The sequence below is a fragment of the Bradyrhizobium sp. HKCCYLRH1034 genome (assembly GCF_051168375.1).
Taxonomy (GTDB): Bacteria; Pseudomonadota; Alphaproteobacteria; order Rhizobiales; family Xanthobacteraceae; genus Bradyrhizobium.
Map to the genome: position 1 here is coordinate 54,246 of NZ_JBNPUW010000017.1, position 55,275 is coordinate 109,520.

Below are 55,275 nucleotides of genomic sequence, written 5' to 3' on the forward strand. Positions count from 1 at the left end.
CGGCCGGCGAGCAGCCCGGCACGCCGATCGAGCGGGCGATGGCGCGGGCCCGCGCGTATGTCGCCTACGCACAGGCCAATCCCGGCATGTACGGACTGATGTTCCGCACCGAGCGTCTGGATTATTCGCGCCCTTCGCTGCACGAGGCCGCGGAAGCCTCGTTTGCCGGACTCGCGGGATCGGTCGCCGCGCGCAGCGAAGGCCCGGTCGGCGACGAGGAGTTGTCGCTCGATCAGTCGGCGGCGATCGCCCGCGCCTGGTCGCTGGTGCATGGCTACACGATGCTGCTGCTCGACGGCCGCCTTGCCGACATTCTGCGCCGTTCGCCGCCGGGCACCACGGCCGAATCGCTGCTGGAGGCGATGCTCCGGGCCACCGTGCCGAAGCTGCCGCCGGGCGCGTAGTTCGACGCACCGGAAACCGGGTGGGGGATCATGCGTTGGCAACGCATGGCACGAACCCCACGCGCTCCCTGGAGCAAGGCCAATCCGCGCAAGCGCGCCGGCAAGGCCTCCACCCGTCTCACCCCGGCCGAAAAGGCGGCGGCCAAGGCCCGCGCCCGTCGGGCCGGGCGGCGCTATCCCAACCTGGTCGACAATATGCGCGTCGCGGCCACGAAGGCGGCAAAGACCAAGACCAGCGGCCGCAAGCGGGCGGCGAAATCGAAGACCGGGAAGGGCGCATCGAAGACGGCGAGCAGGCGCACATCCGCCGTGCGCAAGACCGCAAAGTCCGGACGGAAGTCGGCGCGCTAATTGGGCGGCAACGCCAGATCGACGGCCCGGCCGCGCGTGCCGACGATCTTCACCCTGTCCTTGCCGCAGGCAAAGCCTCGCGCCGTCTGGTCAGCCGCCTGCCGCGCCAGCTCGTTGGCATTGGAGTTGGCGGCAGCGTCGACATAGGCGACATGACACACTGGTCCGGGCGGCAGCCGGGTCACCACCAGCATCGGCTTGTCCTTCGGCCCCTTGCTGCCTTGATCGTCGTTGTCGGCGATCTGCCAGCGCTGGATGATCGCGAACGGCTTGCCGTCAGCCAGCCTCCATTCGACAGCGTTGCCGGCGGAGTTGAACGGTCCGAACCAGGTCTGAGCAGCCGGCTCCTTGGCGGCCGCGCGGACATTGCGCCCCACAGACACGGTCTGGCGAAGATCGCCTTCGTTGACGAGCAGAATCAGGCCGTCCTTGCCAGGGCAGGTCTCAGTCGAGCTGTCATCCTCCTGCTTGCCGCCGATGGTGCGGCAGTCCTTGGCGGCGGCCGATGTATAGGCGCTGGCGATGGTCTCTGCAGCCGCCTGTCCGATCCACGCCGTGCAGAGCATCAATGCGACACCGATTCGTCGCGCCACGACGCGATGTGGGAGGAATTCGGACATGCGAGGGCCCCTGATGACCGGAATTCGTCCCTGCGCAGGACGCTGCAAACTGGGGACGGCGCGAAACGGCGGCGGGAAACACCTGACATCGTCGCGAATTTATCCTAGAACGGCGGCCTCGCGAGGTCCATGTCTTCTCATCACTCATGCCTGTCATTCCGCAATCCAAACCCTATCGCATCGGCCGCTCCAAGACGGGGCTTGGCCTGTTCGCCACCCAGCCGATCAAGAAGGGTACCAAGATCATCCGCTATTTCGGTCCGCTCTTGGATTCGAAGAAGGCGGACGAGGACGCGATCGAGAACAAATATCTGTTCGAGCTCGACAAGCGCTGGACCATCGACGGCTCGATCCGAGAGAACGTCGCCCGCTACATCAATCATTCCTGCAAGCCGAACGCCGAGTCCGACGTCAAGCCGCGCAAGAAGAAGATCTTCATCCGGGCCATCAAGAACATCGAGCCCGGCGAGGAGATCAACTACGACTACGGCACGGACTACTTCAAAGCCTATCTGAAGCCGATCGGCTGCAAATGCGACGCCTGCGAGAAGAAGCGGGCCAAGAAGAAGGCCGAGGCGCGCGCTGAGCGGGCGCAGGTGAAGGCGAAGGACGTGCGCAAGGCCGAGAAGAAGGCGAAGAAAAAGGCCGGGAAGCTCGTCAAGGACAAGGCCAAGCAGCGGCCCAAGGCCAGAGCCCAATCGGGCGAGGCGGCTCGCGGCAAAGCCAAGACCCGGCGGCCGGCTGCCGGCAATCGTGGCAGGACCAAATCCACCCCGGCGAAGACGCAGACCAGCCGCGCCAAGGCGGCCTGATCCGATCGGCTCGTGTCCGGATCTCTCAGGACGGCTTCCCGAAGGCCAGCGTCGTCCAGGTGACGCCGGCCGCCCGGTTCTCCGCGCCGAGCGACTCGCCATGCCGGTTGAGCTGGAGCGTCAGCCCGAGCTGCCGCGCGGGCTCGACGATCGTCTCGGCCGCGATCTCGAACATCCGGCGGCCCGGCGGCACCGGACCATGCCGCAACGTCATGATCAGCAGTCCGCCGGGAGCAATCCGCGCCGCGATGTTGGGAAGCGCGCGTCGCCGCTGTGCCTCATCGAGATGCATCAGGACGGCGGTCAGCATGATGAGGTCGAACTGCTCGCCACGAGCGGCCAGTGCGGCGAGCTCCGGAAGGCTGTCGTCGATCCAGGTGATCGCCGGCGAGGCATGCAGTTGCATGGCGCCGACGCGCAGTGCTTCGGTCGGCTCGACGGCCACCACCTGATGTCCAAGGCCCGCGAACCAGGCGGCGTCGCGGCCCGTGCCCGCGCCGATGTCGAGCACGCGCGCGGGCGCGTTGGGCAGCAGATGGAGCACGGCGGCATGAACCTGTTCCGACGGGATGCTCTCGTAGCGCACGAGGAGATCTTCGGCCTCGGTGGCGTAGCCCTCCGTTCCGATCACCTGAGGCTGCATCGCTACGATCTCCCGTCGATCTCCGATTATGCAGAAGATGCGCTCGCCGCGCATGTCCAAATATCGGATCGGCCGTGAGCGCCGGGCCGCTCGATCATGAAGCCCGGCGCTCACCACCGGTCAGGCCGTGACCGCGGCGGTGCTCCGGCGCAAGCCCATATACTGCAATTCGGCGAATAGGCCGGTGCCCAGCGCCTGCACTGCGACGAAGATCTCGCCGAGCACGTTCGGTGCGACCAGGCCCGAAAACAGCAGCGCGATGCTGCCGACCGTCCACGCCGCATTGCCGCCGATGACCAGAACGATCAGCGGCCTTGGCGCCACCGGCCGCCAGCCCAGCCAGCCGACGAAGCTCGCGTAGACGACCAGGAACAGGCCGGTCTCGCGCAGCAGCGCGTCGGGCAGTTGCAGCAGGGCCGCCAGCGGCGAGGCGCCGAAGGTGAGCGCGAGCCCGGCAACGCCGCTGAAGGCGGCATCGGCGAGCAGAGCGCGGCGGAGCAGGGCGGACGAGGTGATCATGTCGGGTCTCCTTCGGTTGGGGGCGGTTCAACGGAACCAGGCCAGGAGCTGATGGCGCAGGCGCGCCGGGCGCAGCGAGCGCGCTGCTCTCGTCTCGATCGCGTACACCTGTGCAAAGACGAGGCTGCCCGTGACGTACAGCAGTGGCTCCGGCATGTTGAGCGAGCGCGCCCGCAGCGATGTCGCGAGACCCGCCAGCCATTGGCTGGCGGCGGCGAACGGAAGGGTCTCGAGATTGCGCTGCCTGCTCATCGTCATCTCCTGTGGTGAGGACGATGACCTGCGCCGGGAGGCATTTCGATTACCTGGCAGGTCATGGAGGTGCTGACGTCAGCGTGATAGGTCTTGGCTCATGAATGCACAGCTTGCTTCGGCGCGCGCCGACCGCGCCAGACCCGTTCATGTCGGCGAGCACCTGCGGCAATGGCGGCAGCGCCGGCATCTGTCCCAGCTCGATCTCGCGCTCGATGCCGAGATATCGGCGCGCCATCTGAGCTTCGTGGAAACCGGCCGCGCCGCGCCGTCGCGCGACATGGTCCTCAAACTGGCGGAGCGACTGGACGTGCCCCTGCGCGAACGCAACGTTCTGCTGGTGGCGGCCGGCTACGCGCCCGCCTTTCAGCAGCGCCCGCTGGATGATCCGGCGCTCAAGCAAGCGCGCGAGGCGATGAACCTCGTGCTCAAGGCCCACGAGCCCAACCCTGCGCTCGCGATCGACCGGCACTGGAACCTGGTCGCGGCGAACCGGATGATCGCGCCGCTGCTGTCCGGTGTCTCCGAGCGGCTGCTTGCGCTGCCCCTGAATGTGCTGCGCGTGGCGCTGCATCCGGAGGGGTTGGCGGCGCGGACGGTGAACCTTGCCGAATGGGCCGGCCATCTGCTGGAGAGACTGCACCGGCAATGCGAGGCAACCGCCGATGCCGGCTTGCTCAAGCTTTATGAGGAGCTGAAGTCCTATCCGATCCCCGCGCGATCGGCGCCGCTCGCGGCCGACAGCGTCGCGATCCCGTTGCGGCTTCGGGTCGGCGATGATGTGCTGAGCTTCTTCTCGACGACGATGGTGTTCGGCACGCCGGTCGATATCACGCTGTCGGAGCTGGCGTTGGAGACCTTCTTTCCGGCCGATGAGCTCACCGCGCTCAGGCTGAAGGAGATGGTTACCTCGCCGTGACCCCGCTTGTGTTGGCCGTGCGCGGGTTTATCTTGGGCGCAGCCATGGGAACCCGGAGGCACGCACATGAGCACCTTGAAGCCGCTGATCATCGATGTCGTCTCCGATGTCGTCTGTCCCTGGTGCTACATCGGCAAGAAGCGCATCGAGGAGGCGCTGAAGCTCGTGCCTGACGTGCCGGTCGAGGTGAACTTTCGGCCGTTCTTCCTCAATCCCTGGGTGCCGCGCGAGGGCATCAGCCGCGAGCAGTACCTCACGACCAAGTTCGGATCGGTTGAAGCCTACAAGGGCATCGCAGGCCGCGTGGTCGCGGCCGCGGAGCAGGAGGGGCTGAGCTATCATCCCGATCGTGTCGCCCGTCAGCCCAACACGATCGATTGTCATCGCCTGATCCGCTGGGCCGGCGAGATCGGCAAGGCGCCCGAGATGAAGCAGCGGCTGATGGAGTTGTATTTCCGCGACGGCGGCGATCTGACCGATGTCGAGGTGCTGGTACAGGCCGCAGCGGAGTGCGGGCTCGATGCCGAGGTGGTCCGCAAGATGCTGGCGACCGACGAGGATGTGGCGCTGGTCTCGGCCCAGGCGCAGGAGGCCGCAGAGAAGGGCATCTCCGGAGTGCCGACCTACGTCTTCGCGCAGAAATACGCCGTCTCCGGCGCGCAGGATCCGCAGATGCTGGCGCGCGCCATCCGGCAGGTGTCGGCGGAGGTCAACGCCGAGGCGGCTGAGTAGTCGGCCGGCGCTTTCGGATGGCGCGGACCGCGTGCACGGCGCGGCGTGCCACGGCGAGGCCTTCGCGTCGCGCAGTCAATGCGCCGTGAATAAGCTCGACGACCGGATCGCGCGTATAGAGCGGGATAATCACGTCGCCGATGGCAAGGCGTTCGCGCCAGATCGGGTTGATCATGGGATGGTCGGGACCGGCGGTGGAGTCGGCGGCGTTGATCTTCGGATCCGCGCAAAGGTGCCGCGTCAGGTCGAGCGTCAGCTGGACACCGGGCGAGTATTTCGCGAAGCGCTCGTCGACGCCGAGCTTGAAGAAAAAGGCGCGATCCTGATGCCGCAATACGACGCCTGCGGCGACGGTGGTGTCGCCCGCGATGAGGCTGATGATCTCGCAGGCCTCGTGCTGTGCCAGCGCCGGTGCAGCGCGTCGGATGAACGCCGCGTCGCCGTCGTGCTGGATCAGCGCAGTGCCGCGACGCCCCTTCCAACCGCTCGCCTCCAACACCAGAAAAGTCTCCAGCGCAGTGGAAACGTCGCCGGGAGAGCGCGCGACCTCGAAGCGGACGTCGCCATGCTCGGCCAGCCGATGACGCAGGCGGCGCAACTCCTTCAGCTTTTTGGCGCCGAGCGCATCATGCAGCACCGTGTCGGCGTCCCCGCTCGCATCGAGCAGGGCCCGGTCATAGGATTGCAGCACGCGCGGGCGCAGATCCACGCGACGAAGCGCCGCCTCGAACGCCTGCATCACGGAGCCTGCCAGCGACATGTCTCGCAGCAGCAGGGCGCGCGCGCCTGTTCGTCGCGCAGCGTCGAGCAGTTGCGCCGCAGCCCGCTCCGCGCTCCTTCCGTCGAGCAGCGGCGTGCACAGCGTGCCGTAGGGATGGCCGCTGGCGAGCGCGGGCAGGGGAAGCCTGCAGGCATGCCATAGAGAGGTCGTGGGCATCAGGCCGATGAGACGCGAGGGCTGATCGTCATCCCATGCGCAGAGCGCCGATGTTCCGGTGCGGCCGCGTGCCGTGGCGTTCACCGCGCGCTCCCAGCCGGGCAGGTAATAGCCGTTCGGCTCCCGCGCATGCTCCGCCAGATCCTGCCACGCCTGCGGTGAAACGGTATCGAGCGGCACCAGGTCAGCGGCGCGCACGCGTTCGAGCGGACCGGCCTGCTGGTTCCTTGCCGTCGATGAAGCAGTCGCAATCGCGCGATCGATGATCTCGGCCACGTCCCGATGGTCCCCTCGCGGCGCGGACAACCCACACCGCGGGCGACACTAGCGCAAAGCTGACAAGAGACACTTGCCGTTGGCAGACAATTCGAATCGATGCGTTAACGGCCGGTTCAGCACGTCGCCTGATGCGATCAGCGGATCAGCGCCACCTCGCGGAAGGCGCCGATCAGCGGCTTCTCGAGCTTGCCCTCCATCCCCCGGAGGATCTCGTAGGCCTTCTCGCGCGTCATCATCGGCTTGTAGCTGCGGTATTCGATCAGCGCCGAGAAGATGTCGGAGATGGTGAGGATGCGCGTCAGGTCCGGGATGCTGTCGGCCATCAGCCCATCGGGATAGCCGCTGCCGTCGAGAAATTCGTGATGGTTGCGCACCGCCTTCAGCACTTCGTCGGTGATCGCTGCGTTGTCCTTCAGTGCATCGTAACCGGCCACCGGATGGGTTTCCACCAGCGTACGTTCCTTGACGTCGAGCCGGCCCGGCTTGTCGAGAATGGTGAGCGGGATCTTGGCCTTGCCGATGTCGTGGAACATCGCGGCCATGTAGAGACGCTCCAGATCCGAACTGTGGACGCCGAGGCTCAAGCCGAAATCGACGGTGATGCCGGTCACGAGCAGGCAGTGTTGATAGGTGCCTTCGTGATGGCGGCGAACGGTGGCGAGCCAATCGGACAGACCGTTTTCCGCTATACAGTCGGCGATCCGCTTGCCCGCCCGCCGGGTCTCCTCGACATCGATCGCTGCACCGCCCAGCACGGCTGCAAACATCGAGGCGATGCAGGACGCGCCGGCAAATGCGGCCTGTCGGTCGTCGACCGCGATGCTCTTGGCCGCAGAACCGGGGCGCACATCGAGCAGCTTTCCGAGCAACTGATTGCGGCTCGGCGTGCTCGACAATACGCTTGTCGCACCGAGCGCATAGGCCTGGACCGTCGACAGACGGGATTTGTTGTTGGTCAGGAAGATCCGCCGCGGAATACGCGAGAGCCGCTCCGAGATCTCCTTCAATGCGGTGATGTTGTCGACGTGGCGCAGATCGGCGGCCACGACGATCGCGTCGATGTCGCCGCCTTTGAAGTCGGCATCACCGATCAGTTCAGATGTGAGCGAGCAGCGTTCGGCCAGCATGCCGCGAAGCATAGCGAGCTTGGCCGTGTCATCGCCGACGAGGTGAACGTTCATGGAAAACCAGGTCCAGGGTCATTCCGCGTTTAGGCCCCGATGTTCCGCAGGAATTGTTAAATTTGAGCCATTCGTTCGCTGTGCGGTTGCGGATTTGCGTTAGCTAAGAACTAACAATCGGCGACCGATGCGGTAGCCCGTTCCTGCACGCCCACCGACAGGGCGAGTTCCAGTCGACGAGGCCGATCCAGCTCGCCTTCGGAGGGAATTACTTCGTCGGCAGGACGGCTTTGTAATCTTCAGAAACACAGTCGTCGCCGGTCGCCGCGCGCCGCCGGTCGATGATCTCGTTGTGCCTGATCAAGAGCCGATAGGTCTGGCGCCGGAGCGCGGTTCCACTGGCGGATATGATCTGAGCCCGCACGCAGGCGGTCCATGTATCGCCGGCATCGGCATGTCGGGCGGATGTGGCCTCGACATCACGTGGCAGCGTCGTTGCGACGAAGATCATGTCGAGATTCTTGCGCACGAGAAGCGCGACATCTGGCGCGGCTTCGGGCTGCGGCGGCTCGGGCGCCTTGGCCCGCATGAAGGCCGGTAGGCGCGCATTGCTGTCGGCGGCGCAGCCGATCAGGAGCAGGGCCGAGAGCAGCCCCGCGAGCAGCCCCACGCGTGACGCAATCCGCCGCATGCCGCATCGTCCCCCATTGCGGCGCGCACGCTAGCGAGAGATCGCGGCATTGCTGCGGGAAACTCGTGCAGCAACGATGTCCGGTCGCGGCCGGCGGCAGTCATGCGCGCGCGAACGGCGCCGGCCGTCCGGCATCGTGCTCACCGGATTGTGCTCGTCGGGATGAACCGGGCCGCGAACCGGCTCGACCAACAGGCACGCCATGAGCAGATTGGAGATCCCATGTTTCGGCACGCTCTCAGGGCTGCATTGCTCGCCGGCGGCCTGTTTGCCGGCCTTGCTCCCGCATTGGCTGAAAGCAGCAGGCTGGCGCTGGTGATCGGGCAGTCGGCCTATCGTTCGGTGACGCCGCTGCCGAATCCCGCCAACGACGCCAAGGCAATGGCGAAGATGCTGGGTGAAGCGGGGTTCGACGTGACGACCGCCGCCGATCTGTCGCAGCGGGACCTCAACAGGGAGGTCGGCGACTTCGCCGCCAAGATCGCGGCCAAGGGACCCGACACGGTGGCGCTGGTGTTCTATGCCGGCCACGGACTGCAGATCGATGGCGAGAACTATCTCGTACCCGTGGACGTCGATCCGCGACGTGAAGCCGACATTCCGCTGCAGGCCGTGCGTCTCAACGATCTCCTGAACACGCTCAATTCGGTGCCGAGCCGGATGCGAATCCTGCTGCTCGACGCCTGCCGCAACAATCCGTTTCCCGCCATCAGCCAGAACGCGGGCCGCGGCCTTGCGCTGGTCGACACAAAGACGGGAGCGCCGGGCACCTTCCTGTCCTACTCGACCTCGCCCGGCGCGGAAGCCGAGGATGGCACCGGCGCCAACAGCCCCTATACCACCGCACTGCTGCAGGCGGCGCGGGAGCCGGACCTTCCCATCGAGCAGGCGTTCAAGCGCGTGCGCGTTGCGGTGAACAAGGTCACCGAGGGCCGGCAGACGCCGTGGGATTCGTCGTCCTTGACGGAGGATTTTCGCTTCGTCGGGTCGGCGGATGGGGGCGCTGCCAATGCCGGCCCGCGGCCGGTCGTCGCCAAGCGCAGCGTCGACGAATGGAAGCGCAGCCTGGAGGGCAAGCCGATCGAGGCCGCCAACGAAATCATCGTCGGCGACGGCAGCGTCGAGGCGTATGAGGCCTTCGTGACGCTCTACACCGCGCCGCCCTATGGCCCGCAGGCGCGCGAATGGCTCGACCTCCACAACAGGATGGCAGCCTGGAACGAGGCGGTGCTGATCAATACGGTGGCGTCCTATCAGGGCTTTCTCGACCGCTATCCGAACAGCGACCTGACCCCGACCGCGCGCAAGCTGATCGAGCGCCTGCGCAACCGGCCCGTGGTGACGCCGGTGGTGGCGGCCGCCAATGCAGCGATCCCGGCCGCCGCTTCGGCAACCCTGCCGGTCGTGCCGGCCGTTGCCGCGGCAGGCCCGACCTGCCCATGCTCGCAGACGCCTCCGCCGGCTCGGAAGTCTGAGACGCCGAAGCGGGTCGAAGAGAAGCCGGCGAGGAAGCGCGACGAGGACCCTCCCAAGCGCGCCGGCCGCACGCCCCGACGCGACCCTGACGACGATGTCGTCGTCTACGCGCCACCGCCTCCGCCGCGCGCGTATTATGGACCGCCGGTGCGCGTGGCGCCGCCGGTCAGTATCGGGATCGGCATCGGCGGCGGCTATGGCGGTGGCTATGGCGGTGGCTATGGGCGGGCACCTCAGAACTATCCGACACGGCGCGGCTATGGCTACTGAAGCTGGCTGACGTCTGCGCATCGATGTGGCCGCCCGCAAGGGCGGCCACTGATGTTTGGCGGGGGACGTTCGTTCGGGTCATCCTCTCGGTTCTGCCATTCGTCATCGCTCCTCACCACTCGTCCCGCGGATGCCGCCGCCCGTCCCATCCTGCTCGATCCGCCCGCGAAGGCTGCTTTCATCGTCCCGGTGCGTCGCTTCGGATGCAGTCTGCGGGAGGGAAGGGTCATGTCATTGCGTCGAGCAGGTGTTTGCGCGGTCCTCGTCGGGAGCCAGTTGACGGTCGTGCCGGCCCTTGGCTGGCAGCACTGGGGCGGCGATGCCGGTGGAACGCGGTTCTCGCCGCTGGCGCAGATCACGCCTTCCAATGTCGATCGGCTGGTGCCTGCCTGGGACTATCACACCGGGGATCTGCAGAGCCGGCCGCCCGCGGCAGCCTTGCGGACCAAGTTCGAGGCGACGCCGATCCTGGTCGAGGACAGCCTGGTGTTCTGCACGCCGTTCAATGAGGTGGTCGCGCTCGATCCCGGCACCGGCGTGCAGCGCTGGCGTTTCGATCCCAAGGTCGGTGACGGGCGGCGCCCGGCCAATCGCTATGCCTGCCGCGGCGTTGCCCATTGGGTGGACGAGCGGGCGCCGGCCGGCGCGGCATGCCGCAGCAGGCTGTTCATGGGCACGGTCGATGCTCGCCTGATCGCCCTCGACGCGCAAACGGGACAGCCCTGCGCCGGCTTTGGATCGGACGGCGAAGCGCGGATCGACATTTCCAAGGATCTGCTATGGCCGGGCGAGTTCCAGATCACCTCGGCGCCGGTGGTGGGCGGGGGTGTCGTGGTGGTCGGCTCATCGATCGGCGACAATGTGCGGGTCGATGCGCCCAAAGGCACGGTCCGCGGTTTCGATGCGCGCACCGGCGCGCTGCGTTGGAGTTTCGATCCGTTGATCCATGACGGCATCGCGGCGGGACATGCGAACGTCTGGGCGCCGATGTCGGTCGACGAGACGCGCGGCCTCGTCTTCCTTCCGACCTCGTCGCCCAGTCCGGATTTCTTCGGCGGTGCGCGTCCGGGTGACAACCGGCATGCCGATTCCGTGGTCGCTTTGCGGATTGAAAGCGGCGAACTGGCCTGGTCGTTTCAGACCACGCACCACGACGTCTGGGATTACGATCTGCCGGCGCAGCCGACGTTGGCCCGAATCGATGCCGGGCAGGGGGCGCGTGACGTCGTCATACAGCCGACCAAGCAGGGCTTCGTGTTCGTGCTCGACCGCGACACCGGCGCGCCGGTCTGGCCGGTGGAGGAGCGCGCAGTGCCGCAAGGCGCCGCCGAGGGTGAGGTTCTATCACCGACGCAGCCATTCCCGACCCATGTGCCGCCGCTGCTCGATCAGCGCTTCGCAGCGGATGATATTTTCAGGGCCGTGCCGCGCGTCCTGGATTCCTCCTGCGACGATCAGCTCGCGCCATTGCGCAATGAGGGTTTGTACACGCCGCCCACGATCCAGGGCACGTTGCTGTTTCCGATGACCGGCGGCGGCGTGAACTGGGGCGGGGCGGCGTTCGATCCCGTCCATCAGATCCTCTACGCCAATGTCAGCCGTGCCATCCACATCGTCCGGCTGATCCCGCGTGCGGAAGCTGACGGGATGACGCCGCCGCGTGGTGTCGATGTCGGGCTGCAGCGCGGGTCGCCGTTCGCGGTGACGCGGGTGGTCGCCATGTCCAAGCTCGGCCTGTTGTGCAACCGGCCGCCATGGGGCGAAATGGTCGCGGTCGATCTCAAGGCCGGCAAGATCCTGTGGCGCTCGACCGTCGGCACCACCGAGGATCGCGCACCGCTCGGGCTGGCGTTCAAATGGGGCACGCCGCTCGTCAACGGCGTCGTGGTCACAGCCGGCGGCCTCGTCTTCACCGGCGCAATGGACGCCTATCTGCGCGCCTTTGATGCTGTCTCAGGTCAGGAGCTCTGGCAGGGCCGGTTGCCCGCGCCGGGCGTCGCCAATCCGATGACCTATGAATGGAAGGGCGAGCAATTCGTGGTGACCGCAGCCGGCGGCCATTCGGAGGCGGGAACGTCGCTCGGCGACAGCGTCGTGGCGTTTCGGCTGGCGCGCGATGGCGAAGGGCTCTCGCTGTGGTCACGGACGATTGATCGTCCGGGCGGACGGTTCGCCGCCGGCGCCCTGCTCGCGGCTGGGGTGCTGGCCGGCCTGTTGGTGGCGTTGTGGCGATGGCGCCTGCGGCGCGTCTAGCCCGCCGGGCCGCTATCAGTCGAATGCCACGCCGATCCGCTTGTCGTGGCTCCAGACTGCGTGGCAGCGCCGCGTGAATTTGTCGGCCGGGATCACCAGCGTGAAGGCTTCGGGCAGACCGACCGGACTGACCACCTCGACCCTGGCGCCGGTGTCGGACATGTTGCGGACCATGCAATCGACCGCGCCGCCGCCGTCGAATGCCAGCCTGCCCTGCTTCAGCACCCGATGCCTCGGTGCAATGCGCTTGTCACTCGTCTCGCTCATGGCCTGTATTCCGGTGCCGGACGGCGTCACCTTTCGCGTCAAAAGCACCTAAAATAAATCAGGCTCGCGTTTCGATCAGATGAATCCGGCGTGCGAAGCCCGGGCCCTCGCCTTCACGTTTCGTTAACCCGGCCAGGCCGCGGATCAGAGCATCGCGAAGGCGCTCGACACCATGGCCACTGGCTTGCCATCGCCGGCGCTGGTCAGTGTGACCCGGCCGAAGCTCATGGTGCGGCCCATCCGCACCACGCGCGCATCGGCCATCACGTCGGCGGAGGCAATGGCGCGCATGAAATGCGTGGTCTGGTCGACAGTGGTCATCGGCCGGTAGCCGCCGCTGGCGGTGACCATCCCGATCACCATCGCGGTATCGGCAAAAGCCATCAGCGCCTGGCCGCAGACGACGCCATTGTCGCGGCAGAGCCGCGGCGAAAACGGCATGCGCAGGATGGCGCCGGCTTCGCCCTGCGGAGACGGCGCGATGTCCTCGACGATCAAGCCAAGATCCTTGATCCAGGGCGCGAACACGTCATCGAGGATGCGCCTCGCGTCGTCGGTGGTGAAGTTCAGGGTCTCGTTCGGCACGCGCGGAGGTCCTTCCATGATCGTGTCATCGACGTGTCTCGGCATCGACTTGCCTCGCCGCGATCGGCGGAGCCGCCGGAATGTTGCCGCAGAGCGGCGGCTTGAAAAGGCCGGAGTTGGAAAACTATGATGATGGCACGCCGTGGAACAGACGGCAGGTGCGCGCAGACGATGCGGCCGTGAACATCCCGACCTGCGCTCCACCGTTCCGGCACAGTGCCGCGGGCTTGGCGCATGGCGAAGCGATGGTATAAGGCGCCTATACCGGGGAGTAACCAATGAAGAAGCTGATCGTGACGATGGCGGTCGCCGTGCTGGCCGGCTGGGCGGTTCCCGCAATGGCGCAGATGCCCAACATCAACCTTCTCGCCGACGGTCCCTCCAAGTCGCCCGAGGAGAAAGAGGCCGAAGCGGCGCGGGAGCAGGCCTACAGGGACACCATGCGCAAGATTCCGGACGCCAAGACGAGCACCGATCCCTGGGGCAACGTCCGGGCGGCCGAGCAGCCCAAGGCGGCGCCTGCCATGAAGACCACCGCGGCCAAGAAGCCGAAGGCTGTCGGCAGCACGAACTGAGATTTATCGCGCTCGGGTCGGGCGGGCTCTGACCCTCCCGGGCCCGCTTGCCGATTGCGGACTCGGATTCTTCGCGGCCCCGTCTATATTGATGGTGTGGCAACGCGTTGGAGTTCGTCGATGGGGATGCGCCCCCGGGACATTGCCAGCCGGATGGCGGCCCGGCGCCAGAAGGGCGCCCCGCAGGCTCGCGACGGCTACGTTCGCGACACGTTCACGCTGCCGCGCGAGCAAGCGCGCGCCAAGGCCCGCGACTATCTGACCCGCTATCCCAAGGCCGGCTACATGAGCGCCGTCGAAAGCTGGCGCGAGCTTCCCGATGGGGCCATCGAGTTCACGATGCGGCGGCTTCCCAGCGCCGATTGAACGATTGCCGCGAGCGCCTCATTCCTTTTCGCCGAGAAGCTTGCGTGTATCGCGATTGATGAAATGAAGCCGCGTGCAGGCCTTGCAGACCACGGTTTCATAGGAGCACGTGGGATCGCCTGGCTTCGGCTCTTCCAGCCAATGCTGCACGTTCATCCCCGTTCGCGGACATTTGAAGATCAGATTACCCATACAAATTTAAATGTCTGCCAAGATGCAGACAGGCATTTTGATCTCGATCAAGTTCGGCTGCCGAAATGACGCGCAGCAACCTCGCTGTCAACAATCTTAGATTGTGTCTTTCACCTGCGGCGATCCACAAGAGGTGTGGCGAGCCGTCAGGCCTGATCCAGCGACTCGGCGACGATCCGGATGCGGAAGACCGGCTGCCTTGCCTCGTCGAGCAGCTCCATCTGCCATTCGGAGTTTTCGGCGAGCTTGCGCGAGATGCTGCTGGCCATGTCGGCACAGACGGTGGTCATCTCTTTCCAGGCTGCGTTGCGGTCGGCGCACTCGGTCCCATACTCGGACGCGCCTGAGAAGTGGCCGTTGCGGATACGAAAGAAATAGAGCGGCATTGCCAAAACCGGTGAGCCCTGACCGCCCCAGGCCGCTGGGTTTGATGTACGCACCACAAATGGAAGCGCAAAACCCACTCGGATCAATTCCGGTAAAATACGGTCGGTCGCGCTGTTCGCTTCCGTTAGGCTGATTGCCATGGGTGATGTGCGGCGCAACCGGACGAATTGCGCGCCAACGAATGAGCCTCGGACCGCTGCGGTCCGAGGCTCGGCGTCAACGTCGTAGCTTCCCAGCGAGGGCAGTTCGGCAGTGACATAATTAAACTAGTGCGAAATCCGTAGGCGTGCCTTGCGTCAGATCAAGGTTGCAATCTCGATCAACCGCCGTGGGACGCGCACCTAGCTATGGTCGAAGATCCGTTCCGGCACGACTGTCAGTCGGTAGGCGATCTGCGTCGCGCCGTCGACCATCTCCAAGAGTTCATCGCAGGCCGGACAACGCCTCTCTCCCGCCGCGTCTTGCTGCGAGTGAAGCTCGATCCTTTGAAGGCCGGCCCTGCAGGACGGGCATGTCACGTCATTTGTTGTCATCGCCAATATGAAGCGCAACGCACGCGATCCGTTCCCCGACATCACGACAATGACGGAGGGAGATGCATCCCGAGCGGAGCTATCAACGTCGAAAGCCCCGGACGTCGTCCGGGGCTTTCTTTCGGCGCGGATGGTTTCAGGGCCGTGCGCCTACGTGTGACGGAGCCTGCAAGTGCGGGAGCTGGCAGGCTGCAAGGGATCGGTCGACGGCACACCAAAGGCGATACACTAGACGATGTGCGGCGACCATCATCGCAACGAACAAACAAATCCGGGGCTGATCAAAAATCTGCTCAGACGTACGACAACCACGATTCTATAACGCAACCCAAAGTTTATGACAATGGTTTGTGGCTTGAAGATGTCGTGAGCGCCGGCGCGCGTGATGCGGATCACGCGGGTTTTGTCCGGGCCATTCCTCGGGCCATCCTTGGGCAGGGTCCGACACGGGGGCGTCCGAGGTTCGTCGCTTCATCTGTCGTCCGTCATATGGTGGCCGTCGAGTGCTTGCACGCCACGTGATGCGGAACCTGATGGCCGGCCGCCGCTTGCGCGCGGCTGCGCGTCTGCATCGAAATCGTGCGCCTGCACGCACGACGAGCCGAACAAAAGCAGAAGAGGCGATGGAACTTCGTTCCTCTCAGGAGAACCACGGAATGTGCGATCTACGCACGCGTGTAGGAGTTGGTAGTTTCAAGGAAAAGACCTGACAAGCACGATCGGTCCAACGATTGCGGCGTTGAAGTCGGCGAGGTCTTCGCTGGGAATCCAGTACTCGCGATGCTTGCGGCCGCCGGCCTCGCGCACCTCGTAGGTGTCGATGAAGCCTCGCAGGATCGCAAAGCGCAGCACGTGGCCGGCGCCGCTCGCCGGCACGTTCCAGTCCCGTGCGATCTTCACGGCATAGTCCTCCGTCAGCACCGGGTAGAAGATCGGCTGCTCCGGAAGGCGCGGCGGAAACGCACGCATGCCCGACGCCTCGATCAAGGCAAGCTCTTTTGGGCCGACAGGGCGCCACAGCGTGAGGGTCTGTTCGTTGTTGGATCCGGTCATGCTGGTTCCGAAAATTGGAAGCAGTCTGCGAGGCTCACAGAGAAGGACCAGCAGGATGATGGGACACGGCCGAGACGACAATAACAATTTATAGTTGGGTCGGCGTCTGCCGCTGGTGCGGGAGATGAGGTTGGAGCGCTCGGACAGTTTGGTTTTAATCCGCGTGATCGCCGGTCGGCGGCTGCGCCGCTCGCGCGCATGGCTTCCGCCTCCAGCTGGAATCGGGATCCCTTCGCAGTCGCCGTCATCCAGCATCCAGCATGCCGTACTTCGCTTCCGGGCGCGCTGATCTGGCAGCGCTCCCTCGCTGGTGCTCGGTGCACTGCGCGCCGGCCCTCGGCCTTCGAGCGGCAGGCGTGTCTCCCGCGGGTTGTCAGGGGTTTGTGAAAGAGAGGTGTGAATGTCGAGAAGAACATATTGCGAACAAAGAACGGATGGAGTACATTCACCTCAAGATTGCTGGCCGACCTCGTTAACCGTTTGTCCATCCCGCGAATCCCCGCCATAAGGAGCGCCAATGTCCGCCACCGCCCTGCGTATCGTCGAAGGTTCCTCCATGGATAAGAGTAAGGCGCTCTCCGCTGCGCTGTCCCAGATCGAGCGTCAGTTCGGCAAGGGCTCGGTGATGAAGCTGGGCAAGAACGACCGTTCGATGGATGTCGATACGGTGTCCAGCGGCTCGCTTGGGCTCGACATCGCGCTCGGCATCGGCGGTCTGCCGAAGGGCCGCATCGTCGAGATCTACGGGCCGGAATCCTCGGGCAAGACCACGCTGGCGCTGCACACGGTGGCGGAAGCGCAGAAGAAGGGCGGCATCTGCGCCTTCATCGATGCCGAGCATGCGCTCGATCCGGTGTATGCGCGCAAGCTCGGCGTGAACATCGACGAGCTTCTGATCTCGCAGCCGGATACGGGTGAGCAGGCGCTGGAGATCTGCGACACCCTGGTGCGTTCCGGTGCGGTCGACGTGCTGGTGGTCGACTCCGTGGCGGCGCTGGTGCCGAAGGCCGAACTCGAAGGCGAGATGGGCGAGTCGCTGCCGGGCCTGCAGGCCCGCCTGATGAGCCAGGCTCTGCGCAAGCTGACGGCCTCGATCAACAAGTCCAACACGATGGTGATCTTCATCAACCAGATCCGCATGAAGATCGGTGTGATGTACGGCTCGCCGGAGACCACCACCGGCGGCAATGCGCTGAAGTTCTATGCTTCGGTCCGCCTCGACATCCGCCGCATCGGCGCGATCAAGGAGCGCGACGAGGTGATCGGCAATTCCACCCGTGTGAAGGTGGTGAAGAACAAGCTGGCGCCGCCGTTCAAGCAGGTCGAGTTCGACATCATGTATGGCGAGGGCGTCTCCAAGATGGGCGAGATCCTCGATCTCGGCGTCAAGGCCGGCATCGTCGAGAAGTCCGGCGCCTGGTTCTCCTACGATAGCCAGCGTCTCGGGCAGGGACGTGAGAATTCGAAATCGTTCCTCAAGGCCAATCCGGACATGACCGCCAAGATCGAAGCCGCGATCCGCCAGAACTCCGGCCTGATCGCCGAGCAGATCCTGGCCGGCAACGCCGAGCGCGACGCCGACGCCGACGGCGAGGAGCCGGCGGAGGAGTAGAGGTAAGACGGCAGCGGGTGCCGTGGACGTTGCGTTGCCGACGCTCCGGCGCCCGTTTGCAGATGTGTGGTGTTCTGCCGAAATCTGGGGTTGTTGCATGATCGAATGCAGTGAGCCTGAATTCCGAGCGCCGGATACGATCTTCAGCGCGAATAGTCGAAAGCGCGTGCGCGGGCGAGCGGACCGGATCCGCGCGGCGGCACCGACATTTCCGACACCAGTCCTGGGCGCCGGGAGCCGATCGCGAGCGTGTTGATAGCGTCTTGAGCCAATCAGGTCGTGCCGGAGCCAACAGCATGACGCGTTTGATTCTAGCGGCCGATGATCCCAGCGCCGGAGCGCTTCGGAGAGGCGGCTTTGCCGACCTGGTGGTGCCAATTCTCCATCGTTTCGTATGGGGACCGTTGCCATCAGATGCCGAGTTATCGGCTTATCTCGTCCAGCGCGCCGCGCGACCGAAGCGCGGGCATTGGTTGGATTTCGCCTCGCGTGGCGACTTCATGGCGGTCGGCGGGCGGAGTCAGAGTTTTCTCGAACTTGTCGACCGTTGCGATAGCGTCGAGCTGTGGATGGGGACCCGTCCGAACGACCAGTTGGTGCTGATCTGGCTCTTGGACTATCTGCGCCATCACGCGGAGATCGCGACGAAGATCGTATTGCGGCATGTCGATGTCCCGCTATCCGATGCCCCGGCCGGGCGACTCGCCGGTCGGGCCATTGCCGGCGTAGAGCTTGCGCGTGAGCATCTCGATTTGGGCCATCTGGCATGGCAGGCGTTTCGGGCGCCCACGCCGCAAGCCTGGTTCGATCTGTTGAAGCAGGATCTCAGTGCACTGCCGCAGCTTCGCCGCTGCGTGCAGGAGATGCTCGATGAGCTTCCTGGTGTTGCGACGGGCCTGGGAGCATCGGAGCTGAGAATCCTCGAATTGCTGTCAGCCGGCTATCGGCACCCATTCGACCTGTTGCCGCATCATCGGGATCGCTTTCAACGCCGCGTCTATGACTATTGGGAGGGAGGCGCGTTGCTCGACGGTCTGGCACTGGCGCCGGCGCCGGCAATTTCGGGCCTCGCCGAACGGCCGTTCTCGGTCGAGATGCACGACAGCCGTGAACGCCTCGAGCGCTACAAGGCGAGCACGCTGTCGCTGACGCCGCTCGGCAAGGCGATCCTGGCCGGCGAGGAGGATTTCAGCAGCCATAATCCGATCCGGCGCTGGTGGGGCGGCACCGAATTGATCAACGCCAATCTCTGGCGTTGGCATGCGGTGCTCATCGCTCCGGATCCCGGCACGCCTCACGTCATTGATTGTCGCGAGCCGTGGCGCCCGATCCCTTGGGACATGCGTGAGGAGGCTTACTCCGCCGCCTGGGCGTAGTCCGCCACCGGCGGGCATGAGCACACCAGATTGCGGTCGCCGTAGACGTTGTCGACGCGGCCGACCGGACACCAGTACTTGTCGGTGCGCGAGGTGCCCGCGGGGAAGCAGCCCTCGCTGCGCCGGTAGGCCCTGTTCCAATCGTCGTCGGCGATGTCGTGCACCGTGTGCGGCGCGTGGCGCAGCGGCGAGGCCTCGATTCCGAAGCGGCCCTGTTCGACCTCGGCGATCTCCTTCCGGATCGCGATCATGGCGTCGCAGAAGCGGTCGAGCTCCGCCTTGGACTCCGATTCCGTCGGCTCGATCATCAAGGTGCCCGCCACCGGGAAGCTCATGGTCGGCGCGTGGAAGCCGTAGTCGATCAGCCGCTTGGCGATGTCGTCGACGGTGACGCCGCTGCTCTGCTTGAGCGGCCGCGGGTCGATGATGCATTCATGCGCGACGCGGCCGCGCTCGTTGCGGTAGAGCACCGGAAAATGCGCATCGAGCCGCGCCGCGACGTAGTTGGCGTTGAGGATCGCAATCTCGGTGGCGCGGGTCAGGCCGTCGCCGCCCATCAGCAGCATGTAGATGTAGGAGATGGTCAGGATCGAGGCCGAGCCGTAGGGGGCGGCCGAGACCGGCCCGATCGGATGCGCGCTCGCGCCGTCGGTCGCAGGGTGACCGGGCAGGAAGGGCGCCAGATGCGCCTTCACGCCGATCGGGCCCATGCCCGGGCCGCCGCCGCCATGCGGAATGCAGAAGGTCTTGTGCAGGTTGAAATGGCTGACATCGGCGCCGTAATCGCCGGGTCTGGCGAGGCCGACCTGCGCATTGAGGTTGGCGCCGTCGAGATAGACCTGTCCGCCGTGGGCATGGACGATGTCGCAGATGTCGCGGATGTGCTCCTCGAACACGCCATGCGTCGAGGGATAGGTGATCATGATGGCGGCGAGCTTGGCGCTATGCGCTTCCGCCTTGGCCTTGAGATCGGCGAGATCGACATTGCCGCCTGCATCGCAGCCGACCACGACCACCTCCATGCCGGCCATGTGCGCCGAGGCCGGGTTGGTGCCGTGGGCGGAGGAAGGAATCAGGCAGATGGTGCGATGGCCCTCGCCGCGGGCGGCGTAGTAGCCGCGGATCGCCAGGAGGCCGGCATATTCGCCCTGCGCGCCCGAGTTCGGCTGCAGCGACACCGCGTCATAGCCGGAGATCCGGCACAACCAGTCGGTCAGATCGGCGAACATCGTATGATAGCCGGCGGCCTGCGCGCGCGGCACGAACGGGTGCAGGCTGGCGAATTCCGGCCACGTCAGTGGAATCATCTCGGTCGTCGCGTTCAGCTTCATCGTGCAGGAGCCGAGCGGAATCATCGCGCGATCGAGCGCGAGGTCGCGGTCCGCGAGCTTGCGCAGATAGCGCAGCATCTCGGTCTCGGAGCGATGCGCGTGGAACACCGGATGGGTCAGGAACGGCCGCTGCCGCTTGAGCTCGGCCGGCAGAGCCTCGCGCGCTTCCGCCTCGATCGTCGTGTAGGAGAGCTCGCCGCCGAAAGCGCGCCAGACGGCTTCGACGACATCGGCCGTCGTGGTCTCATCGAGCGCGATCCGCAGCCTGCTGCCGTCGCGCCCGAGATTGATCCGCTCGCCTTCCGCGCGGGCGATGATCGACTCGGACTTGGCGCCGGCCTCGACGGTGACCGTGTCGAAGAAGGCCTCGCTTTCCGGCGCAAAGCCGAGCTTGCGCAGCCCTGCAGCCAGCACCGCGGTCCGCCGATGCGCGGTGCGGGCGATCGCCTTCAGCCCGTCGGGGCCATGATAGACCGCGTACATCGCGGCAATCACCGCCAGCAGCACCTGCGCCGTGCAGATGTTCGAGGTCGCCTTCTCGCGGCGGATGTGCTGCTCGCGGGTCTGCAGCGCCAGCCGATAGGCGGGAGCCCCGCGTGAATCGACGGAGAGGCCGACGATGCGGCCGGGCAGCGACCGCTTCAGCGCATCGCGCACCGCCATGTAGGCCGCATGCGGTCCGCCATAGCCCATCGGCACGCCGAAGCGCTGCGCCGAGCCGATCGCGATGTCGGCGCCGAGTTCCCCCGGCGAGGCAATCACGGTCACCGCCAGCAGGTCGGCGGCGAGGATCGCGAGCGCGCCCTTGTCATGCAGCTTGGCAATCGCGGCGCGCGGATCGCGCAGCGCGCCCGTCGTGTCCGGATATTGCAGCAGGCCGCCGAACACCTCGGTGCCGTCCAGATCCTCGGCGGGGTCGCCGACGATCAGCTGCCAGCCGAGCGGCTCCGCGCGGGTGCGCAGCACCGCCAGCGTCTGCGGATGCACGTTCCGATCGACGAAGAACGCCTTGGTCTTCGCCCGCGCCGAACGCTCGGCCAGAGCCATCGCTTCCGCCGCCGCCGTGGCCTCGTCGAGCAGCGAGGCGTTGGCGACGTCGAGCCCGGTGAGATCGCAGATCATGGTCTGGAAGTTGAATAGCGCCTCCAGCCGGCCCTGGCTGATCTCCGGCTGATAGGGAGTGTAGGCCGTGTACCAAGCCGGGTTCTCCAGGATGTTGCGCTGGATCACCGCCGGCATGAGCGTGCCGGAATATCCCTGGCCGATCAGCGAGGTGAAGACCTGATTCCGCGCGGCGAGTGCGCGCATGTGCGACAATGCTTCGGGCTCGCTCAGCGCCGGCTCCAGGGTGAGCGGCGCCGTCTGCCGGATCGTGCCGGGCAGCGTCTGCGCCATCAGCTCCGCCACGCTCTTGGCGCCCACGGTCTCCAGCATCGCCGCGACGTCGCGCGGCGAGGGGCCGATATGGCGGCGGGCGAAGCTGGTGGCGGCATCATCGAGCGGCTTGAGCGGCGTGGTCATGAGCAAATCCTCTATGCCTCGTCATGCCCCGCGACGGCGGGGCATCCAGTAAACAGCGACGGCGAGATCGGCAGACCGTAGCCCGGGCGAGCGCAGCGACCCGGGACCGCCGGTCCCGCATCGCTCCGCTCATGCGGGCTACGCACCGCGCGTCTCACGCCGTATGCGCCTTGTAGGCGGCCTCATCCATCAGGCCGCCGAGTTCGCCCCGGTCGGCGATCTTGAGCTTGAAGAACCAGGCCTTGCCGCCGGCGTCGGTGTTGACGAGCGCCGGCTCGTCGACGATCGCCTGGTTGACCTCGACCACCTCGCCGGTGATCGGCGCGTAGACGTCCGAGGCGGCCTTGACCGATTCGACCACCGCGGCGGCTTCCGACTTCTTCAGCGCGCGGCCGACCTGCGGCAGCTCCACGAACACGACGTCGCCGAGCTGGGCCTGCGCATAGTCGGTGATGCCAATGGTGGCTGTGTCGCCATCGATGCTGAGCCATTCATGGTCGGAGGTGTAGAGCGTGGTCATGGACGTCCTTCAGCGCTTGTAGGTGTTGGGAACGAAGGGCATGGCGGCGACGCGCAGCGGCAGGCGTTGGCCGCGCACATCGGCGAACAATGGGGTGTCGAGCGCAGAGAGAGTGGTCGGCACGTAACCCATCGCGACCGGAGCATTCAGCGTCGGGCCGAAGCCACCAGAGGTGACCTGGCCGACCGGCTCGGCTGAATCGGCCGACGCGAACAGCGCAGCTCCCTCGCGCACCGGCGCGCGGCCCTCGGGCCTCAAGCCGACGCGGCGGCGTGTCGCACCGCCATCGAACTGGGCAAGGATCTTGTCAGCGCCGGGGAAGCCGCCGGCGCGCGCGCCACCGCTGCGGCGGACCTTCTGCACCGACCACTCCAGCGCGGCCTCGACCGGGGTCGTCGCCGTGTCGATGTCGTGGCCATAGAGACAGAGCCCGGCCTCGAGCCGCAGGCTGTCGCGGGCGCCCAGTCCGATCGGCAGCACGTCCTTGTCCGACAGCAGCGCTTCGGCGAGCTGCTCGGCCTTGGCGGCGGGAACGGAGATCTCGTAGCCGTCCTCGCCGGTGTAGCCGGAGCGCGAGACGTAGCAGGCGAGCCCGTCGACCGTGCGCGGGCCGGAATCCATGAAACGCATGCCCTCGGCATCAGCGCAGAATTTCGCCAGCACGCTCGTGGCCTTCGGCCCCTGCAACGCCAGGAGTGCCCGGTCGGTCAGCGGCTGCACCTCGCAGACGTCGGACAGCCCGTCGCGCAGCAGCTCGATGTCAGCGTCCTTGCAGGCGGCGTTGACCACCAGCACCAGGTGCTCGCCGAAATTCGCCACCATCAGGTCATCGAGAATGCCGCCCTCGGCATTGGTGAACTGGGCATAGCGCTGCCGGCCCGGGGGAATGCCGATGACGTCCTGAGGCACCAGCCGCTCGAGCGCGGCTGCGGCGTCGGCGACCTTGCCGGATTTCGGCACCAGCGCGACCTGCCCCATGTGGGACACGTCGAACAGCCCGGCCGCGCTGCGGGTATGGAGGTGTTCCTTGAGCACGCCGGGCGCGTACTGCACCGGCATCTCATAGCCCGCGAAGGGCACCATCTTGCCGCCAAGGCTGACATGCAGCGCATGGAGCGGCGTTCGCTTCAAAAAAGGGGGGGCAGCCGGTTCAGCCATCGATCAGGGATCCTCGCGCGGTTCCTCGGGACCAGTCCCGAAAAACGCCACCGAAGCCCCATCTGTCGCTGTGCCTGAGAGTATTATCCCGTCGGCGGACGCGTCCCGGTCAAAACCGGACAAGCGTCTCTTTCCAGATGCAGTTGCAGTCGCGAGGGTCCTTTTGCCTGAGAGTTTCCGGGGCGGTTGCTCCTTCGGCGCCGACCCTTGACGTTCAACCAGAACCTCAAAGGCCAGTCTCTCCCGACGCGACTGTCGTCTATGTCCGGGACCAAACACCAGCCCGCGCAAGCTGTCAACGCGTCACGGCGGCTTTCAACCAGCTTTAGGAGCCGTGCAGCAAGCCCATGATGTTTCTGCACAGTTTCTGGACACGCGAAGTCGCCTTGTCTAAAAGCATTGCCGCCGAATTCCCGGACTTCTTCGATTGGATTGCTATGAGCGGCGTCAACGAGATCAGGTCGACCTTCCTCAATTTCTTCGCTGCGAACGGCCACGAGATCGTGCCGTCCTCGCCGCTCGTGCCGCGCAACGACCCGACCCTGATGTTCACGAACGCCGGCATGGTGCAGTTCAAGAACGTCTTCACCGGCGTCGAGAAGCGGCCCTACAACCGCGCCACGACGTCGCAGAAATGCGTGCGCGCCGGCGGCAAGCACAACGATCTCGACAATGTCGGCTACACCGCCCGGCACCACACCTTCTTCGAGATGCTCGGCAACTTCTCCTTCGGCGACTATTTCAAGGAGAACGCCATCGAGCTCGCCTGGAAGCTCGTCACCAAGGAGTTCGGCCTCCCGAAGGACAAGCTGACCGCGACCGTCTACATCGATGACGACGAAGCGTTCGGGCTCTGGAAGAAGATTGCCGGCCTGCCGGAATCGCGCATCATCCGGATCGCCGGCTCGGACAATTTCTGGCAGATGGGCGACACCGGCCCGTGCGGCCCGTGCTCGGAGATCTTCTACGACCACGGCGACAAGATCTGGGGCGGCCCGCCCGGCTCGCCGGAGGCCGATGGCGATCGCTTCATCGAGATCTGGAACCTCGTGTTCATGCAATACGAGCAGCTCGAGGGCGGGGTCCGCAATCCGCTGCCGAAGCCGTCGATCGACACCGGCGCCGGCCTGGAGCGCGTCGCCGCGGTGCTGCAGGGCAAGCACGACAATTACGACATCGACCTGTTCGTCGCCCTGATCCGCGCCATCGCCGACCTCACCAATGCCGACCCGCAGGGCCCGCAGAAGGCGTCGCTCCGGGTCATCGCCGACCATTTGCGCGCCTCGTCGTTCCTGATCTCGGACGGCGTGCTGCCCTCGAACGAGGGGCGCGGGAGCGTGCTGCGCCGGATCATGCGCCGCGCGATGCGCCACGCGCAGTTGCTCGGCGCGCGCGAGCCGTTGATGCACAAGCTGGTCGGCGCGCTGGTGCGCGAGATGGGTCAGGCCTATCCGGAGCTCGGCCGCGCCGAGAGCCTGATCAAGGAGACCTTGCGGCTGGAGGAAACGCGGTTCCGCAAGACCTTGGAGCGCGGCCTTGCCCTTCTCGATGAGCAGTCGGCCAGCTTGAAGAAGGGCGACATGTTCGACGGTGACGTCGCCTTCACATTGTACGACACCTACGGTTTCCCGCTGGACCTGACCCAGGACGCGCTGAAGTCGCGTGGCATCAGCGTCGATCAGGCCTCTTTCCAGGATGCCATGAGCCGGCAGAAGGCGAAGGCGCGCGCCGCCTGGGCCGGCTCCGGCGAGGCTGCGACCGAGAGCGTCTGGTTCGAACTGCGCGAGAAGCTCGGCGCCACCGAGTTCCTCGGCTATGAGACCGAGACCGCCGAAGGCGCGGTCACCGCGCTGGTCAAGAACGGCGCCGAGGTCGACAGCCTCAAGGCCGGCGAGAGCGGCGTCATCGTCCTGAACCAGACCCCGTTCTACGGCGAGTCCGGCGGCCAGGTCGGCGACACCGGCCTCATGACCGGCGACGGCGTCCGCGTGCGCATCACCGACACCCAGAAGAAGGCTGGCGACCTGTTCGCGCACATCGGCACCGTGGAGCAGGGCACGCTCAAGCTCGGCGCGGCGCTGCAGCTCGACGTCGACCACACCAGGCGCTCGGCGATCCGCGCCAACCACTCGGCGACCCACATCCTGCACGAGGCGCTGCGCCAGGTGCTCGGCGACCACATCGCCCAGCGCGGCTCGCTGGTCTCTCCGGACCGCCTGCGCTTCGACTTCGTCCATCCGAAGCCGATCACCCCGGATGAGCTCGCCCGCGTCGAGGACATCGCCAACGACGTCGTGCTCGAGAATGCCGAGGTCACGACCCGCCTGATGGGGCTCGACGATGCCCGCGAGGCCGGCGCCCGCGCGCTGTTCGGCGAGAAATATGGCGACGAGGTCCGCGTCGTCTCGATGGGCAACGCCGCGCGTGATCACGGCAATAACGCCATGGGCTGGTCGGTCGAGCTGTGCGGCGGCACCCATGTCAGGCGCACCGGCGACATCGGCCTGATCGCGGTCACCTCGGAGAGTGCGGTGGCGTCCGGTGTCCGCCGCATCGAGGCGCTGACGGCGCGCGGCGCCCGTGCGCATGCCAACCACAACCTCTCGCTCGCCAAGGCGGCGGCGGCCGAGCTGCGCACCACGGTCGAGGACGTGCCGGCGCGCATCACCGCGCTGATGGAGGAGCGCAAGAAGCTCGAGCGCGAGCTGTCGGACGCGCGCAAGAAGCTCGCGATGGGTGGCGGGGTCAGCGGTGTCATGTCAGCAGGGGAAGCTGCCGATAGCATGGAGGGGCGAGGCCGCACAGGTCCGACTCTGATCGGAGACATCAAGTTTTTCCGGCGCGTGGTCACCGGCATCGAGATGAAGGATCTGAAATCGCTGGCCGACGACGCCAAGAAGCAGCTCGGCTCCGGCGTGGTCGCGCTTGTCGCGACCTCGGAGGACGGCAAGGCCGGGGTCGTGGTCGGCGTCACCGCCGATCTCACTTCGCGTTTCAATGCGGTCGACCTCGTGCGGGCTGCGTCCGAGGCGCTCGGCGGCAAGGGCGGTGGCGGCCGTCCCGACATGGCCCAGGCCGGCGGTCCCGACGGCTCCAAGGCGGAGGCTGCGCTGGCCGCGATCGAGAGCGCGATCAGCAAGGCAGGCTGACCGTGCCGACGCTCGGGCCGGGCGAGAGCGTTCGCGATCCCGATCTGCGCGACCGGCTGTACGAGCTGCTCGAGCACGACCATCTGCCGAGCACGCACGGCTCGCGCGTCGTCCAGTTCATCGTGCTCGTCATCACGCTCGACGTGCTGGCGGTGGTGCTGGCCTCCGACCCGGACATCGCGGCCGCCATTGGCGGATTGCTGCGAGCGATCAAGGTCTGTTCGCTGATCGTGTTTGCCGCGGAGTATGTCGCTCGGCTCTGGAGCGTGGCGGGGCACATGCCGCGGCGCCAGTCGCCGCACCGGGAGCGGCTCGCCTACGCCTTGTCAGCGCTCGGCCTGATCGATCTCCTGTCCTTCGTGCCGGCCGCGATTGCGCTCGTGCTCGGCGACCGCAGCCTGGAAGCGGTGTGCATCGTGCTGCCGTTCCTCAAGCTGGTGCGCTATTCGCCGGCGCTGCGCTCGCTGCTGTCGGCGGTGCAGGCCGAGCGGCGCATCCTGATCGGCTGCCTCGTCATCCTGGCCGGCGCGGTGCTGCTGTTCGCCTCGCTGCTCTATGCGGTCGAGCGCGACGTCCAGCCCGACAAGTTCGGCACCATCCCGCACGCGATGTGGTGGGCGATCGTGACGCTCGGCACCGTCGGCTATGGCGATGTCGTGCCGGTGACGCCGCTCGGCCGCATCATCACGGTGTTCGCGATCATCTGGGGCTTCGCCATGATCGCGCTGCCGGTCGCGATCATCTCCACCGCGTTCGCCGAGGAGATCAAGCGGCGCGACTTCGTCGTCACCTGGGGCATGCTGGCGCGGGTGCCGCTGTTCTCGCATCTTTCGGCGTCCGAAATCGCCGACATCATGCGGCTGCTGCGCGCGCGCACGATCGAATCCGGCGAGGTGCTGGTGCGGCGCGGCGATGCCGCCTCCTCGATGTATTTCATCACTGCCGGCGAGGTCGAGATCGAGCTGCCGACGCAATGCGTCAAGCTCGCCGACGGCACGTTCTTCGGCGAGATCGCGCTGCTGCACCGGACCAAGCGCTCGGGCACCGTGACGGCGACGCGCAAGACCCGGCTGCTGGTGCTCGACGCGCAGGATTTCCATGCGCTGATCGCGCGGATGCCGGCGCTCGCCGCGCATGTCCGGACCATCGCCAAGGCGCGCATGGCCGATTCCGGCGACCTCGCCCTTGCCGAGCTGTCGCAGGCCGAGCACGACGACCAGACGGACGAGTAGGGGCTGCGCGCGGATTCCGTACGTCGTTGGCGACGGCAGGCGCGCGTCTCATTCCATCTTCCAACGAGTCAAACAGCCGGGCGCGCGCGCACCATCCCGCGGCGCGATTGCACCCAGGAGATGCGGAAGACGTCCGCCCTCGAGAGTGATGAGGGCGCAGGGAATGCCGGGTGAGGGCCTCACCCATGGCCCGCCTGCGGAAAAAAATGCAGGCGGCAGGTACCACAGGCAAAGCCGGTTCATCCGGCATTCCCTGCGCGGCGGTTTTAACGCTTATACGCGATCTCCTCGGTGCACCGGGCTTGTTGGCCACCGTGCGCGACGACGCGCGTCTCGCTCGCCGCCGCGGGGACACCAGCTTCGGGGTGTCAGGACCACGCGACTTCACGTCCGCGAGCGCATCGTTCGTCCGCGCATGAAGCGCGCTGATGCCCTCACGTCCACCGCATTGCCGGCCCAACGTTTCGTGACGACGCGTACGCCCCTCATCCGGACCGGAACGTGGAGAGAATAGACATGATTTGCTGATTTTCGGAAGTGATTTATTTTTGCGCGAAGCCCTTGAAACGGGCGATGGCGTTGAAGCTGCTGATGAAATGCGCCGTTCCGGCGAAGGCCGATTTGGGGTGGCCGAGACCAATTTCGTTGCATGAACGGCCGGGACGCTGCTCGTCGGGCAAATCAACGACGACAGGTCACGACCGAATTTGGCCCGATCGCTCCGACTCGCCCGGCGCAGCACGTCACCCGGAGACCAAGGGCGCTTCTGGCCCGTCTCGGGCCTTTCGGTCCGCGGCGGAAGTTTACGCTATCAGGGTGCAACTGGAAGTAAGCTGGCAGTGACGCCACAAGGCAGTTTTTTTCTCCGAAGCTGGCTGACCCTCGGCTGACGCGTAACTGGTGTTTACACACTTAAACCGCACAACTGCCGATGCAATTCTGATGGGCTGGATGTCATGGGGATCGATGCCTTGAGAACGGCAATTGCATTGCTGCTTGTTGCCGCTGCGCTGTTAGTATCAGCACGGGCTGCGAACGACAGATTGCGTCAAGTGGTCTCTAACCTCAAAGCCTGCGTCCGCACGTATGCACCGACGGCCAAAGCCGCTGGGGTTGAGACAGCAGACGATGCCGTCAATTTCCTGATCGAGACATGCAGCCCACAGCCTAGTCATCTTGCGCCAGAGAACGTGGGCGCGATCCCTCCTGGTCTGCTTCGGGACGCCGTTCGCGATGAGTGGAATGCCCTCGTTCAAGATGCGCAGCCTCGCTAGGAAGTTGCCTCGGCCCGAGAGCTCTCGAACTCGCAGCTCCTCTCCAATGACGCGCGGAGACATCGTGCTTCCAGGCGAGCCGCTCGTGAGCGTAGCGACATACGGACGGCTTCACGTGGTCGGACCTGAACAGCAGATATTCCGCAGTGCGGCATGTGACGCTCATGTCACAGTTACGGTTATACCGACTCCCAAATATAATATGACTATTCAAAGGCGCCTCGGCGCTTGCTAGGATTGCCATCCAATCTCAGGTTGACGAAATCGCCCCTCGAATGGGCGGCGGCCGGGGATTGTGCCGTGGGGAAGCGCGTGCCGGGACGGAGGCTCTGGGCCGGGCGCGACAGAACAACATCCAGAGCCTGGGGACGCTGCGAGGAGCAGGAAAAATGAGTGGGTTTGCGACGACCGCGCGCATGTGCGGCGTAGGGGTTGCTTTGTCTTGTTTGTTGGGTGGCGGTGGTGCGGTCGCGGCCGATCTGCCGATGAAGGCGCCGCCGATTCCCTATGCGGGTGTCGATGATTTCTGGACGCGGCCGTATCTGTTCGGCGATCTCGGCCGGACCAGGCTGAAGGAGCAGGGCATCTCGCTCGCGCTCACGCTCGGCGACGAAGCCGTCACCAATCTGTCGGGTGGCTCGCGCAACACCGCGGCCAATGCCGGGCAATTGTGGTTCGAGGCCAAGTTCGACATGGCCAAGCTCGCCGGCATCCAGGGCGGCATGATCGGCGTGACGCTGGTCGATCGCTTCGGCAAGAATCTCAACAGCGAGGCCGGCATTCCGGCGCTGCAGCTGACCAACGAGGTGTTCGGCCGCGGCAACATCCTGCGCCTCACCGAGTTCTACTATCAGCAGAAGCTGTTCGACGACCGCCTCGTGCTCAAGGGCGGCCGGCTGCCGGTCGGCTCCGACTTCTTCTTCGGCCAGTGCGAGTTCATCAACCTGACCTTCTGCGGCGGCCAGCCGGGCAACATCCAGGGCGGCTACATCTACAACTGGCCGGTGAGCCAGTGGGCCGGCGTCGTGCACTACAACTTCACCAAGGAATGGAAGCTGTCGGTCGGCGTCTACGACGCCAATCCGAACTATCTGACGACGTCGGACGCGGGCGTCTATCTCGCGCCGGGCATTCCGCGCTCGAATCCGGCCGCAGGCGTCTTGGTGCCGGTCGAGGTGGTGTATGAACCGAGCGGTCCGCTCAACGGCACCTGGCGCGTCGGCGGCTGGTATGACAGCGCCTCGACCATCGACGGCGGTCTGCCCGGCATCACCGGCGTGTATGCCGGCGGCCCCGGCGTCGGCGATCAGAACCTCAGCAGCCAGCGCGGCCGCTACGGCTTCTACGAATCGATCCTGCAGCGGTTGACGGTCGAGGGTCCCAAGGCGCAGGGCTGGTACACCTTCCTCAACACCAGCGTCGCCGATCACCGCACCGCGTATCAGGACTACCAGATCTCCTGGGGCGTCAAGCACACCGGCACCTTCTCGTTCCGTCCCGACGACGAGGTCGGCTTCGCGGTCGGCACCACGCATGTCAACTCGGCGGCGCTGACGCCGAATGCGGGCGGCAACGAGGTGCCGATCGAGGCCTGGTATGGCTGGCAGGCGACCGGCTGGATGAACCTGAAGTTCGACGCCCAGTATGTCATCAATCCGGGCGGGCGGGGCTTCAATGGCGCCGGTGTCAAAACCGGCAATGCGGTGGTTCTCGGCCTGCGGACGGTGGTGCACTTCTGATCCTGTGATGTGAGCCGATGGGGCGGGTGTGCAGCATCCGCCCCATCGCGCGAGGCGCGCCCGGCTCACCGAACCGATGAGGAGCCGGCGCATCCTGCCCATCCGGGTGGGCCGCGATGCGATGACGTCGATTGACTCTTTCGCATTGCGGCACGACATCTCCTGGACCGCGACGCCGAGCCGCCAGGAGATCGCCATGACCGCAACAGACGTCCATCTCGCCCCTGGCCAGCGCCTGGGCGACGAGGTCGTGGACTGGCTCACCAACGGCACCCGCGACGAGCGCTTCATCGACAACATCTTCGCGCAGATGTGCATCCGGCTGCAGCGCGCCGGCATTCCGCTCAAGCGCGCCTCGCTGCACGTTCAGATCAACCATCCGCAATGGCTCGGCGCCCGGATGCTGTGGAGCGACGGCATGCAAGGGGCCGAGATCGCCCGCATCGACTACGACGTCCGCGAGCGGTCCGAATTCATCGGCAGCCCCGGCGCCGAAATCTACGGCGGTGCCGAGGAGATTCGCGAAGATCTGGCGCGCGATCCCAGGCTCGGCCGTCAGCATGCGATCTATGACGAGATGCGGGCGCAGGGCCTGACCGACTACGTCGCCTGGCCGATGTATCACACGCTCGGCAAGCGGCATTTCGTGACGTTCGCGACCGATCGCCACGGTGGCTTCGACCAGGCCGACATCGACGCGCTGCAGCGGCTGCTGCCGGTGCTGGCGCTGGTGAGCGAGATTCGCATCAAGAACCGCCTGGCGCGGACGTTGCTGGAGACCTATGTCGGGCCGCATGCGGCCGAGATGGTCCTGGCGGGAGCGACGCGGCGCGGCAGCGGCACGACGGTGCGCGCGGCGATCATGATCTGCGACCTCAGAGACTTCACCAGGATCTCCGACAACTGGCCGCGCGACGATGTCATCGATCTGCTCAACGGCTATTTCGACGCGATGGTGGAACCGATCACGCAGCACGGCGGCGAGATCCTGAAGTTCATCGGCGACGGCCTGCTCGCGATCTTTCCGCTCACCGAGCCCGCAGCCTGTGCCAACCTGCTGCATGCCGTGACTGGCGCCAGGCAGGCGATGGCGGAGCTGAACGCACGCAACGCCGAGAGCGGCCGGGCGCCGCTCCGCTACGGCATCGGCATCCATGTCGGTGACGTGATGTACGGCAACATCGGCTCGCAGACACGTCTGGATTTCACGGTGATCGGACCCGCGGTCAACATGGCCTCGCGCATGGAGGCGCTGACCAAGCAGGTCGGCCGTCCCGTGCTGATGTCGCGTGCGTTTGCCGAGCTCGTCGAGGGCCCGTTCGCGCTGGAGCGCGTCGGCGAATTTCCGGTACGCGGCTTCAGCGACCCGATCGAGCTGTTTTCGTTCGAGGGGTAGCGAATTCGGGCAGGGCCGTGTCGATCGACTGAGCCTAGCCCAGCCGGGGCGGGTGCCAGAAAACAACATCCGGCGCGAACAAGACGATTGCGATGGCGATGGGCCCTCCGGCAACCAAGATCATGATGATCGCCCGCGACGACAGTCTTTGGGCATGCGGAAGGAAGGTCAGTGCGCGGATCGCTGCTCCGGTCAAGAAGCCTGCTCTCGCAATCGGCAGCAGCGGAATGGCGAGCAGATCGTTGAGTGTACAGGTGCTGTGACAACGATCCGACGCTGGCGACCACCAATGCCGTATCCCGTCGAACGCAGTCAGCAGCACGACGATCAGCGTCGCCACGAGCAACGCCCGCCACGACGGCATTAGAACAGCGATCGCGTAGGAGACGATGCATGCGGCGAGCACCTGCGTCAGGATGTCGAGCATCGTCCGCCCGCGAGTGGATTCTCATCCAAAAAGGGCGCCACCACCTCGCGCGTCTCCGCGCCGGTCACCACCGGCACGATCTCGAAGGTCATGCCGGTGTCGCGGGCGTTGGCGAGAACCCATTGCTGCAGCAGGCGGGCGTCGTCGCATTCCATCAGCTGGAAGCAGCGGTCGAAGTTCGGCTCGATCCAGCTGCCGAGATATTTGAGCCCTTCGGGAAACGTGATGCCGGGATCGCGCACGCGGCGGTAGACCGGAATCGGATCGCGGTCCTTGAAACGTTCGATCACCATGAACAGCATGTGTCCCTTCCTTGTGCCTGCCGCGTCCGGCCGAGCGGTCAATCGAGATATAGCTCCCATGCTGCCGCACTCCGCCGATAGAGCGCTGATGAGATGGGGTGGTCGGCATTGCGCGCTCGCTCGATGAGCTGACGCAGTTCCTCCAGACCGTACGGATTCGCAGCGTCGCAGAACGCGAGGATGTCGCGACATGGGACGGCTGCGATGAAGCCGTTTGGGGCGAGAGCAGCCAGCCCTTCGTCCCAGAACGTATCAATCAGCAAGGCGGATGCCTCGAAATCGCCGCCGCACAGGACCGCGAAGCAGTTTCCGAAAGCTTCGATCCGGAGCGATCGCCGTTCGAACAGGGCCAACAGGTTCGCAACGCCCAGGCGGTGCAGCTCGGCTTGTGTAAGATCAGCGCGGGCCAGATGCCCGTTCTGAACGTATTGGTAGCGATCAGCCGCGTCGACGAGGTAGGCAGCCATCAGCCCATTGTTCAGATCGGTCAGAACCGGCGAGTCCTCAAGAGAAAGCTCGATCTTCGCCGGATCCGATTCGTCCTTCGGAAGCGCGCGCTTCAGATAGGCGAGCGCCTGATTGCAAAACTCTCGATCCCGTTGAGACATGTCGACCACCGTTCATCCGGGCAGCGTAAGCTCGGGCGAGACGCAGGGCAATCCGCGGCTGCGCGACGTGCGGCGGCTCGATCCGGCAACTGCCGGTTTGGTGATTGCCTGACGCGGCTCACCGCCGCCCGGCCATCATCCGGCCGATGCAATTGTTGAACGACATCGTGTTGCCGCCGGCGCCGTTGCGGCCGTATTCCCAATGGCCGGTGGCGGGATTGCAGCGGCCGCCGATCTCGATCGCGCAGCGCTGGCTGATGCTGGTGCAGCGGCCGCCGCCGCTGACGCGCTTCGGCTCCGGCTCGGAGCGCGCCGCCACCGGTGGCTCCTTCTTGCGCGCCGGCTCGTCGTGCCTGAGCGCCTCGTCCGGCTTCTTCGCGATCGGCTCGTCCTTGCGCCTCACGCAATCGCCATCCCCGTCGCGCGCCTGACCGGCGGGGCAGGCGATGGCGACGCAGCTCTCGCCGTCGGCGCGCTGGCCTTTGGGGCAGAGCAGCGGGCAGACACGGGCCGTCTTCGCCTTGACGGCGTCGAGCGCGTCGAGGCTGGCGAGCTTGGTATCGAACCGGGTGCCGGCCTGCTTGTTGAAGCGCTCCAGCGCCCGGCGCGCGTTGATGTCCCAGGTGCCGTCGCTGTCGGCGGTGCTGCAGCCGACGCGCCGCAGCTCGCCGGCAAGCTCGCGTGCCAGGTTCGGCGGCGCGACCTTGTCCGCGGGCGGCGGCAACGTCGCGACCATCGCGGGCTTGGCTGGCTCGGACGCCGCGGGCGGCTTGTCCGCCCGTTGCCCTGACGCTTCGGGCGGGCTGCGCGTGACGTCGGTCGTGGCGGGCGCGGCGACGTTGGCTGCCGCCGGCGCGAGCTTGGCGCGCTGCGCCCTGGCGAGCGCGGCGTAGAATCCGCTTGGATACTTCTCGATGAAGGCATCGAACGCCGCCTCGCTGCCGATGCGCTCGGCGAGCTCGTAGTCGCGCCGCATCGCTGCGTCGGAATCGGCCGCCGCGCTCGGAGCTTGCACGACCGGCACCAGCGCCACGTCGTTGCCGCCGAGCGATCCGTAGACATAGGGCTCCTGGCGATAGCCGGTCGCCTTCAGTACGTCGTCGCGGACGAAGCCGAACGCGCGGCGCAGATCGAGGCCGGGCTTTGGCAGATGCGCCACCAGCGCCGTTGCGAACGGGCTGTTGCTGGCGTCGCCGTCGGCGGCGGTCGACCCGGCCTTGGCCGAGAATGCGATCATCGTGTTCGGGCTCGATGGCTCGACCTTGGCGAGGCCGCGTCCGATGCTGCGCGAGGCGACGCTGCGCTTCATCGTCTTGGCGAACGGATTGTCGCGGCAGGCGTCGAGCACGACGAGGCGCAACTGCTTGGCCGGCTCGATCGCGAACAGCACGCGCTCCAGCGCGATCGCCTCGTCGAGAACGTCGCTGTCCGCCTCCAGCGCGGCATCGGTCGGGATCAGATAGTTGGTGCCGTCGAGCTCGATGCCGTGGCCGGCGTAGTAGATCACCGCGACCTCGGCCTCGCGCGCCCGCGCCCCGAACTCGCGCAAGGCCCGGCGCATCTCCTGCACGCCGAGATCGAGCCTGACGTCGACGCGCTCGAAGCCGGCGTTGCGGAACATGTCGCCGACGAGCTTCGCATCGTTGGCCGGGTTCGATAGCCTGGCGACAGTCTTGTAGGCGGAGTTGCCGATGATCAGCGCGACGCGCTTGTCCGCCAGCGCGGCGGTGCTGCCTGAACTGATGAGAACGAGAACAAGCAACAGGTAACGCAATGCCGTCATGACAGCCCCGGAGTCGGTCGTGCGTCAGACTATCCGGCAATATCGGCAAAGCAAGGTCGTCGGCCTTGAGCGATGACCGCTCGCACTACTGTCCGGAGGGCGTGCGCAGGCCGTGCCAGGCGTCGCGCACCTGGTGGTAGTGCACCTCGGGCAGATAGTCCGGCGTATTCAGATTGAGGTTCTTGACGTCGAGCCGGCCGATCGCGCTGAGCAGCGTATAGGAGGCGATGACGCGGTCGCGCTGCGCGCCGATCAGCCGTGCCTTGGCCTGGATCAGATCGGCCTGCGAGTTGAGCACGTCGACGGTGGTGCGCTGGCCGCCCTGGGCCTCGCGCGACACGCCTTGCAGCGCGATGGTGGCGGCCTTCACCTCGGCCTCGGAGGCGCTGACGGCGACCTTGGCACCCTCGTTGGCAACCCAGGCGCTGACCACCGCAGTTCGCGCCTGGTTGCGGACCTGGTCGAGCACGAGGCGGCTCTGCGCCGCGAGCTCCTTGCTCTGGCGGGTCTGCGACGCCGCCGTGCCGCCGTCATAGATCGGCGCGGTGATGCTGCCGACGATCGAGGCCTGGTCGGTGCCGAAGGTACCCAGCGTCTGATCCGAATCGCGGCTGCGGCTGACACCGCCCTGCAGGGTCACGCTCGGCAGCAGCGCGCCCTCGGCGACCTTGATCGAGGTCGAGGCCACGTCGACGTCGAAGCTCGCCGCAGCCACGGCCGGATTTTCCTTGTTGCCGAGCGCAATCGCGTCCTCGCGGCTGCGCGGCAGCAGGCGATCGATCGGGTCGGCCGCGCGAAGCTGGCCCGGCGCCATGCCGATGACCTGGGCATAGGTCGCCTGGCTGATGGCGAGGTTGACCTCGGCGGCGTTGAGATCGGACAGCCCGCGCGACAGCCGCGCCTCGGCCTGCGAGGCGTCGGTCGGCGTGACGTCGCCGGCATTGAGACGGCGCTGCGTGACCGAGAGCGTCTCGCGCAGGAAGGCGACGTTGGAGCGCTGTGCCTCGACCAGCGACTGGTTGGCGAGCACGTTGGTGTAGGCGGTGACGGCGTCGAGCAGCACGCCCTGGCCGACATTGCGCAGCGCCTCGCGGCCCGACTGCACCTGCAGCTCGGCCATGCGGACGCTGTTGGCGGTCCGGAAGCCGTTGAACAGCGTCTGCGTAACGGTGACGCCGATGGTCCAGGGCTTCAATGTCGCGGTCTGGATCGTGTTGTTGGGCAGCAGATTGCGCACCGCCTGCAGGCCGGCGCCGAGGCTCGCGATCAGTTGCGGACGATAGCCGGCGAGCGCCTGCGGCACGTTCTCGTCGGTGGCGCGCTGGCGCGCGCGCTCCGCATTCAGCGCCGGATTGGTCTGATAGGCTTTCGCGAGCGCGGCGGCGAGATCCTCGGCGCGCGCAGGCGAGCACACGACGACAAGGCTGCCCGCGAGGGTCAGGCCGAGGCCGATCCTTCGCACACGCATCTTGCCGACGCCAAATTCTTTGGCTCGACCCACCATCCGACTCCGCCGCGTCTCACTGTCTTAACCAGTTGTTTACCTGTTTAGGGCGGATGGCGGCCACACACAAACCGCCGATGTGGAATCCGGCGGGCTTTTCCATGGTTTGTTGTGGCGTGCTCGCCACAGGCCGTTTGTCGCAGTGCTGCGGCCCGGCGCGCGGATACGCGCTTGGTAAGCGGGTGAGGTGCACCCGTCGACATGAGAGGCAGATCGATTCGTTCAGCTGCGAGTGACCCGCAGCAATCTCAGCGGTTCTTGTTCACCGGCTTGCGCTTCTCGATGAACGCGGCCATGCCCTCGGCGCGGTCTTCGAGCGCGAAGGTGGCGTGGAACAGGTTGCGCTCGACATTCATGCCTTCGGACAGCGGGGTCTCGAAGGCGCGGTTGACGGCCTCCTTGGCCATCGCCGCTGCCGGGCGCGACATCGATGCGATCTTCTCGGCCGCAGCCATCACCTCATCCATCAGCCTGTCGGCCGGCACGATGCGGCTGACGAGGCCGGAGCGTTCGGCCTCGGCCGCATCCATCATGCGGCCGGTGAGGCAGAGGTCCATCGCCTTGGCCTTGCCGATCGCGCGCGTCAGGCGCTGGGTGCCGCCGATGCCCGGAATGGTGCCGAGCGTGATCTCGGGCTGGCCGAATTTCGCGGTGTCGGCAGCGATGATGAAGTCGCACATCATCGCGAGCTCGCAGCCGCCGCCGAGCGCGTAGCCGGCGACCGCCGCAATCGTCGGCTTGCGGCAGCGCGCGACGCGGTCGCCGCCGATCGCGGTGAAGTCGCTCGAGAACATGTCGATGAAGCTCTTGGGCTGCATCTCCTTGATGTCGGCGCCCGCGGCGAACGCCTTCTCGCTGCCGGTGATCACGATGCAGCCGATGGCGTCGTCGGCCTCGAGGTCATCCACCGCGGCGGCGATCTCGCGGAAGACGCCGAACGACAGCGCGTTGAGCATCTTCGGCCGGTTCAGGGTGATGATTCCGACCGCGCCTTTGCCTTCGACGATGATGTGCTCGTAAACGCTCATGATCCCACCCCGCAAATCAAAACAGCGGGCAATGTGCCCGCTGGATCGATGCGCATCAAGTAGGTGCGGCGCCGCGCGGCGCCTCAGATCATGAACATCCGTGCCGCCGAGCCCAGGGTGAGCAGGGTGCCGCAGGCGATGAAGATCTTGCCGATGATCGAGGCCTTGTCCCAGCCGGAGCTGTCGTCATTGCTGACCGTGACCATGTTCACGGTGACGTCCGAGGCCGCTGGCGCATCGCTCGGCGCGGCGTCGGCCGATTCCGCCGCGGGTGCGGCCTGAGCCTGGGCTTCGACCGGCATCGGCGCCGGGAATCCGTCCTGCTTCGCCGCCGGATCGCTCTCGGAGCCCACCGGCAAGAACGGACTGTAGCTCTGCTGTTCGGCCGCGCGGGCGAATCCAGTGCCAACGAGGCCCAGAACGAACGCGGCGGCAATGATCAATGCTGAACGTCCACTGGCTTGGATCGTCATCGTCGGCTCTCTCCCCATCCCGCCAGCCCAGGCCGGAGTGAGACCCCGACAGATGTCGAGAACGGGGCAGAAAATGGGTATCTTCCTGCCGCTCACGGCAAAAGCTGGGCGGCGCCGCACTTTGCGGCGCGGCCCATTAAACCTGATCATGCACCTTTCGATTCGGTGCTATGGAGCGGTTCCAAGACTTGCCCGGTGGCGTGCTCTCGTTGTGGCGTAACTCGGATGGTTCCGAGGCCAATGTCCGCATCACGAATTAGTGATCAGGATGTCGCGAGAGTAACAAGCTGACGATTCGGGCGAATTGCTGGGGGTGGAGCGGAGTTGCGCGAGCGTGACGACGAGTGGACGGGCTGGATGCGCCAGGCCGTCGCCGGTGACGACGAGGCCTATCATCGCCTGCTGAGGGCGATCACGCCGGTGTTGCGCGCAGCATCACGGCGCGGGCTGGCGCGCGCCGGTCAGCCCCCCGACCAGGCCGAGGACATCGTGCAGGAAATTCTGTTGGCGGTTCATCTCAAGCGGCACACCTGGGACGTCGACGCGCCGTTCGCGCCCTGGCTGTTCGCGATCGCGCGCAACAAGCTGATCGACATGCTGCGCCGGCGCGGCCGGCGGGTGTTCGTCGACATCGACGATTTCTCGGAGACGCTGGCCGACGAGCCGCCGGCGCCCACCGTCTCGGCCGGCGAGGTCGAGGCGCAGCTGAAGACCCTGCCGCAGCGTCAGCGCGACGTGCTGCAGTCGATCGCAGTCGAGGCTGCCTCGATCAAGCAGACCGCGGAGAAGTTTTCCATGAGCGAGGGCGCGGTGCGGGTGGCGCTGCACCGGGCACTCGCAAGCCTCACGGCCAAGCTACGGGATACCTGACCATGGACACCGATCAGCTCATCCGCACCCTCGCCGCCGACAATGCGCAGCGCGCGCAGCCGGTCGGCATCGTGCTGGCGCTGGCCCTGATGGCGGCAACGCCGGTCTCGACCGCGATGCTGCTCATCGGCCTCGGCGTCCGGCCGGACGTCTGGCTCGCGGTGCGCAATCCGTTCTTCGACCTGAAGTTCGTCGTCACCACGGCGCTGGCGATCCCGGCGCTGATCATCAGCCTGCATCTGTCGCGCCCCGAAGCTTCGCTGCAGGGCTGGAGCTGGCTCCTGATCGCGCCGATCATCGTCCTCGTCGGCGGCATGGCGGCGGAGATGATGCTGCCGCAGCGCACGCCGATGATGGCGCGGCTGGTCGGCCACAATTCGATGGTGTGCATGAGCGCCATTCCCGTGCTGTCGCTGCCGCTGCTGGCCGCCGCGCTGTTCGGTCTGCGCCATGGCGCGCCGTCGCGTCCGGCGATGACGGGCGCGATCGCCGGGCTGGTCTCGGCGGGCATGGCGGCGACGCTCTATGCCGCGCATTGCACCGACGATTCGCCGCTGTTCGTGGCCACCTGGTACACGGTGGCCGCGCTGATCGTGGCCGGGCTCGGGGCGCTCATCGGCGCGAGGGTGCTGCGCTATTAGCCCAGGAGGCGACTACACCTGCATCGGCGTTGCGGCGTCCTGCACGCGGTGGAAGCGCAGCACCTGCTGCGCGGTGGACCGCCGGAGCCGCTCATAGGTGGCCTTGCAGGCGTCGAGATCGGTCGTCGCGGTGGTGGCGAGCCCATCGCGCATCAGGATGATCGACTTCACCGTTGGCCATGACAGGCCTGCGACCTTGGCGAGGATCATGACGCCCTCGGCGCGGCTTTCGATCATGATGCTCTCGGCGACCGCGACCGGCACGTTGGCCATGGCCGCCACGGCGGCATTGGCCTCGTCGAACTTGCGCTGCTCGGTGAACTGCACGACGAGACGATCGTCGAGCCGGCCCTCGGCATGCAGTGAGCGCACCAGCGCGTGCGCGATCTCGGTCTGGCTGGTCAGCGCCACCGCGCTCGATCGCGCCCGCCGGCCTGCCGTCCGCACCGCCGAGGAGACCTCCTGCGCGAGCTTCGGGTTTGCTGCCTCGAGCCGCGCGCGGACCGTGGCCGACGCCTTGGCGACCAGCTTCAGATAGAGGTGGCGCGGCAGATTGGGCCGCATGGCGAGGCACGCGGCGAGGTTTTCGTCCAGCGCGGCGCGATCGGCCAGCGTGTCGAGGCTGGCCTCCGAGACGTCGGCGCCGGGATTGCTGACGGTGCTGTGAACGACCTCGTCGTTGCCGCGCCTGAGCAGGATGTCGGTGACGGCGCGGCTGAGCACGCGCCGGAGCGAGATCGCGAGCAGATGCGCCTGGCTCTTGGTCTCGGCTGTGCGGATCAGCGCGGCCTCGTCGAGCCGTTCGGACTTCGACAGCACCGGGCCTGCGACATCGATGGCGTCGTCATCGGCCAGCCGGTAGAGCGTTCGCGGCGGCGCCGACGCCAGCGGCGCCAGCCGCCGCGCGAGCAGCGCGCGGGCCGAGATCTCGATGTGCTCGATCAGGCATTCGAATACGTCGTCGAACAGCGCGACCTGATCATCGGCGAAGTCCGTCGCGCCGTCGACGAACAGGTCCGTCACCTTGCGCAGGGTCTCGACCCGCAGGGCGACGGTGCCGTGCGCGAGCGTGTCCTCGAGCTCATCGAGCAGGCTTTCGTTCGGGGCGGGTTTCGGGGTCATGCCGGGACGGCGCAGGCGCTGGTGACGCGATTGCGGCCCTGCGCCTTCGAGTCGTAGAGCGCACGATCGGCCCGGGCGAGCAGCGAATCGGCGGTCTCGTCGCCGCGCGGGGTGGCTACGCCGGCCGAGAACGTGACCTGCAGGCCGGTCGAAAACGCACTCCAGTCGAGGCCGGCGATGATCTGGCGCAATCGTTCGGCGAGCCGCGCCGCGGCGTCGGCCGGTGCGCCCGGCAGCACCAGCAGGAATTCCTCGCCGCCGTAGCGGCCGAAGCGGTCGCTGCCGCGAATGTTGGCGAAGATGGTGATGGCGAAGGTGCGCAGCACGTCGTCGCCGGTCGGATGACCATGCGTGTCGTTGATGCGCTTGAACCAGTCGAGATCGATCAGCACGACCGAGCAGGGCTGGCCGCCCTGCCGCGCCTGCGCCATCTCCTCGTCCAGCACATCCATGATCGAGCGCCGGTTCAGCGCGCCGGTGAGCTCGTCGATCTCGGCCAGCTCCTCGATGCGGCGATAGGCTTCCTTGAGCTTCTGTCCGCGCTGGTACAGCGTCTCGCGCAGCGCGCTGGAGAAGATGCCGAGGAACATGCAGCCGGCGATGGTGAGGAGGAAGACCAGGAGCGTCGCGAGTCGCTCGAGGCCGCTGTCGTGCGGCATGCCGAGCGGCTTGTCGGTGAGCAGGAACAATCCCGCCAGCCCGATCGCGAGGAACGTCCAGCAGATCGCGCTCTGGCGCGGCGTCGCCCGCAGCGAGGCAAAGGCGACGACGATGTACAGCGTGCACAGGAAGAGGATGCTGACTTCGGGCGCGATGTAGCAGAACGCGACCGTGATCATCATGCTGGCGAGCGATTGCGGCACCACGAGGTAGTGGTCGCGGAAACGGTCGTTGAAGCCGCTCTCCGACAGGGCGGTCCACAGCGCGACGGTCAGAATGCCGGTCGCTGCGTAGGCTGGCGCGATCGTGACCGGGACGGTTCCCGCCTCGGCGTAGATCAGCAGGATGACGGCGTCGATCAGGTAGCATCCGGCGACCAGCGCCAGCATCTGCCGGCGCCGCCCGGCACGACGCGCGCGCAGGTCGCTGGCCGGAGACGGTTGCGCGTCCCCGGCCTCAGCGACATTCGGACTGGGAATAGGCGGTGCCGTCGTGCCCATGTGCTCGCGATTCTTCGTCGTTGGCTTAAAATCTACGTGGGAAAGCATTTAACTTTGGTATCTATGGGCATGGACGAAGAGGCCGCCGGCGTCGTGCTGCGACGGGGAATCTACGGCTTTCAGGGCGTGCAGTTGGCGGGAACGGGCGGAACATGGTAGGCGGGAACCCGCTGGTCACGATCGACCTGGGCGCTGCAGCGAAATCTGCAAGTCTGTGCGCCAACTCACATTTCGGGACGTATCTTTCCGGTATTTTGAAGATTTTTGCGGTTGTGTTCGAACCGCGACGTCAATCCTCCAGACCAATCTTGCGAGACGGCCATTGAGCGTGACAGCAGCGGCGTCAGATGAAACCCTGATTGCCCGGATCGCTCAAGGCGACCGGCTCGCCATGCAGGTGCTGTACGGACGGCACCATGTCAGGGTGTACCGTTTCGGGCTCCGGCTCGTGCGGGACGAGCAGGTCGCGGAAGACCTCATCAGCGAGGTCTTTCTCGACGTGTGGCGTCAGGCCGGCAAGTTCGAAGGCCGTTCTGCCGTCTCCACCTGGCTCCTGGCGATCACGCGGTTCAAGGCCCTGTCGGCCCTTCGGCGCCGGAAGGACGTTGAGCTGGAAGACGAGGCCGCGAACGCGATCGAGGATACCTCCGACGATCCGGAGGTCGCGGTCCAGAAGAAGAATACCGGCGAAGCATTGCGCAAGTGCCTGACGGCGCTTTCGCCTGATCACCGGGAGATCGTCGATCTCGTCTACTACCACGAGAAGTCCGTGGAGGAGGTGGCCGAGATCGTCGGAATTCCGGAAAACACCGTCAAGACGCGCCTGTTCTATGCGCGCAAGAAATTGGCCGAACTCCTGAAAGCGGCCGGCATTGAGAGAGGCTGGCCATGATGGCTTTGAGCAAGATGCTGGAGCAAGAGCCCGGAGAGATCGAACTCCTGCTGCCGTGGTACGCCGCCGGCACGCTGAGCGCGCGCGACATGCGCCGGGTCGAGGAGGCTCTTGCCAACGATGCCGATCTCGCCAGGCAGTATGCGGAGATCCAGAAGGAGTATGCCGAGACCATCGCGCTGAACGAAAGCCTCGGCGCGCCGTCGATGCGTGCGATGCAGAAGCTGTTCGCGGCGATCGAGGCGGATCCGGTGCAGAAGCCTGCCGCGCCGCGCGGCTTCAGCGCGCGGCTGATGGATTTCTTCGACAGCCTGTCGCCGCGGACCCTGGCGTGGACCGTCAGCCTCGGCGCGCTGCTGGTGCTGGCGCAGGCCGGCGTGATCGGCGCCGTGCTGATGCGCTCGCAGACTGCGACCTATCAGACCGCCTCGGTCCAGGACAAGACCGCGGCGCCCGAGCCCGCGAGCAGGCCGATGGCCGCGCCGCCGCCGCCGAGCGCCGCTGCGCCGGCCCCGGCGGAGCGGGCGCCCGAGAGCATGACGCGTTCGCGGATGGCCGAAGCACCGGCCCCGGCCGCACCGCTGATCCGCGGCCTTGGACCGCAGGTCGCCGGATCGACCGCGCCCGCCTATGCGCTGGTGCGGTTCGCGCCGGATGCGCGCATGGCCGACATCTCGGCGCTGCTCGACAGCTACCAGGCCTCGATCGTCGAGGGCGCCAAGGGCGGCCTGTTCAAGCTGCAACTCGGCGACCGGCCGTTGTCGAAGGCCGAGGCCGACAGCCTGATCGGCCGTCTGGCGCGCGAGAAGATCGTCAGCCTCGCGGTGGCCGCGCAATAGGCCCGCGCCGTCCGAACGTCATTCGGAGGCTCCATGTCGTCTACTTCGCCGCTCCAGTTCGCCAGATCGGTCGCGATGCTGATTGTCGTCGCAATGCCTGCTTTCGCAGGTGGCGACCTCAGTGCCCATGCCCAGGCGATGATGCGTTCGCCCAACATCAACATCCCGAGCCGGGTGCCGAGCATCAACCCGGGCACCGCGATGCGTGCGCCGCCGCCGACGGCGATGACCGTGCGCCCGACCTTGCCCAATGCGCGATTTGCACCGAACCTGCAGACCTCCTGCGACCCGGCGGATCGCAGCGCCTCGGGTGAATGTCTCGACCGCCGGCCGGTGACGACGGACGGGCAGGGCCGGCGGTCCCAAGGAAGATTGGACAAAGACAAGTCCGCCAAGGTGACGCAGCGGGGCGAGCCGAAAGCTGCGGCCGCGGTCGACCCGCGGACCATCGCCAACGAGATCGTCGCCGAAATCGATGACGGTCTCTCGACGGACCAGGCCGACGCGCTGGCGCGCCGCCATGGCCTGCAGCGCATCAGCTCGCAGCGCTTTCCGCTGATCGGCGCCACAATCGGTCTGTTCCGGATCACCGATCGCCGCTCGGTGCAGGCGGTCAGCCGTGCGCTCGCGGCAGATGCCAGGGTGCGTTCGGTGCAGCCGAACTACCGCTACACGCTGCAGCAGCAGAACGTACCGCCCGCCGAGGGCGATCCCGCGCAATACGCGCTGGCGAAGCTGCGGCTGCCCGAAGCGCACAGGCTGGCCCAGGGCTCCAACGTCACCATCGCAGTGATCGATTCCGCGGTCGATCTCAAGCACCCGGAATTCGCCGACGCGTCGTTCGACGCGTTCGACGCACTCGGCGGTGACGAGGGGCCGCATGTGCACGGCACGGGCATCGCCGGCGTGATCGTGTCGCACAAGCGGTTGATGGGCAGCGCGCCCTATGCACGCATCATCGCCATCCGCGCCTTCGGCATGGCCAAGAAAGGCGGCGGGCCGGAGAGCAGCTCCTATGTGATCCTGAAGGCGCTGGACTACGCGGTTCTGCACGGCGCGCAGATCGTCAACATGAGCTTCGCCGGCCCGAAGGATGCGGTGATCGAGCGCGCGATCGCGGCCGTCGCTTCCAAGGGCGTCGTGATGGTCGCCGCGGCCGGCAATGCCGGGGCCAAGTCGCCGCCGCTGTATCCTGCGGGCAATCCGAACGTCATCGCCGTCAGTGCGACCGATGACAGGGACCAGTTGCTGCCGGCGTCGAACCGCGGCAATTACATCGCGCTGGCCGCGCCCGGCGCCGAGATCTTCCTGCCGGCGCCGGACGGAAAATATCAGATCATCTCGGGCACCTCGTTTTCCGCGGCCTATGTCAGCGGGCTTGCGGCGCTGGTGCTGGAGCGCAATCCGGCGCTGAAGCCGGAGATGGTGCGGACCGTGCTGACCGGGACCGCGCGCGATCTCGGGACGCCCGGACGCGACGATCTGTTCGGGGCGGGGCAGGCGGATGCGTTGGCGGCGGTCCAGGCCGTGGCCGCGCCGCAGGATGCGCCCGCTGCTGCTGTGCCTTCCGCGGGGCTGCAAACGGAGCCCGCGGCGGCCCGCGAGTTGCGCCCGGCGCCGGCCGCGGTGACCGAGGCATCTCCAGCCGGCGACGCGCTTCGGCCCGCGCAGCAATGACGCCAACGTTTTCGTGAACGTTCCGAAAATCTCCCGCTCGCCTTGAACGTGCAGCGGGGCGATCACGACAGAAAGCATGTGGGAGCGGTGATCCCCTCCCTAAGGCTATATACGGCGCGAGCGCCCATCCACCCCAAGCGCCCATATGGCTCGACCCGTCCGGTTGTCCCCCCGGACGGGTCTTTCATTTTAGGCGAGGTCGAAGCCCGGAAACGTCGATATCCGGCAGTGTCTCGCGCACCCCGAGTCGAACATCCTTGGGTTGTCTAGGGATGCCGTTGGTCGCGTTAGCGCTCCGCGCCTGGCCAAAGCCCGAAAAAACACGGACAGAATTTCCGCACGACTACGGTTTGGCCGCCAAACAACATGGCATTAGCTAGACTTTGTTAACCTTTTCCACAAAATATTCACGTCACGTTGCGTTGATTCGTGCCGAGTGCGTCCGTCCCCTTATCTCACGGGCTCCCCCATGACACATCGACCGGACGTGGCTTGCAGCCGCGAACTGGCTGCACGCTGGTGCGCGCTTGCCGAAAGGCGCCTGGACCATCTCACCGAGCTGTTCCAGAGCGGCCGCTGGCGCCGCTACTACACCGAGCAGTCTCTCCTGGACGATATCCGCCAGGCCAAGGCCGCGGTGCAGACCTGGCAGGCGCTATCCCGCGCCGAGCCCGAGCAGGTGAGCATCGTGCCCAGCCAGAGGCCGGCTGCCGTTGTGGCTGCGCCACCGGCGCCCGCGCGCCCCGCCGAGCCTGAGCCGATCAAACTCCGTCTCCATGAGAATCATCCCATCGAGCGGCGCCCCATTGCGCTGCCGCCTTCGCTCGAAACCATCCTTGCGGAGTCCAAGATCATCGTCGAGCCCGAGATCGAGCTGGCCGCGGATGATCTGGAACCGGACGACGTCATCGAACCCGAGTATGTGGCCGAAGACGACATCGCGCCGGAGCCGACCGTCGCGCCGTCCCGCATCGACATGTTCGCCCTGGAGCAGGCCTTGAGCATCGGCATTCAATCCGACGCCGAGTATGACGAGCCGGTGGTCGACCTCGATGCCATCGAGCGCCGCTATCCAGCGCTGGCGGTCGCTTATTAGTCTGTTACCGGCTGACGGCGTTGCCGTTGACAGTCAGATGGGCAAATCGCTGCGCACCGTCCTGCGTCAGGTCCGATGTCACCGGCTTGATGTGATCGAGCCCGATGACCGCGCCACGGGGCGTGCCGGAGATGACGTTGTTGCTGACGAGCGCCGTGCCCGCGCCCGGCACGACCGAGAGGCCGACGCCGGCCAGAGCGTTGCGGACGACGTTGCCGGAGATCACCACGTCGCGCAGATATCGGCCCCAGCCGGCGACGATGCCGTAGGACGGGGCATTCTCGATCACGTTCCCGGTCACCGCGGAGTCCGCCTCGACATAGATGCCGATGCCGGCGTCGTCGTCGGGTGCTGTGCCGATCGGCCGCTTCGGGATAAGATTGCGGATGATGTTGCCCTGGACCACCGCGATGCGGCCGCCTTCGTTGAAGTTGCACACGGAGACGCCGAACGCGGCGCCGTCCACCGTATTGCCTGAGATGACGGCGCCCTCGAATGCGAACTCCGAGTAGAGCGCGACCTCGCGCACGTCGCTGACGCTGTTGCCGACGATCTGGATGTTCGAGGCCGAGTTGCCGCGCACCGCCGAGTAGTCGCAGTTCTTGATGCGGTTGCCGCGCACGATCACGTTGCCGGCGCGAAAGGCGTTGATGGCGTTGCCGTACTGGCCCGAGCCGCCGGGGCCGGCCTTGATGTCCGTGATGCTGTTGTCGAGCACCATCGTGCCGTCGTCGCCGATCGCGGTGCGCAGGATCTCGATGCCGTTGTCGCGCGTCCCCTTGATGGTATTGCGCGACACGATCAGCCCGAGGGCATCGAACGACACGATCGCGGTGACCGCGATGTCGGTGAGGACGTTGCCGCTGAGGTCGCCGGAAACCTGCTCGAGCCAGATGCCGCTGCCGCCGGAGCGGGTGATCTCGCAATCATGGATCCTGACATCGTTGCCGGCTGCAACGTGAAGCAGGCCGCGCCGCTGGGGCAGGGCAATGCCGCCGCCGTCGAGCGCGACGCCGCTGACGCCGAGGCCGTCAGCGCCTTCTGCTGACAGCATCGACGGGCCGCCACCGGTGAACACGAGCTTGGTGGCACTCCGGACGCCGACCATCTGGCTGCCCCTGGCAAGCCGCAGCATCGAGGTCCTGTAGGTGCCCGGCGGCAGCGCCAGCGGCACCTGGGCGCGGGCGGCCTCGTCGATCGCACGCTGCAGCGCGCGGGTCTGGTCGTCGGGACTGTTGGGCTTGATGCCATATTGCGTGGCGTCGCGGCCGAGTGTGGAGATCAGGAGGGTGGCCTGCGCGGCATCCGCCGGCAGGGCCAATGCCCCGGCGACGCCGGCAGCCGATCCAGCCAGAATGCGGCGGCGATTGACATCCATGGTCAGCGTCTCGCGCAAAAGATGATGTGCGGCCACGACTTAAGCTGAAAGTCTCAATGCTGATGCCGAGGATGAGCGCCTGCGCCCGGGATTGTTGGCGGTAGGGTTAAATCTTCACGTCAGATCGCCCGCCGGCGTGGGTTGCCCGTCGAACCGGTGAGCCTCTCCCGAGGGAACCAATGGGACTCGGGGACATTGTTCCCGCAATGGATCGGCGAGGAGAGGGTCATGCATCTGTCAAATGAGAGTCTACTGGTTATTCTGTTCGCGGGCATTGTCGCGGGCTGGCTCGCAGGCCGCGTCATGGAAGGCGGCGGCTTCGGCCTGATCGGCGACCTGATCGTCGGCCTCCTCGGTGCCTTCATCGGCAACTGGCTGTTGCCGCAGCTCGGCATTCATCTGGGTGTCGGACTGGTCGCCGCGATCATCAACGCCTTCATCGGCGCCGTGGTCCTGTTGCTCCTGCTGCGCTTGATCGGTGGGGGATTTGGCGGTCGGCGCCGCTGGAGCATCTGATATCCCGCGCTGACCGTCAGCGGTCATACCACCGTCGGCGTCAGCTCGTGCGACAGGACGCCTGTCGCACGAGCTTGACCAGCTCCGTCAGCATCGCTTCGCCGGCATCGACGAGCCCCTCCAGCGTGATGCGCGAACTGCCGTGCGGCAACGCCGTGCCGGCACGCGGCAAGGGAGGAATGTGGATGAAGGCGGCGAGCCGCGGCCCTTCGGCGGCCTTGGTCGCCTCGATCGCGCGCCAGCTCAGATAGTTGCAGAGATAGCTGCCGGCATCGCGCGAGGCCCGGGCATCGATGCCGGTGGCGCGCGCCGCGCGCAGCAGCCGCGCCATGTGCGGGCCGAACGGCATCGGATGTGCACCCGGGACGATCACGCCCTTGCGCGCGACGTGGCGGTCGGCATCCGGGAAGGTCGTGGTGATCGCGTTGCGGGCGCGCGTCTCGATCCGCAGATAGGACGTTCGCCCGGCGAGGCCGAACATCATGAGCGCATGCGGGCGCCGCTCGGCGATCAGCGCGGGCAGCTCGCGATCCACGGTCGCATAGGTCACGTGAAAAATGTGGCTGCTGATGGCGACGTCATCCAGCGCTGGCCGCCGCAGCTCGGACAACCGCTTCACCAGCGGCATGGTTGGATTGGACGGCGCGCCGGGAAACGGGCCGAATCCGGTGATCAGGATGCGCGGCCGCTCGCTCATGTCAGCATCTCCGCGAGCTGCTCGGCGGCGAGCGCCGGCGCGACGCGGCCCTCGGCGACGTCGCTCTCCAGCTTCTTCACCTTCGCGCGGATGGATGGATCGGTGCGCAGCCGCGCCATCAGGCGCTGCTCCAGCATGGTCCACATCCATTTCACCTGCTGGTCGCGCCGCCGCGCGGCGAACTCGCCGGAGGCGATCATCGCCTTGCGATGATCCAGGACCTTCTGCCACAGCTCGGCGATGCCCGTGCCTGATATCGCCGAATAGGTCACGACCGGCGGATGCCAGTGCTCGGAGCGGGGGCTGAGCAGATGCAGCGCGCCGCGATAGTCGGCGGCGGTGATGTTGGCGCGCTTGACGTTGTCGCCATCGGCCTTGTTGATCGCGATCATGTCGGCGAGCTCGACCAGGCCCTTCTTGATGCCCTGCAGCTCGTCGCCGCCGCCCGGCAGCATCAGGGCGAGGAAGAAATCGGTCATGTCGCAGACCGCGGTTTCGGACTGGCCGATGCCGACCGTCTCGACCAGGATCACGTCGAAGCCTGCGGCCTCGCACAGCAGCATCGCTTCGCGCGTCTTGGCGGCGACGCCGCCGAGCGTGCCCGACGATGGCGAGGGGCGGATGAAGGCGTGCTCGTGATGGGACAATCGCGCCATCCGCGTCTTGTCGCCGAGGATCGAACCGCCGGTGCGCGCCGAGGACGGATCGACCGCGAGCACCGCGACCTTGTGGCCCTGTCCGATCAGGAACATGCCGAGAGCATCGATCGTGGTGGACTTGCCGACGCCGGGCGAGCCGGTGATGCCGACGCGGATCGCGTGCCCCGTCCGTGGCAGCAGCGCCTGCACCAGTTCGCGCGCGGCGGCCTGATGGTCGGCGCGGCGGCTCTCGACCAGCGTGATCGCGCGCGCCAGCGCCGCGCGGCTGCCGGCGCTGATATCGTCGGCCAAGGTCGTGGTATTTGGCGAAGGAGAACGAGAGGACATGCGCCCGTTATAGCGGATGCGAGCGGCCCGGCCAGCTAGTTCTCCTCGGCATCCCCCTTCGGCCTCGCGCCGCCGAAGATCGCCTGCCCCTCCGCGCTGAGATAGGGCTTCAGCGTTTCCCAGGGCACAAAGGCGACATAGTCGCCCTCCGCGTAGGCGCCGACGGCGTAGGGCGGATAGTGGAAGGTGAGGCCCGAGCTCTTGCCGGCCAGCGTCGAGGGCGCGAGCGTGACGGCGCCAATGCCGAGCAGCTTCGACTCGACGCTCTTCAACCACCACTCGTCAGTGTCGCCGGCGTCGCGCGCCTTCTTCTCTGCCCGCAGCGAGGCGATGATCGCCTTGCTGATCGCGGTCATGGTCGGACCATTGTCGGCGGTCTCGTTGAAGAACGGGCGGATCGAGATGCGCTTGGCGGCGGCCTTGTCCCAGAGGATGGTGTCGACCGTCCGGTTGGGATGGGCGCCATGCGTGTCCATGTAGTCGTTGCGCAGCACGCTGACATAGCGATCGGCGACCATCGAACGCACCGAATAGTCGCGGCCATAGGTGTAAGGGCCGTCGCGGAACAGTTCCTTGTCCGCCTTGTAGTCCTTGGCGGCGTCCGCGGCCTGCTTGTCCATCCACTTGCGGCCTTCGGCGAGGCAATTCGCGGCGAGCGCCGGATCGGCCTTGATGTCGGCACTCAGCGTGACGCTGGCCTCGGCGGCCTTGGTCTTGATCGACGCATCGGGCTTGGCTTCGGCGGCGATCGCCGGCGAGAGGGTGAGCAGGCCGAACAGGGCGGCGACAAGCAGTTTGGTAGAATACATGAGGCTTGTGATCCGGGTTTGGTTGTCTGTACGCGCACGTACCGCAAAGGTTCGATCGTGCCCAGATCGAACGCGCGGCGATTGATTACAGCGCGTCAATAGCTCGACGCTCTCGGGAATGGACGCAAGACAATGTCGAGATTCCGGGTTCAAGGCCTTTGGCCTTGCCCCGGAATGACGGTGGGGTGTGACGCAGTCGGACTACTCCGCCGCCTCGCTGTGCCCCAGCCGCGCATTGAGCTTTTGGATCAGCTCCTCGGCGGCGTCGGCGATGACGGTGCCCGGCGGGAAGATCGCCTCGGCGCCGGCCTTGTACAGCGCATCATAATCCTGCGGCGGCACGACGCCGCCGACGATGATCATGATGTCCTCGCGGCCCTGCTTCTTGAGCGCGGCCTTCAGCTCCGGCACCGCGGTGAGATGCGCGGCCGCCAGCGATGAGACGCCGAGAATGTGCACGTCGTTCTCCACCGCCTGCCGCGCCGCCTCGTCGGCGGTGGCGAACAAAGGTCCGATGTCGACGTCGAAACCGATGTCGGCGAAGGCCGACGCGATCACCTTCTGGCCGCGGTCGTGGCCGTCCTGGCCGATCTTGGCGACCAGGATGCGTGGCCGGCGGCCCTCAGCCTCCTCGAACGCCTCGATCAGCGCCTGCAGCTTCTCGGCTTTGCCGGACATGGCGGCGATCTCCCGCTTGTAGACGCCGGTGATGGACTTGATCTCGGCGCGATGGCGGCCGAACACCTTCTCCAGCGCGTCGGAAATCTCGCCGACGGTGGCCTTGGCGCGCGCCGCGTCGATCGCGAGCGCCAGCAGGTTGCCGTTGCCGTCGCCGGCCGAGCGCGTGAGCGCCGCCAGCGCCGCATCGACCTCGGCCTGCCTTCGCTCGGATTTGAGCCGCGACAGCTTGTCGATCTGCAGCCGGCGCACGGTGGAATTGTCGACCTTGAGCACGTCGAGCGGCGGCTCGTCGGTCGGCTTGTACTTGTTGACGCCGATCACCGACTGCCGGCCGGTGTCGATGCGGGCCTGGGTCTTGGCCGAGGCCTCCTCGATGCGCAGCTTCGGCACGCCGGCCTCGATCGCCTTGGCCATGCCGCCGAGCTCCTCGATCTCCTGGATGTGGCCCCAGGCCTTGGCGGCGAGGTCACGGGTGAGGCGCTCGACATAATACGAGCCGCCCCAGGGATCGATGATCCGGGTGGTGCCGCTCTCCTGCTGCAGGAACAGTTGGGTGTTGCGGGCAATGCGGGCGGAGAAGTCGGTCGGCAGCGCCAGCGCCTCGTCGAGCGCGTTGGTGTGCAGCGACTGGGTATGGCCTTGCGTCGCCGCCATCGCCTCGACCGCGGTGCGCACGACGTTGTTGTAGACGTCCTGCGCGGTCAGCGACCAGCCCGAGGTCTGGCTGTGGGTGCGCAAGGACAGCGAGCGCGGGTCTTTCGGATTGAAGGGCTTCAAGAGCTTCGCCCACAGCAGGCGCGCCGCGCGGAGCTTGGCGACCTCCATGAAGAAGTTCATGCCGATCGCCCAGAAGAACGACAGCCGCGGCGCGAAGCGGTCGACGTCGAGTCCGGCGGCGATGCCGGCGCGCAGATATTCGACGCCGTCGGCGAGCGTATAGGCGAGCTCGAGATCCTGCGTCGCGCCGGCCTCCTGCATGTGATAGCCGGAGATGGAAATGGAATTGAACTTCGGCATCTTCTGCGAGGTGAAGGCGAAGATGTCGGAGATGATCCGCATCGACGGCGAGGGCGGATAGATGTAGGTGTTGCGTACCATGAACTCTTTCAGAATGTCGTTCTGAATGGTGCCCGACAGCTTCTCCGGCGGCACGCCCTGCTCTTCGGCGGCGACGACGAATAGCGCCAGGATCGGCAGCACCGCGCCGTTCATGGTCATCGACACGCTCATCTGGTCGAGCGGAATGCCGGCGAACAGGGTGCGCATGTCGTAGATCGAGTCGATCGCGACGCCGGCCATGCCGACGTCGCCGCCGACGCGCGGATGATCGGAATCATAGCCGCGATGGGTGGCGAGATCGAAGGCGACCGAGAGGCCCTTCTGGCCGGCGGCGAGGTTGCGGCGGTAGAAGGCGTTGGAATCCTCGGCCGTCGAGAAGCCGGCATATTGCCGGACGGTCCATGGCTGGTTGACATACATGGTCGGGTAGGGGCCGCGCAGATAGGGCGCGATGCCGGGCCAGGTGTCGAGGAAGTCGATGCCGGCGAGATCGGCCTCGCCATAGGCTGATTTCACCGGGATGCCTTCCGGCGTCAGCCACGGCTCGGCAGCGCCTGCGGGCGCGGGGGCTGCGATCGGCGCGAACGCGATGTCGGCGAAATTCGGAATCCGGGTCATTCCCTGGCGTCCTCAAACCTGCGGTTTCTCTCGATCAGCTCTTGGATGTTCTTCTTGTAGACCGGATCATTGCGTGGATCCGTTGTCATGCTGCGCGTCCAGAGGCCGTGGACCGCAGTTTCGATGAGCGCGGCCAGCCAGTTGATCATGAGGTGGTCCTCGGACGCTCGCATGTCGCGCGCTCAGTCATGATCCGGATGCTGATGACTGACGATGGACGCCATCTTCTCCGGTCCATAGTTCTGTTGTGTCGTCTGGCTCGGCAGATTGGCGATCGCGACCACCCAGCCAAGTCGCGACTCCGAGCCATATTGTCGCGTCGGCACCACCCGGTCCGGCCGGTCGAAGCTGCCGGTCATGATCTCGATCCGCGGCCCATCAATACGCCCGAAGCCGAGCGGCGTGCCGCAGGCGGGACAGAAGAAGCGCTCGGCGATCGTGGATGAACGGAACGCGGCGGGCTGACCGCGCGTCCAGGCGAAGTGCTCGCGGTCGATCTCAGCGAACGAGGCGAACGGCGCGCCGGAGGCTTTCTGGCACATCCGGCAATGACAGATGCTGACCTTGTTCGGCGTGGTCTTGAACGCGAAGCGGACGGCACCGCATTGGCAGCCGCCGGTCAGGAGAGGCTTGGTGTCGTCGGTCATGCTCACTCCAGATGCGTATAGGCGTCCTCGAGCGTCTTCAGCGCGTCGCCGCCGGCGAACACGAAGCTGCCGATGCCTGCTTCGCGCAACGCAGCTTCCCGCTCGCCGCCCCGGCCTGCCAGATAGATATGTCGTGCGCCCGCGGCCTGAAGGGCCTTGGCCGCCGGAACCGCGGCCTCGGCATAGACCTTGTCCGACGAGCAGAGGCAGGCGATCGCGGCGCCGGAGGCGCGGTATGCATCTGCGAGCGCGGCCGGATCCGCGCCGCCCTGGCCGTCGATCGCGGCGATGCCGCCGGCCTCGAAGAAGCTGCGGACGAAGGTCGCGCGGGCGGTGAAGTCGGCGGCGGTGCCGAGATTGGCGAGGAAGACCGAGGGGCGCTGTCCCTGGCTCTTCAGCAGGCTGTCGGAGCGGTCACGCAGCCGCTCAAATCCTTCAGCGAGGCGGATCGGCGTGAGCGGTGCGAAGCTGAGCGCAGCCTTGGCCGCCAGCGGCGCGGCCAGAGGGGCGACCGCTTCCACGGCGACTTCGGCCTCGTTGAGATTCGGAAACTCACTGGCGCCGGTCAGCACGTCGCGCCGCTTGGCGATGTTCGCATCGCGCGCCTGCTTCACCGCGGCGACCTTGGCCTGGATGAGGCCCGCCTGCAACGCCGCAACGACGCCGCCGGCCTTCTCGATCTCCTGGAACAGTGCCCAGGCGGCGCTGCACAACTCGCTGGTCAGCGCCTCGATGCCGCCGGCACCGGCGGCGGGATCGGCGACGCGGGCGAGATTGCTTTCCTCCAGCAGCACCAATTGCGTGTTGCGGGCGACACGGCGCGCGAACGCGTCGGGCAGGCCGAGTGCGGCCGTGTGCGGCAGCACCGTCACGGCATTGGCGCCGCCCAATCCGGCCGCGAACGTCGCGATGGTGGC

54 protein-coding genes and 1 riboswitch (2 of these 55 running past the window's edge) are annotated in these 55,275 nt (G+C 66.4%); of the genes, 23 read left to right on the forward strand and 31 right to left on the reverse strand.

From position 1 onward, the window contains the following. Nucleotides 1–404: the 3' portion of a TetR/AcrR family transcriptional regulator gene (locus tag ACQR0W_RS29935; protein WP_315716048.1), read on the forward strand. It extends 313 nt beyond the left edge of the window; the window shows 404 of its 717 coding nt (coding positions 314–717); its start codon lies off the left edge, out of view; it ends in the stop codon at nucleotides 402–404. Between the two features lie 45 nt (nucleotides 405–449). Then, a complete protein-coding gene (locus tag ACQR0W_RS29940; protein WP_315753119.1) occupies nucleotides 450–755 on the forward strand; it encodes a hypothetical protein in 306 nt (101 codons plus the stop codon). Here ACQR0W_RS29940 and ACQR0W_RS29945 read toward each other — a convergent pair. Continuing rightward, complete coding sequence (locus tag ACQR0W_RS29945) at nucleotides 752–1,375, reverse strand: hypothetical protein (protein WP_316171175.1); 624 nt, start codon at nucleotides 1,373–1,375, stop codon at nucleotides 752–754. The genes ACQR0W_RS29940 and ACQR0W_RS29945 overlap by 4 nt on opposite strands. Nucleotides 1,376–1,521: 146 nt before the next feature. On the opposite strand from ACQR0W_RS29945, the gene ACQR0W_RS29950 reads away from it, so the two are divergent. After that, nucleotides 1,522–2,187, forward strand: coding sequence for an SET domain-containing protein (locus tag ACQR0W_RS29950; RefSeq protein WP_316171174.1), 666 nt, complete (start codon nucleotides 1,522–1,524; stop codon nucleotides 2,185–2,187). Between the two features lie 25 nt (nucleotides 2,188–2,212). Here the strand turns inward: ACQR0W_RS29950 and ACQR0W_RS29955 are convergent, their stop codons facing one another. From ACQR0W_RS29955 to ACQR0W_RS29965, 3 genes are all read right to left on the reverse strand, one after another. Then, on the reverse strand, nucleotides 2,213–2,830 hold the full coding sequence (locus tag ACQR0W_RS29955) for a class I SAM-dependent methyltransferase (RefSeq protein ID WP_316171173.1): 618 nt from the start codon (nucleotides 2,828–2,830) through the stop codon (nucleotides 2,213–2,215). Between the two features lie 120 nt (nucleotides 2,831–2,950). Beyond that, nucleotides 2,951–3,349, reverse strand: a complete 399-nt coding sequence (locus ACQR0W_RS29960; protein WP_315828223.1) for a hypothetical protein — start codon at nucleotides 3,347–3,349, stop codon at nucleotides 2,951–2,953. Nucleotides 3,350–3,376: 27 nt separating this feature from the next. Further along, the gene (locus ACQR0W_RS29965) at nucleotides 3,377–3,601 is read right to left on the reverse strand and encodes a hypothetical protein (protein ID WP_316171172.1); all 225 of its coding nucleotides are present in this window, start codon (nucleotides 3,599–3,601) and stop codon (nucleotides 3,377–3,379) included. A 100-nt stretch (nucleotides 3,602–3,701) separates the two neighbouring features. Between ACQR0W_RS29965 and ACQR0W_RS29970 the strand changes: the two genes are divergently transcribed. Continuing rightward, nucleotides 3,702–4,520, forward strand: coding sequence for a helix-turn-helix domain-containing protein (locus ACQR0W_RS29970; protein ID WP_316171171.1), 819 nt, complete (start codon nucleotides 3,702–3,704; stop codon nucleotides 4,518–4,520). Nucleotides 4,521–4,586: 66 nt separating this feature from the next. Further along, entirely contained in the window at nucleotides 4,587–5,252 is a 666-nt protein-coding gene (locus tag ACQR0W_RS29975) for a DsbA family oxidoreductase (RefSeq protein WP_315716055.1), read from the forward strand. Here ACQR0W_RS29975 and ACQR0W_RS29980 read toward each other — a convergent pair. The 3 genes from ACQR0W_RS29980 to ACQR0W_RS29990 form a co-directional block, all read right to left on the reverse strand. After that, nucleotides 5,230–6,465, reverse strand: coding sequence for a GNAT family N-acetyltransferase (locus tag ACQR0W_RS29980; protein ID WP_316171170.1), 1,236 nt, complete (start codon nucleotides 6,463–6,465; stop codon nucleotides 5,230–5,232). The genes ACQR0W_RS29975 and ACQR0W_RS29980 overlap by 23 nt on opposite strands. 137 nt (nucleotides 6,466–6,602) lie before the next feature. Then, on the reverse strand, nucleotides 6,603–7,649 hold the full coding sequence (locus ACQR0W_RS29985; RefSeq protein ID WP_315716057.1) for an HD-GYP domain-containing protein: 1,047 nt from the start codon (nucleotides 7,647–7,649) through the stop codon (nucleotides 6,603–6,605). 208 nt (nucleotides 7,650–7,857) lie between these two features. Beyond that, nucleotides 7,858–8,280, reverse strand: a complete 423-nt coding sequence (locus ACQR0W_RS29990) for a hypothetical protein (RefSeq protein WP_316171169.1) — start codon at nucleotides 8,278–8,280, stop codon at nucleotides 7,858–7,860. 222 nt (nucleotides 8,281–8,502) lie between these two features. On the opposite strand from ACQR0W_RS29990, the gene ACQR0W_RS29995 reads away from it, so the two are divergent. Both ACQR0W_RS29995 and ACQR0W_RS30000 read left to right on the forward strand, forming a co-directional pair. Continuing rightward, a complete protein-coding gene (locus ACQR0W_RS29995) occupies nucleotides 8,503–10,026 on the forward strand; it encodes a caspase family protein (RefSeq protein ID WP_316171168.1) in 1,524 nt (507 codons plus the stop codon). Nucleotides 10,027–10,254: 228 nt separating this feature from the next. Beyond that, nucleotides 10,255–12,279: a pyrroloquinoline quinone-dependent dehydrogenase gene (locus ACQR0W_RS30000; RefSeq protein ID WP_316171167.1), complete on the forward strand. Its 2,025-nt coding sequence runs from the start codon at nucleotides 10,255–10,257 to the stop codon at nucleotides 12,277–12,279. A 15-nt stretch (nucleotides 12,280–12,294) separates the two neighbouring features. Here ACQR0W_RS30000 and ACQR0W_RS30005 read toward each other — a convergent pair whose 3' ends face one another. Next, nucleotides 12,295–12,546: a PilZ domain-containing protein gene (locus ACQR0W_RS30005; RefSeq protein WP_315716061.1), complete on the reverse strand. Its 252-nt coding sequence runs from the start codon at nucleotides 12,544–12,546 to the stop codon at nucleotides 12,295–12,297. A gap of 144 nt (nucleotides 12,547–12,690) precedes the next feature. Then, nucleotides 12,691–13,149 (reverse strand): PaaI family thioesterase, encoded by a 459-nt coding sequence (locus tag ACQR0W_RS30010; protein ID WP_409977944.1) that lies wholly within the window; start codon nucleotides 13,147–13,149, stop codon nucleotides 12,691–12,693. A gap of 260 nt (nucleotides 13,150–13,409) precedes the next feature. On the opposite strand from ACQR0W_RS30010, the gene ACQR0W_RS30015 reads away from it, so the two are divergent. After that, entirely contained in the window at nucleotides 13,410–13,706 is a 297-nt protein-coding gene (locus ACQR0W_RS30015) for a hypothetical protein (RefSeq protein ID WP_315716062.1), read from the forward strand. 120 nt (nucleotides 13,707–13,826) lie between these two features. Next, complete coding sequence (locus tag ACQR0W_RS30020) at nucleotides 13,827–14,072, forward strand: hypothetical protein (RefSeq protein ID WP_315716063.1); 246 nt, start codon at nucleotides 13,827–13,829, stop codon at nucleotides 14,070–14,072. A 338-nt stretch (nucleotides 14,073–14,410) separates the two neighbouring features. On the opposite strand, the gene ACQR0W_RS30025 is transcribed toward ACQR0W_RS30020, so the two are convergent. Then, nucleotides 14,411–14,650 (reverse strand): DUF6894 family protein, encoded by a 240-nt coding sequence (locus tag ACQR0W_RS30025; RefSeq protein ID WP_012045383.1) that lies wholly within the window; start codon nucleotides 14,648–14,650, stop codon nucleotides 14,411–14,413. Nucleotides 14,651–15,877: 1,227 nt separating this feature from the next. Further along, nucleotides 15,878–16,171, reverse strand: coding sequence for a hypothetical protein (locus ACQR0W_RS30030; RefSeq protein ID WP_315716194.1), 294 nt, complete (start codon nucleotides 16,169–16,171; stop codon nucleotides 15,878–15,880). Between the two features lie 583 nt (nucleotides 16,172–16,754). Between ACQR0W_RS30030 and recA the strand changes: the two genes are divergently transcribed. Both recA and ACQR0W_RS30040 read left to right on the forward strand, forming a co-directional pair. Further along, nucleotides 16,755–17,849, forward strand: a complete 1,095-nt coding sequence (gene recA, locus ACQR0W_RS30035) for a recombinase RecA (RefSeq protein WP_315828231.1) — start codon at nucleotides 16,755–16,757, stop codon at nucleotides 17,847–17,849. Between the two features lie 296 nt (nucleotides 17,850–18,145). Next, a complete protein-coding gene (locus ACQR0W_RS30040) occupies nucleotides 18,146–19,225 on the forward strand; it encodes a DUF1835 domain-containing protein (RefSeq protein ID WP_316187271.1) in 1,080 nt (359 codons plus the stop codon). Here the strand turns inward: ACQR0W_RS30040 and gcvP are convergent. From gcvP to gcvT, 3 genes are all read right to left on the reverse strand, one after another. Beyond that, nucleotides 19,204–22,077, reverse strand: coding sequence for an aminomethyl-transferring glycine dehydrogenase (gcvP, locus tag ACQR0W_RS30045; protein WP_315716066.1), 2,874 nt, complete (start codon nucleotides 22,075–22,077; stop codon nucleotides 19,204–19,206). The two genes, ACQR0W_RS30040 and gcvP, sit on opposite strands and share 22 nt — an antisense overlap. Before the next feature lie 154 nt (nucleotides 22,078–22,231). After that, the gene (gene gcvH, locus ACQR0W_RS30050; RefSeq protein WP_315716067.1) at nucleotides 22,232–22,597 is read right to left on the reverse strand and encodes a glycine cleavage system protein GcvH; all 366 of its coding nucleotides are present in this window, start codon (nucleotides 22,595–22,597) and stop codon (nucleotides 22,232–22,234) included. A gap of 9 nt (nucleotides 22,598–22,606) precedes the next feature. Continuing rightward, nucleotides 22,607–23,755, reverse strand: a complete 1,149-nt coding sequence (gene gcvT, locus ACQR0W_RS30055) for a glycine cleavage system aminomethyltransferase GcvT (RefSeq protein WP_316171164.1) — start codon at nucleotides 23,753–23,755, stop codon at nucleotides 22,607–22,609. Between the two features lie 145 nt (nucleotides 23,756–23,900). Further along, nucleotides 23,901–24,011, reverse strand: a riboswitch (glycine riboswitch). Between the two features lie 181 nt (nucleotides 24,012–24,192). Between gcvT and alaS the strand changes: the two genes are divergently transcribed. The 5 genes from alaS to ACQR0W_RS30080 all read left to right on the forward strand — a co-directional run bounded on the left by alaS (nucleotide 24,193) and on the right by ACQR0W_RS30080 (nucleotide 32,545). After that, the gene (gene alaS, locus ACQR0W_RS30060; protein ID WP_316171191.1) at nucleotides 24,193–26,904 is read left to right on the forward strand and encodes an alanine--tRNA ligase; all 2,712 of its coding nucleotides are present in this window, start codon (nucleotides 24,193–24,195) and stop codon (nucleotides 26,902–26,904) included. A gap of 2 nt (nucleotides 26,905–26,906) precedes the next feature. Continuing rightward, a complete protein-coding gene (locus ACQR0W_RS30065) occupies nucleotides 26,907–28,136 on the forward strand; it encodes a cyclic nucleotide-gated ion channel (RefSeq protein ID WP_315828235.1) in 1,230 nt (409 codons plus the stop codon). Between the two features lie 521 nt (nucleotides 28,137–28,657). Beyond that, nucleotides 28,658–28,789, forward strand: a complete 132-nt coding sequence (locus ACQR0W_RS30070) for a hypothetical protein (RefSeq protein ID WP_316171163.1) — start codon at nucleotides 28,658–28,660, stop codon at nucleotides 28,787–28,789. Between the two features lie 1,010 nt (nucleotides 28,790–29,799). Further along, complete coding sequence (locus tag ACQR0W_RS30075; protein WP_315828237.1) at nucleotides 29,800–31,149, forward strand: carbohydrate porin; 1,350 nt, start codon at nucleotides 29,800–29,802, stop codon at nucleotides 31,147–31,149. 196 nt (nucleotides 31,150–31,345) lie between these two features. Next, complete coding sequence (locus ACQR0W_RS30080) at nucleotides 31,346–32,545, forward strand: adenylate/guanylate cyclase domain-containing protein (protein WP_315753104.1); 1,200 nt, start codon at nucleotides 31,346–31,348, stop codon at nucleotides 32,543–32,545. Nucleotides 32,546–32,579: 34 nt separating this feature from the next. On the opposite strand, the gene ACQR0W_RS30085 is transcribed toward ACQR0W_RS30080, so the two are convergent. The 7 genes from ACQR0W_RS30085 to ACQR0W_RS30115 all read right to left on the reverse strand — a co-directional run bounded on the left by ACQR0W_RS30085 (nucleotide 32,580) and on the right by ACQR0W_RS30115 (nucleotide 38,670). Next, nucleotides 32,580–32,972, reverse strand: a complete 393-nt coding sequence (locus ACQR0W_RS30085) for a hypothetical protein (RefSeq protein WP_315716076.1) — start codon at nucleotides 32,970–32,972, stop codon at nucleotides 32,580–32,582. Beyond that, nucleotides 32,957–33,274: a DUF3303 domain-containing protein gene (locus ACQR0W_RS30090; protein ID WP_316235250.1), complete on the reverse strand. Its 318-nt coding sequence runs from the start codon at nucleotides 33,272–33,274 to the stop codon at nucleotides 32,957–32,959. Before ACQR0W_RS30090 ends, ACQR0W_RS30085 begins: the two co-directional genes overlap by 16 nt. A 38-nt stretch (nucleotides 33,275–33,312) precedes the next feature. Further along, nucleotides 33,313–33,891: a hypothetical protein gene (locus tag ACQR0W_RS30095; RefSeq protein ID WP_315828239.1), complete on the reverse strand. Its 579-nt coding sequence runs from the start codon at nucleotides 33,889–33,891 to the stop codon at nucleotides 33,313–33,315. 109 nt (nucleotides 33,892–34,000) lie between these two features. Further along, a complete protein-coding gene (locus ACQR0W_RS30100; RefSeq protein WP_316175890.1) occupies nucleotides 34,001–35,665 on the reverse strand; it encodes a caspase family protein in 1,665 nt (554 codons plus the stop codon). An 85-nt stretch (nucleotides 35,666–35,750) separates the two neighbouring features. Beyond that, entirely contained in the window at nucleotides 35,751–37,169 is a 1,419-nt protein-coding gene (locus ACQR0W_RS30105) for a TolC family outer membrane protein (protein WP_315753100.1), read from the reverse strand. A gap of 248 nt (nucleotides 37,170–37,417) precedes the next feature. Further along, the gene (locus tag ACQR0W_RS30110; RefSeq protein ID WP_315716080.1) at nucleotides 37,418–38,197 is read right to left on the reverse strand and encodes an enoyl-CoA hydratase; all 780 of its coding nucleotides are present in this window, start codon (nucleotides 38,195–38,197) and stop codon (nucleotides 37,418–37,420) included. 83 nt (nucleotides 38,198–38,280) lie between these two features. Then, nucleotides 38,281–38,670, reverse strand: coding sequence for a hypothetical protein (locus ACQR0W_RS30115; protein ID WP_316171161.1), 390 nt, complete (start codon nucleotides 38,668–38,670; stop codon nucleotides 38,281–38,283). 324 nt (nucleotides 38,671–38,994) lie between these two features. Between ACQR0W_RS30115 and ACQR0W_RS30120 the strand changes: the two genes are divergently transcribed. Then, on the forward strand, nucleotides 38,995–39,540 hold the full coding sequence (locus tag ACQR0W_RS30120) for a sigma-70 family RNA polymerase sigma factor (protein ID WP_315716082.1): 546 nt from the start codon (nucleotides 38,995–38,997) through the stop codon (nucleotides 39,538–39,540). Nucleotides 39,541–39,542: 2 nt separating this feature from the next. Next, on the forward strand, nucleotides 39,543–40,181 hold the full coding sequence (locus ACQR0W_RS30125; RefSeq protein ID WP_316171160.1) for a DUF1109 domain-containing protein: 639 nt from the start codon (nucleotides 39,543–39,545) through the stop codon (nucleotides 40,179–40,181). Between the two features lie 12 nt (nucleotides 40,182–40,193). On the opposite strand, the gene ACQR0W_RS30130 is transcribed toward ACQR0W_RS30125, so the two are convergent. Further along, nucleotides 40,194–41,303, reverse strand: a complete 1,110-nt coding sequence (locus ACQR0W_RS30130) for a DUF2336 domain-containing protein (protein WP_316171159.1) — start codon at nucleotides 41,301–41,303, stop codon at nucleotides 40,194–40,196. Next, a complete protein-coding gene (locus ACQR0W_RS30135; protein WP_315753094.1) occupies nucleotides 41,300–42,463 on the reverse strand; it encodes a GGDEF domain-containing protein in 1,164 nt (387 codons plus the stop codon). The genes ACQR0W_RS30130 and ACQR0W_RS30135 overlap by 4 nt, the downstream gene beginning before the upstream one ends. Nucleotides 42,464–42,785: 322 nt before the next feature. On the opposite strand from ACQR0W_RS30135, the gene ACQR0W_RS30140 reads away from it, so the two are divergent. From ACQR0W_RS30140 to ACQR0W_RS30155, 4 genes are all read left to right on the forward strand, one after another. Further along, complete coding sequence (locus tag ACQR0W_RS30140; RefSeq protein ID WP_008961196.1) at nucleotides 42,786–43,355, forward strand: sigma-70 family RNA polymerase sigma factor; 570 nt, start codon at nucleotides 42,786–42,788, stop codon at nucleotides 43,353–43,355. Next, the gene (locus tag ACQR0W_RS30145) at nucleotides 43,352–44,194 is read left to right on the forward strand and encodes a hypothetical protein (RefSeq protein ID WP_315716086.1); all 843 of its coding nucleotides are present in this window, start codon (nucleotides 43,352–43,354) and stop codon (nucleotides 44,192–44,194) included. The genes ACQR0W_RS30140 and ACQR0W_RS30145 overlap by 4 nt, the downstream gene beginning before the upstream one ends. A gap of 33 nt (nucleotides 44,195–44,227) precedes the next feature. After that, on the forward strand, nucleotides 44,228–45,871 hold the full coding sequence (locus ACQR0W_RS30150) for a S8 family serine peptidase (protein ID WP_434840877.1): 1,644 nt from the start codon (nucleotides 44,228–44,230) through the stop codon (nucleotides 45,869–45,871). Between the two features lie 469 nt (nucleotides 45,872–46,340). Continuing rightward, the gene (locus ACQR0W_RS30155; protein ID WP_315828244.1) at nucleotides 46,341–46,967 is read left to right on the forward strand and encodes a TIGR03809 family protein; all 627 of its coding nucleotides are present in this window, start codon (nucleotides 46,341–46,343) and stop codon (nucleotides 46,965–46,967) included. 4 nt (nucleotides 46,968–46,971) lie between these two features. Here the strand turns inward: ACQR0W_RS30155 and ACQR0W_RS30160 are convergent, their stop codons facing one another. After that, nucleotides 46,972–48,345, reverse strand: coding sequence for a TIGR03808 family TAT-translocated repetitive protein (locus tag ACQR0W_RS30160; protein WP_316187276.1), 1,374 nt, complete (start codon nucleotides 48,343–48,345; stop codon nucleotides 46,972–46,974). Between the two features lie 228 nt (nucleotides 48,346–48,573). Here ACQR0W_RS30160 and ACQR0W_RS30165 point away from each other — a divergent pair, with 228 nt between their 5' ends. Beyond that, a complete protein-coding gene (locus ACQR0W_RS30165; protein WP_434840876.1) occupies nucleotides 48,574–48,861 on the forward strand; it encodes a GlsB/YeaQ/YmgE family stress response membrane protein in 288 nt (95 codons plus the stop codon). A gap of 40 nt (nucleotides 48,862–48,901) precedes the next feature. Here the strand turns inward: ACQR0W_RS30165 and ACQR0W_RS30170 are convergent, their stop codons facing one another. The 7 genes from ACQR0W_RS30170 to ACQR0W_RS30200 all read right to left on the reverse strand — a co-directional run. After that, the gene (locus ACQR0W_RS30170; RefSeq protein WP_172131068.1) at nucleotides 48,902–49,558 is read right to left on the reverse strand and encodes a pyroglutamyl-peptidase I; all 657 of its coding nucleotides are present in this window, start codon (nucleotides 49,556–49,558) and stop codon (nucleotides 48,902–48,904) included. After that, complete coding sequence (gene meaB, locus ACQR0W_RS30175) at nucleotides 49,555–50,544, reverse strand: methylmalonyl Co-A mutase-associated GTPase MeaB (protein ID WP_315753091.1); 990 nt, start codon at nucleotides 50,542–50,544, stop codon at nucleotides 49,555–49,557. Before meaB ends, ACQR0W_RS30170 begins: the two co-directional genes overlap by 4 nt. A 35-nt stretch (nucleotides 50,545–50,579) precedes the next feature. Then, nucleotides 50,580–51,353, reverse strand: coding sequence for an RsiV family protein (locus ACQR0W_RS30180; RefSeq protein WP_434840875.1), 774 nt, complete (start codon nucleotides 51,351–51,353; stop codon nucleotides 50,580–50,582). 201 nt (nucleotides 51,354–51,554) lie between these two features. Next, entirely contained in the window at nucleotides 51,555–53,711 is a 2,157-nt protein-coding gene (scpA, locus tag ACQR0W_RS30185) for a methylmalonyl-CoA mutase (RefSeq protein WP_315753089.1), read from the reverse strand. Further along, nucleotides 53,708–53,860 (reverse strand): hypothetical protein, encoded by a 153-nt coding sequence (locus tag ACQR0W_RS30190; RefSeq protein WP_315753088.1) that lies wholly within the window; start codon nucleotides 53,858–53,860, stop codon nucleotides 53,708–53,710. The genes scpA and ACQR0W_RS30190 overlap by 4 nt, the downstream gene beginning before the upstream one ends. Before the next feature lie 33 nt (nucleotides 53,861–53,893). Next, a complete protein-coding gene (locus tag ACQR0W_RS30195) occupies nucleotides 53,894–54,358 on the reverse strand; it encodes a GFA family protein (protein WP_315753087.1) in 465 nt (154 codons plus the stop codon). 2 nt (nucleotides 54,359–54,360) lie between these two features. Further along, nucleotides 54,361–55,275, reverse strand: the end of a protein-coding gene (locus ACQR0W_RS30200) for a methylmalonyl-CoA mutase subunit beta (protein ID WP_316235253.1). Its footprint extends 948 nt past the window's final position; 915 of the gene's 1,863 nt are visible here — the last part of the coding sequence; the start codon falls outside the window, past its right edge; the stop codon is at nucleotides 54,361–54,363.

Bases quoted from the DNA above. Each gene is read 5' to 3' on its own strand.
- ACQR0W_RS29940 (WP_315753119.1), top strand. From the start codon at position 450: ATGGCACGAACCCCACGCGCTCCCTGGAGCAAGGCCAATCCGCGCAAG.
- ACQR0W_RS29945 (WP_316171175.1), bottom strand. From the start codon at position 1,375: ATGTCCGAATTCCTCCCACATCGCGTCGTGGCGCGACGAATCGGTGTC.
- ACQR0W_RS29950 (WP_316171174.1), top strand. From the start codon at position 1,522: ATGCCTGTCATTCCGCAATCCAAACCCTATCGCATCGGCCGCTCCAAG.
- ACQR0W_RS29955 (WP_316171173.1), bottom strand. From the start codon at position 2,830: ATGCAGCCTCAGGTGATCGGAACGGAGGGCTACGCCACCGAGGCCGAA.
- ACQR0W_RS29960 (WP_315828223.1), bottom strand. From the start codon at position 3,349: ATGATCACCTCGTCCGCCCTGCTCCGCCGCGCTCTGCTCGCCGATGCC.
- ACQR0W_RS29965 (WP_316171172.1), bottom strand. From the start codon at position 3,601: ATGAGCAGGCAGCGCAATCTCGAGACCCTTCCGTTCGCCGCCGCCAGC.
- ACQR0W_RS29970 (WP_316171171.1), top strand. From the start codon at position 3,702: ATGAATGCACAGCTTGCTTCGGCGCGCGCCGACCGCGCCAGACCCGTT.
- ACQR0W_RS29975 (WP_315716055.1), top strand. From the start codon at position 4,587: ATGAGCACCTTGAAGCCGCTGATCATCGATGTCGTCTCCGATGTCGTC.
- ACQR0W_RS29985 (WP_315716057.1), bottom strand. From the start codon at position 7,649: ATGAACGTTCACCTCGTCGGCGATGACACGGCCAAGCTCGCTATGCTT.
- ACQR0W_RS29990 (WP_316171169.1), bottom strand. From the start codon at position 8,280: ATGCGGCGGATTGCGTCACGCGTGGGGCTGCTCGCGGGGCTGCTCTCG.
- ACQR0W_RS29995 (WP_316171168.1), top strand. From the start codon at position 8,503: ATGTTTCGGCACGCTCTCAGGGCTGCATTGCTCGCCGGCGGCCTGTTT.
- ACQR0W_RS30000 (WP_316171167.1), top strand. From the start codon at position 10,255: ATGTCATTGCGTCGAGCAGGTGTTTGCGCGGTCCTCGTCGGGAGCCAG.
- ACQR0W_RS30005 (WP_315716061.1), bottom strand. From the start codon at position 12,546: ATGAGCGAGACGAGTGACAAGCGCATTGCACCGAGGCATCGGGTGCTG.
- ACQR0W_RS30010 (WP_409977944.1), bottom strand. From the start codon at position 13,149: ATGGAAGGACCTCCGCGCGTGCCGAACGAGACCCTGAACTTCACCACC.
- ACQR0W_RS30015 (WP_315716062.1), top strand. From the start codon at position 13,410: ATGAAGAAGCTGATCGTGACGATGGCGGTCGCCGTGCTGGCCGGCTGG.
- ACQR0W_RS30020 (WP_315716063.1), top strand. From the start codon at position 13,827: ATGGGGATGCGCCCCCGGGACATTGCCAGCCGGATGGCGGCCCGGCGC.
- ACQR0W_RS30025 (WP_012045383.1), bottom strand. From the start codon at position 14,650: ATGCCGCTCTATTTCTTTCGTATCCGCAACGGCCACTTCTCAGGCGCG.
- recA (WP_315828231.1), top strand. From the start codon at position 16,755: ATGTCCGCCACCGCCCTGCGTATCGTCGAAGGTTCCTCCATGGATAAG.
- ACQR0W_RS30040 (WP_316187271.1), top strand. From the start codon at position 18,146: ATGACGCGTTTGATTCTAGCGGCCGATGATCCCAGCGCCGGAGCGCTT.
- gcvP (WP_315716066.1), bottom strand. From the start codon at position 22,077: ATGACCACGCCGCTCAAGCCGCTCGATGATGCCGCCACCAGCTTCGCC.
- gcvH (WP_315716067.1), bottom strand. From the start codon at position 22,597: ATGACCACGCTCTACACCTCCGACCATGAATGGCTCAGCATCGATGGC.
- gcvT (WP_316171164.1), bottom strand. From the start codon at position 23,755: ATGGCTGAACCGGCTGCCCCCCCTTTTTTGAAGCGAACGCCGCTCCAT.
- alaS (WP_316171191.1), top strand. From the start codon at position 24,193: ATGAGCGGCGTCAACGAGATCAGGTCGACCTTCCTCAATTTCTTCGCT.
- ACQR0W_RS30075 (WP_315828237.1), top strand. From the start codon at position 29,800: ATGAGTGGGTTTGCGACGACCGCGCGCATGTGCGGCGTAGGGGTTGCT.
- ACQR0W_RS30080 (WP_315753104.1), top strand. From the start codon at position 31,346: ATGACCGCAACAGACGTCCATCTCGCCCCTGGCCAGCGCCTGGGCGAC.
- ACQR0W_RS30085 (WP_315716076.1), bottom strand. From the start codon at position 32,972: ATGCTCGACATCCTGACGCAGGTGCTCGCCGCATGCATCGTCTCCTAC.
- ACQR0W_RS30090 (WP_316235250.1), bottom strand. From the start codon at position 33,274: ATGCTGTTCATGGTGATCGAACGTTTCAAGGACCGCGATCCGATTCCG.
- ACQR0W_RS30100 (WP_316175890.1), bottom strand. From the start codon at position 35,665: ATGACGGCATTGCGTTACCTGTTGCTTGTTCTCGTTCTCATCAGTTCA.
- ACQR0W_RS30105 (WP_315753100.1), bottom strand. From the start codon at position 37,169: ATGGTGGGTCGAGCCAAAGAATTTGGCGTCGGCAAGATGCGTGTGCGA.
- ACQR0W_RS30110 (WP_315716080.1), bottom strand. From the start codon at position 38,197: ATGAGCGTTTACGAGCACATCATCGTCGAAGGCAAAGGCGCGGTCGGA.
- ACQR0W_RS30115 (WP_316171161.1), bottom strand. From the start codon at position 38,670: ATGACGATCCAAGCCAGTGGACGTTCAGCATTGATCATTGCCGCCGCG.
- ACQR0W_RS30125 (WP_316171160.1), top strand. From the start codon at position 39,543: ATGGACACCGATCAGCTCATCCGCACCCTCGCCGCCGACAATGCGCAG.
- ACQR0W_RS30130 (WP_316171159.1), bottom strand. From the start codon at position 41,303: ATGACCCCGAAACCCGCCCCGAACGAAAGCCTGCTCGATGAGCTCGAG.
- ACQR0W_RS30135 (WP_315753094.1), bottom strand. From the start codon at position 42,463: ATGGGCACGACGGCACCGCCTATTCCCAGTCCGAATGTCGCTGAGGCC.
- ACQR0W_RS30145 (WP_315716086.1), top strand. From the start codon at position 43,352: ATGATGGCTTTGAGCAAGATGCTGGAGCAAGAGCCCGGAGAGATCGAA.
- ACQR0W_RS30150 (WP_434840877.1), top strand. From the start codon at position 44,228: ATGTCGTCTACTTCGCCGCTCCAGTTCGCCAGATCGGTCGCGATGCTG.
- ACQR0W_RS30155 (WP_315828244.1), top strand. From the start codon at position 46,341: ATGACACATCGACCGGACGTGGCTTGCAGCCGCGAACTGGCTGCACGC.
- ACQR0W_RS30160 (WP_316187276.1), bottom strand. From the start codon at position 48,345: ATGGATGTCAATCGCCGCCGCATTCTGGCTGGATCGGCTGCCGGCGTC.
- ACQR0W_RS30165 (WP_434840876.1), top strand. From the start codon at position 48,574: ATGCATCTGTCAAATGAGAGTCTACTGGTTATTCTGTTCGCGGGCATT.
- ACQR0W_RS30170 (WP_172131068.1), bottom strand. From the start codon at position 49,558: ATGAGCGAGCGGCCGCGCATCCTGATCACCGGATTCGGCCCGTTTCCC.
- meaB (WP_315753091.1), bottom strand. From the start codon at position 50,544: ATGTCCTCTCGTTCTCCTTCGCCAAATACCACGACCTTGGCCGACGAT.
- ACQR0W_RS30180 (WP_434840875.1), bottom strand. From the start codon at position 51,353: ATGTATTCTACCAAACTGCTTGTCGCCGCCCTGTTCGGCCTGCTCACC.
- scpA (WP_315753089.1), bottom strand. From the start codon at position 53,711: ATGACCCGGATTCCGAATTTCGCCGACATCGCGTTCGCGCCGATCGCA.
- ACQR0W_RS30190 (WP_315753088.1), bottom strand. From the start codon at position 53,860: ATGATCAACTGGCTGGCCGCGCTCATCGAAACTGCGGTCCACGGCCTC.
- ACQR0W_RS30195 (WP_315753087.1), bottom strand. From the start codon at position 54,358: ATGACCGACGACACCAAGCCTCTCCTGACCGGCGGCTGCCAATGCGGT.